The 53,697-nt window shown below is 73.1% G+C and carries 59 protein-coding genes (1 of these 59 cut by a window edge); 20 read left to right on the forward strand and 39 right to left on the reverse strand.

Annotated features, from left to right (window positions below):
• Window positions 1-136: 136 nt before the first annotated feature.
• The 3 genes from msrB to ACA089_RS10345 all read left to right on the forward strand — a co-directional run bounded on the left by msrB (window position 137) and on the right by ACA089_RS10345 (window position 1,914).
• On the forward strand, window positions 137-601 hold the full coding sequence (msrB, locus tag ACA089_RS10335; protein WP_372016503.1) for a peptide-methionine (R)-S-oxide reductase MsrB: 465 nt from the start codon (window positions 137-139) through the stop codon (window positions 599-601).
• A gap of 63 nt (window positions 602-664) precedes the next feature.
• Window positions 665-1,039 (forward strand): YciI family protein, encoded by a 375-nt coding sequence (locus ACA089_RS10340; protein WP_372016504.1) that lies wholly within the window; start codon window positions 665-667, stop codon window positions 1,037-1,039.
• Window positions 1,040-1,131: 92 nt separating this feature from the next.
• On the forward strand, window positions 1,132-1,914 hold the full coding sequence (locus tag ACA089_RS10345; RefSeq protein WP_372016506.1) for a hypothetical protein: 783 nt from the start codon (window positions 1,132-1,134) through the stop codon (window positions 1,912-1,914).
• A gap of 10 nt (window positions 1,915-1,924) precedes the next feature.
• On the opposite strand, the gene ACA089_RS10350 is transcribed toward ACA089_RS10345, so the two are convergent.
• The 7 genes from ACA089_RS10350 to ACA089_RS10380 all read right to left on the reverse strand — a co-directional run bounded on the left by ACA089_RS10350 (window position 1,925) and on the right by ACA089_RS10380 (window position 7,208).
• The gene (locus ACA089_RS10350) at window positions 1,925-2,272 is read right to left on the reverse strand and encodes a hypothetical protein (protein ID WP_372016508.1); all 348 of its coding nucleotides are present in this window, start codon (window positions 2,270-2,272) and stop codon (window positions 1,925-1,927) included.
• Window positions 2,273-2,393: 121 nt separating this feature from the next.
• Complete coding sequence (locus ACA089_RS10355; RefSeq protein ID WP_372016510.1) at window positions 2,394-3,167, reverse strand: LytR/AlgR family response regulator transcription factor; 774 nt, start codon at window positions 3,165-3,167, stop codon at window positions 2,394-2,396.
• A complete protein-coding gene (locus ACA089_RS10360) occupies window positions 3,160-4,452 on the reverse strand; it encodes a histidine kinase (protein ID WP_372016512.1) in 1,293 nt (430 codons plus the stop codon). Before ACA089_RS10360 ends, ACA089_RS10355 begins: the two co-directional genes overlap by 8 nt.
• A 151-nt stretch (window positions 4,453-4,603) precedes the next feature.
• Window positions 4,604-4,921: a hypothetical protein gene (locus ACA089_RS10365; protein WP_372016514.1), complete on the reverse strand. Its 318-nt coding sequence runs from the start codon at window positions 4,919-4,921 to the stop codon at window positions 4,604-4,606.
• A 186-nt stretch (window positions 4,922-5,107) separates the two neighbouring features.
• Entirely contained in the window at window positions 5,108-6,295 is a 1,188-nt protein-coding gene (locus ACA089_RS10370) for a BaiN/RdsA family NAD(P)/FAD-dependent oxidoreductase (protein WP_372016516.1), read from the reverse strand.
• Between the two features lie 10 nt (window positions 6,296-6,305).
• Complete coding sequence (locus ACA089_RS10375) at window positions 6,306-6,860, reverse strand: YaeQ family protein (RefSeq protein WP_372016518.1); 555 nt, start codon at window positions 6,858-6,860, stop codon at window positions 6,306-6,308.
• A 138-nt stretch (window positions 6,861-6,998) separates the two neighbouring features.
• A complete protein-coding gene (locus ACA089_RS10380) occupies window positions 6,999-7,208 on the reverse strand; it encodes a hypothetical protein (RefSeq protein ID WP_372016519.1) in 210 nt (69 codons plus the stop codon).
• 258 nt (window positions 7,209-7,466) lie between these two features.
• On the opposite strand from ACA089_RS10380, the gene ACA089_RS10385 reads away from it, so the two are divergent.
• Window positions 7,467-7,709: a DUF3297 family protein gene (locus ACA089_RS10385; protein ID WP_372016521.1), complete on the forward strand. Its 243-nt coding sequence runs from the start codon at window positions 7,467-7,469 to the stop codon at window positions 7,707-7,709.
• Between the two features lie 13 nt (window positions 7,710-7,722).
• Here ACA089_RS10385 and ACA089_RS10390 read toward each other — a convergent pair whose 3' ends face one another.
• Complete coding sequence (locus ACA089_RS10390) at window positions 7,723-8,709, reverse strand: hypothetical protein (RefSeq protein ID WP_372016523.1); 987 nt, start codon at window positions 8,707-8,709, stop codon at window positions 7,723-7,725.
• A 140-nt stretch (window positions 8,710-8,849) separates the two neighbouring features.
• On the opposite strand from ACA089_RS10390, the gene ACA089_RS10395 reads away from it, so the two are divergent.
• Both ACA089_RS10395 and ACA089_RS10400 read left to right on the forward strand, forming a co-directional pair.
• Window positions 8,850-11,261: a PAS domain-containing protein gene (locus tag ACA089_RS10395; RefSeq protein ID WP_372016525.1), complete on the forward strand. Its 2,412-nt coding sequence runs from the start codon at window positions 8,850-8,852 to the stop codon at window positions 11,259-11,261.
• Between the two features lie 44 nt (window positions 11,262-11,305).
• On the forward strand, window positions 11,306-11,674 hold the full coding sequence (locus ACA089_RS10400) for a response regulator (protein ID WP_372016527.1): 369 nt from the start codon (window positions 11,306-11,308) through the stop codon (window positions 11,672-11,674).
• A 25-nt stretch (window positions 11,675-11,699) separates the two neighbouring features.
• Here ACA089_RS10400 and fabV read toward each other — a convergent pair whose 3' ends face one another.
• The 3 genes from fabV to ACA089_RS10415 all read right to left on the reverse strand — a co-directional run bounded on the left by fabV (window position 11,700) and on the right by ACA089_RS10415 (window position 14,780).
• On the reverse strand, window positions 11,700-12,905 hold the full coding sequence (gene fabV, locus ACA089_RS10405; RefSeq protein ID WP_372016529.1) for an enoyl-ACP reductase FabV: 1,206 nt from the start codon (window positions 12,903-12,905) through the stop codon (window positions 11,700-11,702).
• 202 nt (window positions 12,906-13,107) lie between these two features.
• The gene (locus tag ACA089_RS10410) at window positions 13,108-13,950 is read right to left on the reverse strand and encodes a class I SAM-dependent methyltransferase (RefSeq protein ID WP_372016531.1); all 843 of its coding nucleotides are present in this window, start codon (window positions 13,948-13,950) and stop codon (window positions 13,108-13,110) included.
• Window positions 13,947-14,780, reverse strand: coding sequence for a class I SAM-dependent methyltransferase (locus tag ACA089_RS10415; RefSeq protein WP_372016533.1), 834 nt, complete (start codon window positions 14,778-14,780; stop codon window positions 13,947-13,949). The genes ACA089_RS10410 and ACA089_RS10415 overlap by 4 nt, the downstream gene beginning before the upstream one ends.
• A gap of 238 nt (window positions 14,781-15,018) precedes the next feature.
• On the opposite strand from ACA089_RS10415, the gene ACA089_RS10420 reads away from it, so the two are divergent.
• Together ACA089_RS10420 and ACA089_RS10425 are read left to right on the forward strand one after the other, a co-directional pair.
• The gene (locus ACA089_RS10420) at window positions 15,019-15,567 is read left to right on the forward strand and encodes an OsmC family protein (RefSeq protein ID WP_372016534.1); all 549 of its coding nucleotides are present in this window, start codon (window positions 15,019-15,021) and stop codon (window positions 15,565-15,567) included.
• 2 nt (window positions 15,568-15,569) lie between these two features.
• The gene (locus tag ACA089_RS10425) at window positions 15,570-16,559 is read left to right on the forward strand and encodes an AraC family transcriptional regulator (protein ID WP_372016536.1); all 990 of its coding nucleotides are present in this window, start codon (window positions 15,570-15,572) and stop codon (window positions 16,557-16,559) included.
• A gap of 130 nt (window positions 16,560-16,689) precedes the next feature.
• Here ACA089_RS10425 and ACA089_RS10430 read toward each other — a convergent pair whose 3' ends face one another.
• Window positions 16,690-17,928 carry an MFS transporter gene (locus ACA089_RS10430; protein ID WP_372016538.1) on the reverse strand — a complete coding sequence of 413 codons (1,239 nt, stop codon included), beginning with the start codon at window positions 17,926-17,928 and terminating at the stop codon, window positions 16,690-16,692.
• A gap of 196 nt (window positions 17,929-18,124) precedes the next feature.
• Between ACA089_RS10430 and ACA089_RS10435 the strand changes: the two genes are divergently transcribed.
• Window positions 18,125-18,694: a dihydrofolate reductase family protein gene (locus tag ACA089_RS10435; RefSeq protein WP_372016539.1), complete on the forward strand. Its 570-nt coding sequence runs from the start codon at window positions 18,125-18,127 to the stop codon at window positions 18,692-18,694.
• Window positions 18,695-18,708: 14 nt separating this feature from the next.
• Here the strand turns inward: ACA089_RS10435 and ACA089_RS10440 are convergent, their stop codons facing one another.
• The gene (locus ACA089_RS10440) at window positions 18,709-19,446 is read right to left on the reverse strand and encodes a DNA-formamidopyrimidine glycosylase family protein (protein WP_372016541.1); all 738 of its coding nucleotides are present in this window, start codon (window positions 19,444-19,446) and stop codon (window positions 18,709-18,711) included.
• Between the two features lie 106 nt (window positions 19,447-19,552).
• Between ACA089_RS10440 and ACA089_RS10445 the strand changes: the two genes are divergently transcribed.
• From ACA089_RS10445 to ACA089_RS10455, 3 genes are all read left to right on the forward strand, one after another.
• Window positions 19,553-20,152, forward strand: coding sequence for an acyl carrier protein phosphodiesterase (locus ACA089_RS10445; protein WP_372016543.1), 600 nt, complete (start codon window positions 19,553-19,555; stop codon window positions 20,150-20,152).
• A 65-nt stretch (window positions 20,153-20,217) separates the two neighbouring features.
• Window positions 20,218-20,874, forward strand: a complete 657-nt coding sequence (locus tag ACA089_RS10450; RefSeq protein ID WP_372016545.1) for a glutathione S-transferase family protein — start codon at window positions 20,218-20,220, stop codon at window positions 20,872-20,874.
• Between the two features lie 133 nt (window positions 20,875-21,007).
• Window positions 21,008-23,509, forward strand: coding sequence for a glycoside hydrolase family 9 protein (locus ACA089_RS10455; protein WP_372016547.1), 2,502 nt, complete (start codon window positions 21,008-21,010; stop codon window positions 23,507-23,509).
• Between the two features lie 3 nt (window positions 23,510-23,512).
• Here the strand turns inward: ACA089_RS10455 and ACA089_RS10460 are convergent, their stop codons facing one another.
• A complete protein-coding gene (locus ACA089_RS10460; protein ID WP_372016549.1) occupies window positions 23,513-26,176 on the reverse strand; it encodes a bifunctional diguanylate cyclase/phosphodiesterase in 2,664 nt (887 codons plus the stop codon).
• Window positions 26,177-26,419: 243 nt separating this feature from the next.
• A complete protein-coding gene (locus ACA089_RS10465; RefSeq protein WP_372016551.1) occupies window positions 26,420-27,166 on the reverse strand; it encodes a hypothetical protein in 747 nt (248 codons plus the stop codon).
• 164 nt (window positions 27,167-27,330) lie between these two features.
• On the opposite strand from ACA089_RS10465, the gene ACA089_RS10470 reads away from it, so the two are divergent.
• Window positions 27,331-28,455 carry a dipeptidase gene (locus ACA089_RS10470; protein ID WP_372016553.1) on the forward strand — a complete coding sequence of 375 codons (1,125 nt, stop codon included), beginning with the start codon at window positions 27,331-27,333 and terminating at the stop codon, window positions 28,453-28,455.
• A gap of 81 nt (window positions 28,456-28,536) precedes the next feature.
• On the opposite strand, the gene ACA089_RS10475 is transcribed toward ACA089_RS10470, so the two are convergent.
• The gene (locus ACA089_RS10475; protein WP_459077395.1) at window positions 28,537-30,513 is read right to left on the reverse strand and encodes an alpha/beta hydrolase family protein; all 1,977 of its coding nucleotides are present in this window, start codon (window positions 30,511-30,513) and stop codon (window positions 28,537-28,539) included.
• A 127-nt stretch (window positions 30,514-30,640) separates the two neighbouring features.
• On the opposite strand from ACA089_RS10475, the gene ACA089_RS10480 reads away from it, so the two are divergent.
• The gene (locus tag ACA089_RS10480) at window positions 30,641-31,483 is read left to right on the forward strand and encodes a class I SAM-dependent methyltransferase (protein WP_372016555.1); all 843 of its coding nucleotides are present in this window, start codon (window positions 30,641-30,643) and stop codon (window positions 31,481-31,483) included.
• Here ACA089_RS10480 and ACA089_RS10485 read toward each other — a convergent pair whose 3' ends face one another.
• From ACA089_RS10485 to ACA089_RS10520, 8 genes are all read right to left on the reverse strand, one after another.
• Entirely contained in the window at window positions 31,484-32,440 is a 957-nt protein-coding gene (locus ACA089_RS10485; protein ID WP_372016557.1) for a putative bifunctional lysylphosphatidylglycerol flippase/synthetase, read from the reverse strand. It lies immediately after the preceding gene.
• Window positions 32,437-33,699 (reverse strand): cardiolipin synthase ClsB, encoded by a 1,263-nt coding sequence (clsB, locus tag ACA089_RS10490; protein WP_372016559.1) that lies wholly within the window; start codon window positions 33,697-33,699, stop codon window positions 32,437-32,439. The genes ACA089_RS10485 and clsB overlap by 4 nt, the downstream gene beginning before the upstream one ends.
• Window positions 33,696-34,466 (reverse strand): endonuclease/exonuclease/phosphatase family protein, encoded by a 771-nt coding sequence (locus tag ACA089_RS10495; protein ID WP_372016561.1) that lies wholly within the window; start codon window positions 34,464-34,466, stop codon window positions 33,696-33,698. Before ACA089_RS10495 ends, clsB begins: the two co-directional genes overlap by 4 nt.
• Window positions 34,467-34,752: 286 nt before the next feature.
• A complete protein-coding gene (locus ACA089_RS10500; RefSeq protein ID WP_372016563.1) occupies window positions 34,753-35,166 on the reverse strand; it encodes a CBS domain-containing protein in 414 nt (137 codons plus the stop codon).
• Between the two features lie 136 nt (window positions 35,167-35,302).
• Window positions 35,303-35,944: a glutathione S-transferase family protein gene (locus ACA089_RS10505; protein ID WP_372016565.1), complete on the reverse strand. Its 642-nt coding sequence runs from the start codon at window positions 35,942-35,944 to the stop codon at window positions 35,303-35,305.
• Window positions 35,941-36,165 carry a DUF4287 domain-containing protein gene (locus ACA089_RS10510; protein ID WP_372016567.1) on the reverse strand — a complete coding sequence of 75 codons (225 nt, stop codon included), beginning with the start codon at window positions 36,163-36,165 and terminating at the stop codon, window positions 35,941-35,943. Before ACA089_RS10510 ends, ACA089_RS10505 begins: the two co-directional genes overlap by 4 nt.
• Before the next feature lie 75 nt (window positions 36,166-36,240).
• The gene (locus ACA089_RS10515; protein WP_372016568.1) at window positions 36,241-36,576 is read right to left on the reverse strand and encodes a DUF3817 domain-containing protein; all 336 of its coding nucleotides are present in this window, start codon (window positions 36,574-36,576) and stop codon (window positions 36,241-36,243) included.
• Window positions 36,577-36,637: 61 nt separating this feature from the next.
• Complete coding sequence (locus ACA089_RS10520) at window positions 36,638-37,171, reverse strand: nucleoside 2-deoxyribosyltransferase (RefSeq protein WP_372016570.1); 534 nt, start codon at window positions 37,169-37,171, stop codon at window positions 36,638-36,640.
• A 136-nt stretch (window positions 37,172-37,307) separates the two neighbouring features.
• Between ACA089_RS10520 and ACA089_RS10525 the strand changes: the two genes are divergently transcribed.
• Complete coding sequence (locus ACA089_RS10525) at window positions 37,308-38,453, forward strand: threonine aldolase family protein (protein WP_372016571.1); 1,146 nt, start codon at window positions 37,308-37,310, stop codon at window positions 38,451-38,453.
• A 9-nt stretch (window positions 38,454-38,462) separates the two neighbouring features.
• On the opposite strand, the gene ACA089_RS10530 is transcribed toward ACA089_RS10525, so the two are convergent.
• Together ACA089_RS10530 and ACA089_RS10535 are read right to left on the reverse strand one after the other, a co-directional pair.
• Window positions 38,463-38,789 carry a hypothetical protein gene (locus ACA089_RS10530; RefSeq protein ID WP_372016573.1) on the reverse strand — a complete coding sequence of 109 codons (327 nt, stop codon included), beginning with the start codon at window positions 38,787-38,789 and terminating at the stop codon, window positions 38,463-38,465.
• A gap of 79 nt (window positions 38,790-38,868) precedes the next feature.
• Entirely contained in the window at window positions 38,869-39,564 is a 696-nt protein-coding gene (locus ACA089_RS10535; protein WP_372016574.1) for an alpha/beta hydrolase, read from the reverse strand.
• A 370-nt stretch (window positions 39,565-39,934) separates the two neighbouring features.
• Between ACA089_RS10535 and ACA089_RS10540 the strand changes: the two genes are divergently transcribed.
• Window positions 39,935-40,342 (forward strand): ExbD/TolR family protein, encoded by a 408-nt coding sequence (locus ACA089_RS10540; protein WP_372016576.1) that lies wholly within the window; start codon window positions 39,935-39,937, stop codon window positions 40,340-40,342.
• Between the two features lie 49 nt (window positions 40,343-40,391).
• Here ACA089_RS10540 and ACA089_RS10545 read toward each other — a convergent pair whose 3' ends face one another.
• From ACA089_RS10545 to ACA089_RS10555, 3 genes are all read right to left on the reverse strand, one after another.
• Window positions 40,392-40,760 (reverse strand): nuclear transport factor 2 family protein, encoded by a 369-nt coding sequence (locus tag ACA089_RS10545; protein WP_372016577.1) that lies wholly within the window; start codon window positions 40,758-40,760, stop codon window positions 40,392-40,394.
• A gap of 76 nt (window positions 40,761-40,836) precedes the next feature.
• A complete protein-coding gene (locus ACA089_RS10550) occupies window positions 40,837-41,757 on the reverse strand; it encodes a hypothetical protein (RefSeq protein ID WP_372016579.1) in 921 nt (306 codons plus the stop codon).
• Window positions 41,757-42,092 carry a PadR family transcriptional regulator gene (locus ACA089_RS10555; protein WP_372016581.1) on the reverse strand — a complete coding sequence of 112 codons (336 nt, stop codon included), beginning with the start codon at window positions 42,090-42,092 and terminating at the stop codon, window positions 41,757-41,759. The genes ACA089_RS10550 and ACA089_RS10555 overlap by 1 nt, the downstream gene beginning before the upstream one ends.
• A 178-nt stretch (window positions 42,093-42,270) precedes the next feature.
• Here ACA089_RS10555 and ACA089_RS10560 point away from each other — a divergent pair, with 178 nt between their 5' ends.
• Window positions 42,271-42,486, forward strand: coding sequence for a hypothetical protein (locus ACA089_RS10560; RefSeq protein WP_372016582.1), 216 nt, complete (start codon window positions 42,271-42,273; stop codon window positions 42,484-42,486).
• 77 nt (window positions 42,487-42,563) lie between these two features.
• Here ACA089_RS10560 and ACA089_RS10565 read toward each other — a convergent pair whose 3' ends face one another.
• From ACA089_RS10565 to ACA089_RS10585, 5 genes are all read right to left on the reverse strand, one after another.
• Window positions 42,564-43,022: a LuxR family transcriptional regulator gene (locus tag ACA089_RS10565; protein WP_372017751.1), complete on the reverse strand. Its 459-nt coding sequence runs from the start codon at window positions 43,020-43,022 to the stop codon at window positions 42,564-42,566.
• Window positions 43,023-43,090: 68 nt separating this feature from the next.
• Window positions 43,091-43,498, reverse strand: a complete 408-nt coding sequence (locus ACA089_RS10570) for a hypothetical protein (protein WP_372016584.1) — start codon at window positions 43,496-43,498, stop codon at window positions 43,091-43,093.
• A gap of 10 nt (window positions 43,499-43,508) precedes the next feature.
• Window positions 43,509-44,255, reverse strand: a complete 747-nt coding sequence (map, locus tag ACA089_RS10575) for a type I methionyl aminopeptidase (protein WP_372016586.1) — start codon at window positions 44,253-44,255, stop codon at window positions 43,509-43,511.
• A gap of 251 nt (window positions 44,256-44,506) precedes the next feature.
• Entirely contained in the window at window positions 44,507-44,992 is a 486-nt protein-coding gene (locus tag ACA089_RS10580; RefSeq protein WP_372016588.1) for a pyridoxamine 5'-phosphate oxidase family protein, read from the reverse strand.
• Window positions 44,993-45,023: 31 nt separating this feature from the next.
• Window positions 45,024-45,347: a hypothetical protein gene (locus ACA089_RS10585; protein ID WP_372016590.1), complete on the reverse strand. Its 324-nt coding sequence runs from the start codon at window positions 45,345-45,347 to the stop codon at window positions 45,024-45,026.
• A 248-nt stretch (window positions 45,348-45,595) separates the two neighbouring features.
• Between ACA089_RS10585 and ACA089_RS10590 the strand changes: the two genes are divergently transcribed.
• Window positions 45,596-46,660 (forward strand): class I SAM-dependent methyltransferase, encoded by a 1,065-nt coding sequence (locus tag ACA089_RS10590; RefSeq protein WP_372016592.1) that lies wholly within the window; start codon window positions 45,596-45,598, stop codon window positions 46,658-46,660.
• A 135-nt stretch (window positions 46,661-46,795) separates the two neighbouring features.
• Here ACA089_RS10590 and ACA089_RS10595 read toward each other — a convergent pair whose 3' ends face one another.
• Complete coding sequence (locus tag ACA089_RS10595) at window positions 46,796-47,410, reverse strand: hypothetical protein (protein WP_372016594.1); 615 nt, start codon at window positions 47,408-47,410, stop codon at window positions 46,796-46,798.
• A gap of 123 nt (window positions 47,411-47,533) precedes the next feature.
• Window positions 47,534-49,030, reverse strand: a complete 1,497-nt coding sequence (locus ACA089_RS10600) for a SulP family inorganic anion transporter (protein WP_372016596.1) — start codon at window positions 49,028-49,030, stop codon at window positions 47,534-47,536.
• Between the two features lie 214 nt (window positions 49,031-49,244).
• Between ACA089_RS10600 and ACA089_RS10605 the strand changes: the two genes are divergently transcribed.
• Complete coding sequence (locus ACA089_RS10605; protein WP_372016598.1) at window positions 49,245-49,502, forward strand: hypothetical protein; 258 nt, start codon at window positions 49,245-49,247, stop codon at window positions 49,500-49,502.
• 197 nt (window positions 49,503-49,699) lie between these two features.
• Here the strand turns inward: ACA089_RS10605 and ACA089_RS10610 are convergent, their stop codons facing one another.
• The 3 genes from ACA089_RS10610 to ACA089_RS10620 all read right to left on the reverse strand — a co-directional run bounded on the left by ACA089_RS10610 (window position 49,700) and on the right by ACA089_RS10620 (window position 52,830).
• The gene (locus ACA089_RS10610; protein ID WP_372016600.1) at window positions 49,700-50,314 is read right to left on the reverse strand and encodes a hypothetical protein; all 615 of its coding nucleotides are present in this window, start codon (window positions 50,312-50,314) and stop codon (window positions 49,700-49,702) included.
• A gap of 20 nt (window positions 50,315-50,334) precedes the next feature.
• Window positions 50,335-51,612 (reverse strand): papain-like cysteine protease family protein, encoded by a 1,278-nt coding sequence (locus ACA089_RS10615; RefSeq protein ID WP_372016602.1) that lies wholly within the window; start codon window positions 51,610-51,612, stop codon window positions 50,335-50,337.
• Window positions 51,613-51,915: 303 nt separating this feature from the next.
• Window positions 51,916-52,830, reverse strand: coding sequence for a DUF4440 domain-containing protein (locus ACA089_RS10620; protein WP_372016603.1), 915 nt, complete (start codon window positions 52,828-52,830; stop codon window positions 51,916-51,918).
• A 230-nt stretch (window positions 52,831-53,060) separates the two neighbouring features.
• On the opposite strand from ACA089_RS10620, the gene ACA089_RS10625 reads away from it, so the two are divergent.
• A protein-coding gene (locus ACA089_RS10625; RefSeq protein WP_372016604.1) for a S41 family peptidase crosses the window boundary here: on the forward strand, window positions 53,061-53,697 show its 5' end (the start). It continues 902 nt past the right edge of the window; the window shows 637 of its 1,539 coding nt (coding positions 1-637); it begins with the start codon at window positions 53,061-53,063; the stop codon falls past the right edge of the window.

Raw genomic sequence — 53,697 nt, forward strand, 5'->3', positions numbered from 1 at the left:
GGTGTTAGCGCGCCGCGCACGGTTCGTCAGGATTCCGTGGAACGGCCCGGGCTTGCGATGCGCGGGCGGCGCCACCATTCCATGGGGGCCGGTCGTGCATCATCGACCCCCACGTTCCCGCGCCGACGGAGCCGCCATGAGCCGATTCGACCTCACCCCGCCCACCCCGTCGCAGCGCGATGCGCTGGTCGCCGGCCTGTCTCCGGACGAACGCCGCGTGCTGCTGCAGCACGGCACCGAGGCGCCGTTCTGCGGCGTGTTCCTCGACAACAAGCGCGAGGGGACCTACTGCTGCCGCCTGTGCGGGTTGCCGCTGTTCCGGTCGAGCACCAAGTTCGATTCCGGCACCGGCTGGCCGAGCTTCTTCGCCCCCTACGACGAGTCCCACGTCGGCCGGATCCGCGACACCAGCCACGGCATGATCCGCACCGAGATCGTGTGCGCGCGCTGCGGCAGCCACCTGGGCCATGTGTTCCCGGATGGCCCGCCGCCGACGCACGAGCGGCACTGCCTGAATTCGGTGTCGCTGGCCTTCGTCGAGGACGGCCACGACCTGACCGACCCGCTGCACCGCGCCGGCGCGGACGCCGGGCCTGCCTGACCGCGCTCCGCGGACCCGGCGGTCGTTTACCATCCCGGTTCCGCATCGCGAGGACGCACGCGCATGAAGTACCTGCTGCTGGTGTACACCGATCCGTCCCTGCTCGAGGCGCTGCCGCCGCAGGACTACGACGCGCACATGCAGGGCTGCATCCGCAAGGCCGACGCGCTGCATGCCGAGGGCACGCTGCTGGGCAGCAACAAGCTGGAGCCGGCGGCGCAGGCCCGCACCGTGCGCGTGCGCGATGGTCGCGCCAGCGTCTACGACGGGCCGTTCGCCGAGACCAAGGAGGTCCTGGCCGGCTACAACCTGGTCGAGGCCGACTCGATGGAAGAGGCGGTCGAACTGGCCAAGCAGTTCCCGTGGGCGCGCTACGGCAGCATGGAAGTCCGTCCGGTCTCCGACATGGACGCCGAGCGCGCGCGCGTGGGCGCCTGACGCAGGCGTGACGGCCCGGTGAGCGGGCGGTTCACGCCGCCTGCGCAGGCGGCGCTGCTAGCGTGCCGGCTCCCGAACGCTGGAGTTCCGCCATGCGCCTGCTGGTCCTGCTGTTCGCCCTGGCGATGCCGGTGGTGTCGTGGCTGTCGCAGTCGGGTGCCTTCGGCCCCGACAACGGCACCATCTCCGACCGCTATCCGACGCTGCTGGTCGCCGCCGGCTACGCGTTCTCGATCTGGGGCCTGATCTTCCTGCTCGACGTGTTCTATGCGGCATGGCAGCTGGGCGGGCGGCGCCGCGCCGATCCCCTGCTCGGTCGCATCGCCCCGGCCACGGCCGCGGGGTTCGCGCTCACCGCGCTGTGGATGCCGCTGTTCTCGCTGGGCCTGTTCGGCGTGTGCCTGCTGGTGATCTTCGGCGCGCTGGCGTGCCTGGCGTGGGCGGCGCTGCAGATCGCGCGCGCGCCGGCCACGGAAGGCGGACGGGTGTGGGCCTGGCTGCCGCTGTCGCTGCACGCCGGCTGGCTGTCGCTGGCCGGCTTCCTCAACCTGGCCCAGGCCGCCCTGGCCTACGGTTGGACCCGGCCCGACGCGCAGCTCGCCGCCAGCCTGCTGCTGTTCCTGCTCGCGGCCGTGCTGCTGCTCGAACTCAACCGGCGCATGCGCGGCAACCTGGCCTATGCCGCGGCCGCGCTGTGGGGCCTGGCCGCGGTGTGGGTCGAGCAGTCGCGTTCGCCGCTGCCGGGCGCGGAGACCGCGGCCCCGGTGGCGGTGGCGATCGCCGTGGTCCTGCTGCTGCAGACCGCATGGCTCTACTGGCGTCGACCCCGCCGAGGCATCCCGGTCGCCCGCCACGACGCACAGCCATTGCGCTGACTCGCACCGCTCAACGGCAGGTGGCGGCATCTGCGGTGGCGACGCAGTGGCCGAACCCGGCCGGCAAGCCCTCGACCCGATGCCGCTGGCCCACGGCCAGCGCGAACGCATCGAGCGGCCGCCGCTGGCAGTCGCCGGTCACCCCTGGCGTGCCGCACCGCTCTTCGTAGAGCCGGTAATGGCATCGGCCGCTGGCGCTGCCGAAGCATTCGAACGTGGCCGCGCCGTCGAGCACGGTGGCCTTGCTGAACACCGCGCCTTCGCCGGGCCCGGCAATGCGGGTGATGCGGGTGGTACCCGTCACCTCCCCGCCCAGCAGTGCCAGCAGGCAGGACAGCAGCGTGGTCAGCAGATGCATGGCACACCTCGTGGCCGGCGCAGGGACTGCGCGCCCTGGGCAGTGGGTGGAGGCCGCGGCAAGCCGCGGCCCGGGGCTCTTTACTGGATGCCGGCCGTGGCCGGAGGGTCGCAGCGGACGGCTACATGCCGCGGAACAGGGCCATGAACGGCACGCTGACCGGCAGCGTCTCGCTGCGGCCCTTCAGCTTCAGCGTGCCCTTGCCGGAGTCGTCGCGAACCACCGAGGCCACCGCCTTGAGGTTGACGATGGTGGACCGGTGGACCTGGCGGAACTGGTGCGGGTCCAGCGCCTCGAGCAGCTCCTTCAGCGGCGTGCGCAGCAGCGCCTCGCCCTCGGCGGTCACCACCACGGTGTACTTGCTGTCGGCCCGGAAGTAGGCGACCTCGTCGAGCATGATCAGCTTCGTCTCGCGGCCGCTGTTGGCGGTGATCCAGGCCAGCGGCGGCGCGCTCGCCGCCGGCTCGGCCGGGCGCTGGGACAGGTGCCGCAGCAACGCATCGAGCGTGGCCTGGTCGGGCCGGCCCGCGGCTGCCCGCGCCTGTACCCGCTGCACCGTGGCCTGCAGCCGCTCGCGCGAAATCGGCTTGAGCAGGTAGTCGACCGCGCCCTTCTCGAACGCGTCGATCGCGTACTGGTCGTAGGCGGTGACGAACACCACCTGGGTACGCGGGCTGACGTCGGCCAGCGCCGCGGCGACCTCGATCCCGGTCAGGCCGGGCATGCGGATGTCGAGGAAGGCCACGTCCGGCTTGTGCTCGGCGATGGCTTCCAGCGCGCTGGCACCGTCCTCGCATTCGGCCACGATCCGCAGCCCCGGCCAGACCTCGCCCAGCTGCAGCAGCAGCGAGGTGCGCAGCAGCTCCTCGTCTTCGGCGACGACGCACTCAAACATGGGACGCCTCCCCCGGAACCGGCGGCGGCACCGCGGCGCCCGACAGCGAAGGCGGCAGCGGCAGGGTGAGCGTGGCGGCGACGCCGCTGGGGAAGTTGGACACGATGGAGAAGGACGCGCGCTCGCCGTAGGTCAGGCGCAGGCGCTCGCGCAGGTTCTTCAGGCCGATGCCCGAACCCGAGCACGATCCCCCGGCGGCGTTGCCGAAGCCCTGCCCGTCGTCGGCGATGGTGACGGTGGCATGGTCCTCGAAGCGGCGCGCCAGGATCCATACCGTGCCGCCGCCGGGCTTGGGCTCCAGGCCGTGCTTGATCGCGTTCTCGACCAGGGTCTGCAGCATCATCGACGGCAGCTGCAGCGCCTTCAACGCCTCGGGCACCTCCACCTGCAGGTCGAGCCGGGCGCCCATGCGGATCTTGAGGATCTCCAGGTAGGCGCGGGTGCGCTCCAGCTCCTCGCCGAGGGTGGACAGGGTGTCGTGCTCGCGTGGCAGCGAACGGCGCAGGTACTGGATCAGGTGGCCGAGCATCTCGTCCGCGCGCGGCGGGTCGGTGCGGGCCAGCACCTGGGCGTTGGCCAGGGTGTTGTAGAGGAAGTGCGGCTCGACCTGCGCCTGCAGCAGGTTCAGCCGGGCCACGGTGAGCGCGTTGTCGGTGGCGCTGCGCTCGGCCTGGGCCTGCTCGTCGCGGCGCTGCTCGGCCACGCGGCGGGTGAGCGAACGCTGCAGCGCCTCGGCGTTCTCGTAGCTGGTGCCCTCGTCGAGCGCGAACAGGTCCACCCAGTGCGGCGCGTCGGGCTCGCACAGCAGGGTCGCGCTGCTGGTGCCGTCGCCCGGCACCACCGTGGCCAGCACCCGGTCGCGGGTGATGGCGAAGCGCGCCAGCAGGTTCCAGCGCGAGGGCTGGGTCCCGCCGAACGGATCGGTCCGGCGCACCTTGGCCCGCACCTGCAGGCTGCCGCGCGAGGCCTCGATGTCCTCCACCCTCGGCAGCTCCCGCACCGCCGCCTCGACCAGGTCGAAGGCGGTCCCGGCATCGAGCGGCAGCTCGATCCGGCGCTGCTGGTGGTTGCTCAGCACCGCCGCATCGAGCCGGCCGGCGGCCAGGCGCACGCGGCGCAGGTGGGTCACGGCACCGAGCATGGCCAGGGTCATCGAGCCCAGGGCCAGCAGCCAGAAGATGCCACCGACCCCGTCGAACAGGCCGGCCCAGACGAAACCGGTGAGCAGGATCGCCACCGCCCAGGCGAACAGGATGCGCAGGATCAGGAACAGGCTGGAGGACACGGGTGCACCGGTAGCGTTTCAGGTGCCGCGGAGCATAGCCCTCCGGCGCCGGCGCGGAAGCCGGTGTACGACGAAACCGGGGATCGGCCGACGGAACGCGGCGCCGCCGCACCGGCGGCGGCCGGGATGCGCGTCCCGGGCCGCGTTCGCGCTACAGGGTGGCGGCCGCCCCGTCGTGTTCCCGGATCCGCGACCAGGCGCGTTCGAACACGGTGCCGGCCTCGTCCTCGGTGAGCACGCTGGCGAGGACGTCGTCGCGCTGCAGGTACAGGCGCAGGGCCTCCTCGCGCGGGGCGCGGGGATGGTTGAGGTACACGTCGTAGGCCGCCCCGAGCACCGGCCAGTAGCGCGCGAAGCTGCGCATCGCCCGCGCGCGCGGCAACCCGTGGTAGCGCTGCCGCCAGTGTTCGCGCTCGCGGTCGATGTCGATCACCACCGCGTGCCGCGGCGCCCGTTGCAAGTCATCCATTGCCTGCCGTCCATCGCTCGCCGGCATCCGCCGGCCACTCACCCCTGCAGGAAAGGAGGATTCCAGCGATGGCGTCGCCAGGTGGTGAAAGGCGCGCCGCCGCGGTGAAGCGTTCAGTTGGTCATGCAACGGATGTCGCATTCATGCACGACGGGACTCCGCGTGCCTGGCGTCGCGCATGCGCGCTCACACCGCCTGGCCGGCGGCGTGGCCCGACGCCCACGCCCACTGGAAGTTGTAGCCGCCGAGCCAGCCGGTGACATCGAGCACCTCGCCGATGAAGTACAGGCCGGGCACGTGCCGCGACTGCATCGTGCTGGACGACACCCCGTCGGTATCCACGCCGCCGAGGGTGACCTCCGCGGTGCGGTAGCCCTCGGTGCCGCTGGCCACCAGCGGCCAGGCGGCGAGCACGCCGGCAGCCTCGCGCAGCTGCGGCGCGTCGTACTGGCGCATCGGCCGGTTCGGCAGCCACAGTTCGCACAGGCGCTGGGCGAAGCGGCGCGGCAGCGCCTCGGCGAGCACCGTCTTCAGTTCCGCGTCGGGGCGCTGCTTCTGCTGCGCGCGCAGCCATTCGTGCGCGTCGCGGCCGGGCAGCAGGTCCAGCTGCAGCGTGTCGCCGGGCTGCCAGTAGGAGGAGATCTGCAGGATCGCCGGGCCGCTGACCCCGCGATGGGTGAACAGCAGCGCTTCGCGGAAGGCGCGTCCGTTGCAGCGCGCCTCCACGTCCAGGGCGACGCCGGACAGGTCGTGCAGCCGTTCCTGGTGGCGGCCGCTGAGGGTGAGCGGCACCAGCCCGGCGCGGGTGGGCAGCACGGCGTGGCCGAACTGCCGCGCCAGTTCGTAGCCGAAGCCGCTCGCGCCCAGGCTCGGGATCGACAGGCCGCCGCTGGCCACCACCAGCGCCGGCGCGGCGAACGATCCCTGCACCGTGCGCAGGCGGAAGCCACCACCGTCGGCGTGCTCGACCCGCTCGATCGCGCATTGCGTGCGGACGTCCACCCCGGCCGCGGCGCACTCGTCCAGCAGCATCTTCACGACCAGCTTGGACGACACGTCGCAGAACAGCTGGCCCAGGGTCTTCTCGTGGTAGGCGATGCGGTGGCGCTCGACCAGGTCGATGAAATGCGCCGGCGTGTAGCGCGCCAGCGCCGACTTGCAGAAGTGGGGGTTGGCCGACAGGTAGTTGGCCGGCGTGGTGCCGGTGTTGGTGAAGTTGCAGCGGCCGCCGCCGGACATCAGGATCTTCTTGCCGACCTTGTTGGCATGCTCGACCACCAGCACGCGACGACCGCGCCCGCCGGCGGTCAGCGCGCACATCAGCCCGGCGGCGCCGGCGCCGACGACGATTGCGTCGTACGACTGGGTGGCCATGCCGGGCGAGTCAGGACGCCGGCGTGCCCATGCGCACCACCGGCTGCACCACCGTCTCGGCGCCGTCGGCCTCCAGCAGCTGCACCTCGCCGTCCTGGACCATCACGGTGAAACGCATGCCGCGGGCATAGCGCGCCGCCAGCGCGTCGACCTGCGCGGCGGGCAGGTCGAGCACCCGCAGGTTGCCGTGGCGGGCCAGCGCCTGGCCGTTCTTCTCCCACCACAGGTCGGCGGCGCGGCCGCCGTAGTTCACGACCACGACTTCCCGGGAACGGCCGCAGGCCTTGCGGATCCGCGATTCGTCCGGCTGGCCCAGCTCGATCCAGCGCTCGACGTCGCCGGTGTAGTCGCGCTGCCACAGGTCCGGGTCTTCGTCGGTGCTCAGGCCGCGGCCGAATTCCAGCCGCTCGTCGGCGAACAGGGCGAACGCCAGCAGGCGCACCATCAGCCGCTCGTCGGTCTCGGACGGGTGCTGGGCCAGGGTCAGCGGATGGGTGGCGTAGTAGTGCCGGTCCATGTCGCTGATCTGCAGCTCGGCACGGACGACGGTGGCCTTGAGCGCCATGGGGTACCTGCGGGATGCCGGCGGTGCCGGAGGGACGCGCATGATACGCGGGGACGGCGAAGCCGGTCCCCGGTGCGGCCTGCCCGCTCTTCGAACCGCCGGCCAGCAGCGGGTGCCGGCGGCCCGTGTGCGCGGCGCTCAGCCTTCGATCGCGTGCGCCGCCTCGCACGATGCCCGTCGCCGGGAGCCACCCGCGGCCGCCATCGAGGCGGCGTCACGGAATGCGCGAGCGCGCTCCTCGTTGGTGAACGCATCCGGCGTCGTGCCGGGCGGCGCGTGCTGGATGGACAGGAAGGCGAGCGGACCGAAACCGGCGCTGGAAGCGGTGCGATCGACGAGGTCGTTCATGTGGAGTCCCCTGGAGGTGTCCGTTCCGCGGGCGCCGCCCCCGGCTTTCGCTGCCGGCAGGCACGCACCGCCGCAGGGATGGCCCCGCTGGAGCGTGATGCTGTGGCCGCGCCCGCGAAACCGGAGTGAACGCCAGCGCGGCCACGCGCTTCACCACGACCAACGCGGTGGCCGGTGCGCCGAGGCCATGCCGCCGCCGGCCGCGCCCGGTATGCTTGCCACCCCGCCGGCCGTGCCGGCCGCACCTGACGCACTCCGATGAGCGACACGCCTCCCGACCGACTGGCCATGGACCCGCGCAGCCCGTACCACGACGCCGCCCTGCTCGACCGCGGCGTCGGCGTGCGCTTCAACGGCCAGGAGCGCGACAACGTCGAGGAATACTCGGTGAGCGAAGGCTGGATCCGGGTCCAGGTCGGCCGCTCCCGAGATCGCCGCGGCAACCCGATGACGATCAAGGTCAAGGGCGTCGTCGAGCCGTACTTCATCAAGCAGGACTGATCCGCAGGGCGCCTCACCCCGCGCAGCCGGCCATCTGCCGGTCCGCGTACCACAGCGCGCGCCGGGCCATGTCGTAGGCGCCGTTGGCGACGTTGGGCAGCATGTGCTCGGCGCGCACCGGGTCGGCCCCGCTGGCGAAGGCCGCCTCGGCCTTCTGCAGTTCGTCCAGGTGCGCCAGCAGCGGCTGCATCAGCCGCTGCAGCCGCGCGCGGTCGCAGCGCGCGTAGGCCGTTTCCAGCGCCGCGACCTGTTCGCGGATGCGCCGGCTGGCTTCGCCGTCCAGTCCCGGCGCGGGCTGGTAGCTGATCGGCGCGGCCTTGTAGGCGTCGCCGGTGGCCTCGCTGCCGAGGTCGGCGCGCCGTTCGTGGCGCGCCGGGTTGAAGCGCACCTCCGGCGATGGCCGGGCCTGCGCGTGCTGGATGTCGCCACCGAACAGGAACTCGGCGATCTTGCGCTGCGCACGCGCGATCTGCTGGGCCACCACGTCGGCGGCGTCGCCGTCGCTGACCCAGTCCCTGGCGAAGCGCGTTCCGCGCACTTCCACCGGGTTCGGCCGCTGCAGCAGGCGCGCGGACCGGCCATCGGGCGCGGGCGCCGTGCCCGGCGGAGGCGCCGATGGCGTCCACCGGTCCGAGGGAGCCACTGGAACCTGCACGCGCCCGTCCGCGTCGTACAGGACCAGCGGGCCGGGCGCCGGAGCGCCGGCGGCCGGTGCCGCCACCGGCGCGGGGAGCGGCGCCTGCCCGGGCGCGGGCGTCGACACCGCCGGCGTCGCGATGTCGACGGGAAGTGGCGGCGGTGGCGCAGGGCGTGGCGCCGCGGCCGGAACCTGCGTGGAGAACACCAGTTGCACGCGCGGTCCTTCGGCCGTGGACACCGGCGGACGCGGCAGGCCGCCCAGCAGGCGCCCCGCCAGCGCAAGCAGCAGCGCGGTGCCCGCCAGCGCCACCGCGCGGACCGTGGCCTCGTCATGCCATGTCGATGTGCTGGCCTGCGACACGGGCGGGGGCGGCGTCCTGTTCCCTGAGGCCCCGGATGACCACCGGCGCCCGGGCGAGTTCCCCACGTTGCGCACGCCCGCGCGTCCCCGTTCACGGGGCGGATATGCCAGCATGGTCGCGACCCCACGTGCAGACGCCCATGGCCGACACCGTCCCGATGCCGCCCACCGGCCTTGAATTCCTGCACGGCGACGCCCTCATGGCCCGGCGCATCGCCGCGCACGACTGGTCGGCGCATCCGCTGGGCCCGCCGGCGCACTGGCCCGCGGAGCTGAAGACCACCCTGTCGATCATGCTCGGCTCGCGCTTCGCCATGTGCGTGGGCTGGGGGCCGGAGCTGCTGCTGTTCTACAACGACCCGTACATGCGGGTGCTCGGCGCGAAGGAACCGGCGGCGCTGGGCCGGCCGATCCCGCAGGTGTGGTCGGAACTGTGGGACGACATCCGTCCGTTGGCGGAAACGGCGCTGTCGGGGACCGCGACCTGGGTCGAGGACATGCACCTGCGCATGCAGCGGCACGGGTTCCCGGAAGATACCTGGTGGACCTTCACCTATACCCCGGTGCGCGATCCGCACGGGCGGGTGCTGGCCATGCTCAACGTGACCCACGAGACCACGCGCCGGGTCCTGACCGAGCGCCGGCTGGCGAGCGAGAACGAACGCCTGGCGCGCATGTTCGAACTCTCGCCCACGTTCATGGCGATGCTGCGCGGGCCGGAACACCGCTTCGAGTTCGCCAACGCCAGCTACCGGCGGGTGGTCGGCGACCGCGACGTGGTCGGCAAGACGGTCTCCGAGGCGCTGCCGGACGCGGCCGAGCAGGGCTGGGTCGGCGTCCTCGATGCGGCCTACGGCTCGGGCGAGCCGTTCGTGGCCAGCGGCGCGGTGTTCCTGGAGCGGGCCACGCCCGACGGCCCGGTCAACGAACGCCACCTCGACTTCGTCTACCAGCCCGTCCGCGATGCCGATGGCAGGATCGACGGCATCTTCGTCACCGGCGTCGACGTGACCGCGCGCGCGCGCAGCGAGTCCGACCTGCGTCGCCGCGAGGGCGAGCTGCAGGCGCTCAACCACGACCTGGAACGCCAGGTCGCCGAGCACGCCGAGGAACGCTCGCTGACCTGGCAGGTCACGCCCGACATGCTCGGCGTGCTCAACCGCGACGGCGTGCTGGAGAAGACCAATCCCGCCTGGCAGCGCGCGCTGGGCTGGACCAGCGCCGAGCTCGCCGCGCGCCCGGCGCGCGACCTGGTCCACCCGGACGACCTGCCGGCGGTGATGGAGGCGCGGACGCGGCTGCACGCCGGCGAACCGCTGCTGGGCTTCGAGTGCCGCATGCGCACGCCCGCCGGCGAATACCGCACCCTGTCGTGGGTGGCCTCGCCGGAAGGCGGCAAGTTCTACTGCAGCGCCCGCGACGTGACCGAGATCAACGCGGCCACCCGCGCGCTGGCCGATTCGCAGGCCCAGCTGCGCAGCCTGTTCGAGACCAGCTACCAGCTGCAGGGACGCTGCGCGCTCGACGGCACCCTGGAGGACGCCAACCGCACCGCGCTGGACGCCATCGACGGCGAACTCGAGGACGTGGTCGGGCGGCCGGTGTGGGACACGCCGTGGTTCACCGCCACCCCGGGCATGCCGGAGTGGGTGCGCGGGGCGTTCATGCGCGTGCGTGCCGGCGAGCCGGTGCGCGAGGAAGTCACCGTGCAGCTGCCGACCGGCCTGCGCAGCTTCGACCTGTCGCTGCGTCCGCTGTACGACGCCGCGGGCGCGATCAGCGCGGTGGTGCCCGAAGCGCTGGACATCACCGAGCGCCGCGCCACCGAGGAGGCGCTGCGCCAGTCGCAGAAGCTGGAGGCGATGGGCCAGCTCACCGGCGGGGTGGCGCACGACTTCAACAACCTGCTGACCCCGATCATGGCCGCGCTGGAACTGGCCGGCGACCCGCACGCCAACCCGGAGCGGCGCTCGCGCACCCTCGCCGTCGCCCGGCAGTCGGCCGAGCGCGCGGCGATGCTGGTGCAGCGGCTGCTCGCCTTCGCGCGGCGCCAGCCGCTGCAGACCGCCGAGGTCGACGTCGGCGTGCTGGTGGCCGGGATCGGCGAGCTGCTGCGCAGCAGCTTCGACCCGCGCATCCGCATCGAGGCGGGGGTCGAGCCCGGCCTGCCGCACGCCCACGCCGACGGCAACCAGCTGGAGATGGCCCTGCTCAACCTGGGCGTGAACGCGCGCGACGCGATGCCCGACGGCGGCACGCTCACCGTGGCCGCCCGCAGCGCGGCGCTGGCCACGGGCGAGGATGCGAGCCTGCCGGCCGGACGCTACGTGGTGATCACCGTGGCCGACACCGGCCTGGGCATGGACGCGGCGACGCGGGCGCGGGCGATCGAGCCGTTCTTCACCACCAAGGGTCCCGGCAAGGGCACCGGCCTGGGCCTGTCGATGGTCCACGGGCTGGCCTCGCAGCTGGGCGGACGCCTGCGCATCGACAGCAGCCCCGGCCGCGGGACCACCGCGGAACTGTGGCTGCCGGCGGCCGATCGCGTATAGGCTTCACCGCCCGGAGCGACGACCAGCAAACGAGGAACACCGGCATGGCTTCCAACACTTTCCCGCGCGGTCCGGCCCTGGTCGTGGACGACGACCCCGGGGTGCGCATGTGCACCGCCGACGTGCTGGCCGACATGGGCTACGAGGTGGTCGAGGCTGGCAGCGCCGAGGAGGCCCTGCGCGCCGTCGACGGCGGGCTGGTGCCGGTGCTGATGGTCACCGACCAGCTGATGCCCGGCATGTCCGGCGCGGCCCTGGCCCGGGAGGTGGTTTCCCGGCATCCGCGGACCCGCGTGATCGTGGTCTCCGGCTACACCGACGTGGAACTGGATCCGGGCCTGGTGCTGCTGGGCAAGCCGTTCCGCCTGAAGGAACTGCGCGACTGCGTGGAGGCGGCGACCGCGCAGGCCTGAGCCGGCGCGGACGCCACCGCGGCGATCACTCGCCGGTCATGTCCACCACGTCGAACGCCGCCACCGGGTCGACCTCGGCGTCGTAGTCCACGTCGTCGCGCTCGAAGCCGAACAGTTTCAGGAAGTCGTGCTTGTAGCTGGCGTAGTCGGTGACCTGCGACAGGTTCTCGGTGGTCACCGTCGGCCACAGGTCGCGGCAGGCCTGCTGCACGTCGTCGCGCAGCTCGCGGTCGTCCAGGCGCAGGCGGTTGGACTCGTCGGCCGGCGGCGGGTCGGCCGCGTACAGGTGCTCGCGGAAGGTGCGCTCGAGCTGCTCGATCGTGCCTTCGTGCAGGCCCTTCTCCTTCATGATCCGGTAGACGATGGCGATGTACAGCGGCATCACCGGGATCGCCGCGCTGGCCTGGGTCACCACCGACTTGAGCACCGCGACATTGCCCTGGCCGCCGCCGGGCTTGAGCGCGGCGTCGATCGCGTGCGCGGCGCGGTCGAGGTCTTCCTTGGCCTTGCCCAGCGCGCCATGCCAGTAGATCGGCCAGGTGATCTCGGTGCCGATGTAGCTGAAGGCCACGGTCTTGGCGTCGGGCGCGAGCACGCCCGCCTTGGACAGCGCGTCGATCCACAGCTCCCAGTCCTGCCCGCCCATCACGGTGATGGTGTCGGCGATCTCCTGCCCGGTGGCCGGCTCGACCGTGGCCTGGATGATCTGGTCGCGGTTGGTGTCCACCGCGGTGGCCTGGTACGGCTGGCCGATCGGCTTGAGCGCCGAGCGCTTCAGCTCGCCGGTATCGGGCAGGCGGCGCACCGGCGAGGCCAGCGAGTAGACCACCAGGTCGATCGGGCCGCCCATCTCGCGGGCCAGCTCGATCGCCTTGTCGCGCACCTCGTTGGAGAACGCGTCGCCGTTGATCGAACGGCTCCACAGGCCGGCCTGCTTGGCGTAGCGGTCGAACGCGGCCGAGTTGTACCAGCCCGGGTTGCCCGGCTTCTTCTCGGTGCCCGGCTTCTCGAAGAACACGCCCAGGGTGGCGGCGCCGTAGCCGAACGCGGCGGTGATGCGCGCGGCCAGGCCATAGCCGGTCGAGGATCCGATCACCAGCACCCGCTTCGGCCCGTCGCTGCGCACGCCCTGCGACTGCACGTAGCGGATCTGGTCCAGCACGTTCCTGTCGCAGCCCACGGGGTGGGCGGTGGTGCAGATGAAGCCTCGGACTTTGGGATGGATGACCACGCGGACTCTCTCGGAAGCGAAGGGGAGCGCATGCGCGGGGCGCCTGCGGAGCGGCACAGTCTAAGTCCACCGGCCGGCAAACGACCCTTCCGGGGCGTATGGATGCGCCCGCGGCGGCGCATGGATGGACGGAGGCCCCGTCCCCACGTCACGAGGCGCGGTCTCCGACCTCCACCCTGGCGGCCGACCGGGCTGGCGATCCTCATGCCGGCCCGATCGCGCGCGGCTTGCCCGCGACCATGACCGTGAACTCGCCCGGCATGCGGTATCCCTGCCCCACCCGCCACGGGCGGATCGCCTGCAGGTACCGCCGCCGCACGCGCTGCCGCACCGAGGCATCGAAGCGCGACCAGGCCATCGCCACCGGGCCGCCGACGAAGGCCGCGTCGCAGGCCTGCGCGCCGTCGTCGTATTCGAGCACCGCGTCGATCCGCTGCTCGCGGATGGCCTCGAAGCCGGCATCGGCCGCCAGTTGCGCCAGCACGCCCTGACCGCCCAGCTGGAAGAACAGCGGGCACACGTCGCTGTTGACCTCCGCATCCACGATCGGGAACACCGGCGACCAGCCGCAGCGCGCGCGCTCGCCCCACACCGCCACCGCCAGCCGGCCGCCCGGGCGCAGCACGCGGAACAGTTCGCGCAACGCGGCGGCCGGATCGGGCATGTACATCAGGCCCAGCGCGCAGCAGGCCAGGTCGTAGCTGTGCCCGGCGCAGGACAGCTGTTCGCCATCCATGCGCGCGAAGCGCGCGTGTTCCAGCCCCAGCGCCGCCGCCCGCTGCGTGGCGCTGGCGACCATCGCTTCGGATATGTCCACGCCCAGCACCGAGCCGCTGCCGCCCACCCGCTCGGCGGCGGCGAGGGCGACCAGGCCGGTGCCGCTGGCGACGTCCAGCACCGCCTCGCCCGGCACCGGCGCGGCCAGCGCCAGCAGCTCGCGGTGCGCCGGCGAGAGCTGGCGCTGCCACAGCGATTCGTACTGGCCGGCCGCCAGGTCCCACCCGTAGCGCTGGATCCGCCGCTGCAACCGCCCGTGCAGGCTCATCGCCGCACGACCACGATTTCCAGGTACTCGCTCGGCAGCACCAGGCCCGCGCCGCCGCCCTGGTCCATCCGCTCGATCAATGCGGCCAGCTCGGCGTGCAGCTCCGCGGCCCGCGGCTCGGGCAGCGCCTGGAACGCCTTCTGCACCGGCCCGTACCACGTCCGGAACACCTCGATCATGTGCGCCGCGGACCGGTAGCGGAAGGCGAAGCTGCGCGCCTGCGTCTGGATGCGTTCGGCGCGATCGCCGAACAGCGCCTGCAGGTGCTCGCGCGTGCCCCAGCGCGAGGGCGGCTGCACCCCGGCCGGCGGCGGCAGGTGCCTGCCCAGGACCTTGAACATCTGGCCGATGAAGCCGTCGGGGGTCCAGTTGGCCATGCCGATCCTGCCGCCCGGGCGGCAGACCCGCGCCAGTTCGCCGGCGGCGCGTGCGTGGTCCGGCGTGAACATCACCCCGAAGGTGGACAGCACCACGTCGAAGCTGGCATCGGCGAACGGCAGCGCCTCGGCGTCGGCTTCCTGGAACCCGACCTCCAGCTGCTCGGCCTGCGCGCGGGCGCGGCCCAGTTCGAGCAGCGCCGGTACGTAGTCGGTGGAGACCACGCGGCCACCGCGGCGCGCGGCCGCGAGGGTGGCGTTGCCGTTGCCGGCGGCGACGTCGAGCACGCGCTCGTCCCAGCGCAGGTCGACCGCCTCGGCCAGGTGCTCGCCGACGATCTGCAAGGTGGTGCCGACCACGGCGTAGTTGCCGCTGGACCAGGCGGCCTGCTGGCGCTGCTTGACCGCGGCCAGGTCGACGGGGGCCACGGCGGTGTTGGGGCGTGCGTTCATTGCTTGGGATTCCGGTTCGGTCAGGGGGCGCACAGGCTGCCGGCCGGACCCGGCCGCGGTCCTGACCTTGCGTCCGCCATGGATGCCGCAGCGTCCGCCCGCACGCCGCGTCCGCCACCGGTTTCCCGGCCGGCCGCGGATGCTTGCGCAGCGTCCGCGGCATGACCTGATGGCGCCCGCCGCTGCGTTCTAGCGTTCACCATCCCGTCGGCCGTCGGCCGCGCACGGAGATCCATCGATGAACGACAGCACGGCCGCGCTCGCCCAGGCCATGCAACGCGCCGTGGCGGTGTTCAGCCGCCGCCCGCAGCAAGGCCTGCATGACGACGCCACCGTGCGCGCCCGCTGGCAGGGCGGCACCCGGGTCGTGGCCGCGCACGACGACGGCACCCGGGTCGACACCGACATGCCGCGCGAGCTCGGCGGCAGCGGCGACCGGGTCTCGCCCGGGTGGCTGTTCCGCGCCGGGATCGCCAACTGCTGCGCCACCGCCATCGCCATGGTCGCGGCCAGCGAAGGCGTCGCGCTGGAGGACCTGGAGGTCGACGTCGGCAGCCGTTCCGACACCCGCGGCCTGCTGGGCATGCGCGACGCCGACGGCGTGCAGGTACCGGCGAGCGCGGTCGGGTTCACGCTGCAGGTGCGGGTACGCGCGGGCACCGTCGACGACGCACGCCTGCGTGCACTGGTGGACGAAGGCCTGCGCCGCTCGCCGATGCTGGATGCGATGCTGCGCCACCCGCCGCTGGCGGTGCAGCTGCTCGTCGGCGCGCAGACGGGCGCCTGAGCATGGACGCACTGTCGGAAATCCTGCGGGTGGTGCAGCTGTCGGGCGCGTTCTTCGTCAACGCCCGCTTCACCGCACCATGGTGCTACCAGTCCCCGAGGGCGGCGCTGGCGGCGCCCTGGCTGGATCCCTGCGCCGAGCAGGTGGTGATCTTCCACCTGGTGACCGAGGGCCGCTGCCTGGTCGAAATGGAGGGCGTTGCGCCGCTGCCGGTGCAGGCCGGCGACGTGGTGCTTTTCCCGCGCGGCTGCGCGCACCGCATGGCCTCCGCGGCCGGCCTGCCGCCGCCCCCGCGCGAGGCCGACCTGAAGCGGCTGCTGTCCAGCCGACCGCGGCGCCTGGCCTACGGCGGCGGCGGCGAAGCGACGCGCATGGTCTGCGGCTACCTGGCCTGCGATACGCGCCTGGCCCGGCTGCTGCTCGATGGCCTGCCGCCGGTATTGCGGGTCGGCCTGCGCGGTTCGGCCGCCGGCGCCTGGCTGGAGTCGTCGGTGCACTACGCACTGGCCGACGCGCGCACGCCGCGCGCCGGCAGCGCCGGGCTGCAGGCGAGGCTGGCCGAGCTGCTGTTCATCGAGGTGCTGCGCCAGCACGTGCATGCCGGGCAGGCGCACGCCGGCTGGCTGGCGGGACTGGGCGACCGGATCGTGGGCCATGCGCTCAATGCCCTGCACCAGCGCCCGGGCCACGAATGGTCGCTGGCCGAACTGGCACGCGCGGCCGGGACCTCGCGCACGGTGCTGGCCGAACGCTTCCAGCAGCTGGTCGGCACCTCGCCCATGCAGTACCTCACCCAGTGGCGGATGCTGATGGCCGCCAACCTGCTCCGCCGCAGCAACGCGCCGCTGGCGCGGGTGGCCGAGGAAGTCGGCTACCAGAACGACACCTCGTTCAGCCGTGCCTTCCGCCGCGAGTACGGGCAACCGCCGGCGGCCTGGCGCCGCAGCGTGCTGCAGCAGGGCTGGACCGAGGCTGCGGCCGCGAGCGCGTGAGCGCAGCCGCCGGCCGGAGCGTGTCCGGCGGGTGCCTTGTGCGGGCAGGCGGGGCCGCGCCCGGCGCCGGATCATCCAGCGCGCGCGCGCATCGGACGGATGGCGGGCCCGTGCTGGCGCCGCGGGCCCGTCAGAGCGGCCTGGGGCAGGCCAGCGGCCGCTGGGACAGGGTGCGCGCCGCCCAGGCGTAGAGCCCCAGGCCGGCCACCGCGGTGGAAGCGCCGACCCAGCCGGTCGAGGTCCAGCCCAGCCCGGCGGTGATCGCGATCCCGCCCAGCCACGGGCCCAGCGCGTTGGCGGCGTTGAACGCGGCGTGGTGCGAGGCGGCGGCCAGGGTCTGCGCGCCATCGGCCACGTCCATCAGGTGCGACTGCAGGATCGGGCCGAGGGCGCCCATCATGCCGATGCACACCGTGCCCAGCAGCAGGCTCCACGGCTGCTGCGCGGCGAGCGGGAACAGCAGCAGCATGACCACCGCCCAGCCCAGCACCACCGGCACCGCGCGGAACTGCAGGCGGTCGAACAGCCAGCCGCCCAGCATGTTGCCGATCACCCCGCCGAGGCCGAAGCCAGCCACGCCCAGCGGGATCCAGCCCGGCGCCACGCCGGTGACCTCGACCATGGTCGGTGCTAGGTAGCTGAAGACGCAGAACATGCCGGCGAAACCGATCGCGCCGATCAGCAGCGCCTGCCATACCGGTTGCCGGTTGAACGCGCGCAGCTCGTCCAGCGGCCGCTCGCGCGCGCCGGTGTCCACGCCGTGCGGCAGCGACAGGGCGATCAGCGACACCGTCAGCAGCGAGATCAGCGAGACCGCCGCGAAGGTCCAGCGCCAGCTCGCCAGCTGGCCCATCCAGGTCGCCAGCGGGGTCCCGACGAGGATCGCCAGGGTCAGGCCCAGCATCACCAGGCTGACCGCGCGGCCGCGCGCCTCCGGCGGACTGATCGCAACCGCGGTCAAGGCGGCGACGCCGAAGTACGCGCCGTGCGGCAGGCCGGCGATGAAGCGGAACAGCAGCAGGCTGGCGTAGTCCGGGCCTAGGGCACTGGCGAGGTTGCCGAGCGCGTAGAAGCCCATCAGCGCCAGCAACAGGGTCTTGCGCCGCAGCGCCCCGCCCAGCACCGCCAGCAGCGGCGCACCGACCACCACGCCCAGCGCGTAGGCGCTGATCAGGTGGCCGACCTGCGGCTCGCTCACCCCGAGGTCGGCGGCCATGTTGGGCATCAGGCCCATGCCGGCGAACTCGCTGGTGCCGATCGCGAAGCCGCCCAGGGTCAGGGCGGTCAGGACCAGGGCGTAGCGGCCGCGGCTGAGCGCCGGGAACGCGGACGCCGCCACGGGCGTGGTGGGAAGCGGGGCGGAAGACATGGCGCCATTATGCTGCGATGCAGCAAGCCGGCAAAGCCCGCCCAGCGGCACGCCGGCGTCCTGTTCATGCAACGACGCCGGCCGGCGCTGCGTCGGGTGGGCCCTGCGGGCGGGGTTCCAGGTCCGCCAACCGTCGCCTTGTCGAACCGGGAACGCCCGGGCCGTCACCCTTGCAGGCACTCAGCGGGAGCACGGCATGGGCAAGGTGATCGTCGAACAGATCGTCAGCATCGACGGGTACGCGGAGGATGCCGACGGCGGCATCGGCTTCTTCGACAACGCGCAGGCGGTCAATGCCGCCGACGACGAACAGCTGCGGATGCTGCGCAGCGTCGGGGCGATCGTGCTCGGCGCGCGCACCTACCGGATGTTCGCCGACTACTGGCCCGAGGCCGATCCACGGGTGGAACCGGTCGCGGCGCCGATCCGCGACCTGCCCAAGTTCGTGGTGTCCTCGAGCCTGGCCGAGGCGCCGTGGGGCCCGGACCAGGCGGCCACGCTGCTGCGCGGCGACGGCGTGGCCTCGGTGCGCGAACTGCGCGCGCGCGTCGACGGCGACCTGGTGGTCTGGGGCAGCCTGACCCTCAGCGATGCGCTGCTGCGCGCCGGCGAGGTGGACGTGCTGCGGCTGCGGATGCTGCCGCTGGTGCTGGGGGCCGGACGCTCCTTCGCCCCGCCCGGCAGCGGCGGCCACGACTGGTCGCTGGCGCAGGCCAGGACGTTCGACGGCGGCCTGGTGGTGCTGGAGTACCACGCCGCGCGTTGAGCCGCCCCCCGGCTTCAGCCGTACAGGCGCTGGCAGCGCTCGCAGAAGAACGCGCGCCGCTTCGCCAGGCCCAGGTGCTTGCGGTAGGTCAGCCGCTGGCCGTCACGCGGGCAGACCGTGCGGGTGTGGACCTGGTAGTGCTTGCGCAGCACGTAGGCCTTCTTCCAGCGCAGGAAGTCGAAGCTGTACTCGCGCGCCTGCGCCACCAGCTCGCCGAGCTTGCGCGCCGGCAGCGCGCCGATCCGGCTTTCGGGGTGGACCCGGATCCGGTGCAGGACCTCGTTCTTGATGATGTTGCCGACCCCCGAGAACACCTGCTGATCCAGCAGCGCGTCGGCGGCGAGCGTGTCCGGCCGGGCGCGCAGCTTGCGGCGGGCCTGCGCCGGATCCCACGCATCGTTCATGACGTCGGCGCTCCAGTCGTAGACCTCGTCCAGCGGGGCGTCGATGAACTTCACCGAACAGGCGTAGAAATTCAGTTCGTCGCCCCCGTCGAAATCCAGCCCCAGCCGCGGCGCGGCGTCCTTGCGCTCGTTGATGCGGTAGCTGCCGAACAGCATGAAGTGCACGCGCAGGCTGAAGCCGTCGAACTCCACGAGGAAGTGCTTGCCCCAGCTGCGCAGCGCCACGATCCGCTGCCCGGCGATGCGCTGGATGTCCTCGCGGCTGTTGCCGCGCACGCTGCGCACGGTGCGTCCGGCGAAGGCGGCGGCCTCCTCCTTGAGGATGACGATCGAAGGGCCCTCGGGCATGCCGCCAGTATCGGCGCGGGCGGTGAGCGGCCCGTCAAGCGCGCGCGACGCGGGCGTCAATCCGCCTTCGCGTGACACACTGCACGTCGCCGCCCGGACCGCGCCGATGAACTACCTGGCCCACCTCTACCTCGCACGCCCCGACCCCGAAGCGATGCTCGGCGCGCTGCTCGGCGACTTCGTCTTCGGCCGCAGCGCACTGGAGGACTACAGCGCGGTCGAGCGGCGCGAGATCCTGGTCCACCGCCAGGTCGACCGTTACACCGACGACCACCCGCAGGTGGCGGGCGCACGCGCGCTGTTCGCGCCGGGCCTGCGCCGCTATGCCGGCATCGCCCTGGACGTGTTCTACGACCACTGCCTGGCGCGCGACTGGAGCCGGCACTGCGACACGCCGCTGGACGACTTCACCGCGGCCTTCTACCGCCATCTGCTGTCGCGGCTGGACGACCTGCCGCCGCGCCTGCGGGCGATCGCCCCGCGCATCGCCGCGCACGACTGGCTCGGTTCCTACCGCGACCGCGCCAGCGTGGACCTGGCGGTCAGGCGCATCGCCACCCGCCTGTCGCGCAACGGCGACCGGCTGGTCGCCTGCCTGGACGACCTGCGCCGGCACGAGGCCGCGATCACGGCCGGATTCGAGGTGTTCTTCCCGCAGCTGGTCGCGCACGTGCAGGCGCTCCGGCGTGATCCGCGTTACGCCTGACCCCGCTGTCGATCCGGCGCCTTCGCCCCCGTCGTAGCTTCCGAGCCCATCCCACCGAGCCGGCCATGCTCCCTGCCCTGTACGCCCACCCGTTCTCCTCCTATTCCCAGAAGGTGCTGGTCGCGCTGTATGCCAACGGCACCCCGTTCGAGTACCGCAACCTCGAGGACCCGGCGCACCAGGCCGCGCTTGGCACCCTGTGGCCGATCCGGCGCTTCCCGGTGCTGGTCGAGGACGCCCGCACCGTGGCCGAGGCCACCGCGATCATCGAGTACCTGCACGTGCGCCACCCCGGCCCGGTCCGCCTGCTGCCCGACGACCCGCTGGCGGCGGTGGAGGTGCGCATGCTCGACCGATTCTTCGACAACTACGTGTCCACGCCGCAGCAGAAGGTCGTGTTCGACGCCCTGCGCGCGGAAGACGAGCGCGACCCGCGCGGGGTGGCCGACGCCCGCGGCATGCTCGACACGGCGTACGCGTGGCTGGAACGGCACCTGGAGGATGGACGTCCCTGGGCGGCGGGAACGAGCTTCAGCCTGGCCGACTGCGCCGCGGCCCCGTTCCTGTTCTACGCCGACTGGACCCATCCGGTCCCCGCGGCCTGCGCCCGCGTGCAGGCCTACCGCGCGCGCCTGCTCGGGCATCCGGCGTTCGCCCGCGCGGTGGAGGAGGCGCGACCGTTCCGCGGGTACTTCCCGCTGGGCGCACCGGACCGGGACTGACCCTCGCCCGCGGAAGCCGGCCGCCGCCGCCGCACGCGATGCTCCTCCGCGCACTGCTTGCGGCTTTGCTGCGCCGCAAGCTGGCCCCGGCGATCCCCGATGTTAGCGTTAACATTCGCTCCCGGGGATCCGCATGCACCGACCGACGCCTTCGCTCCGCCGCACCGCTCCCACCCGCCCCCTTCCGATCGCGCTCCTGGCCGCCGCCCTCGCCGTTGCCCTTCCGGGCGCCGCCGCCGAGCGCGGCCTGCGGCTCGACGAGGCCGGCTACTTCAGCAGGCCGGGCCTGGACGTGCTGGCCTTCAGCAACACCTACGACGACAACTTCAGCGATTCCAAGATCGCCGGCGTCGAGCTGATCCACCATGGCGTGCGCACCGCCACCAACGGCGACGTGCGCCTGTCGCCGACGCCCGAGCAGTGGGACCCGGTGGCCGTGCCGGTCCGCCGCGAGGTCGACGCGGCCACCGGCACCGTCAGCACGCGACTGCGCTTCGACCGCGAGGACTTCGAGTACGTGGTGCGGGTGTCGCCGCGCGGCGATGGCGTCGCCATCCAGGTGGTATTGGATGCCCCGCTGCCGCCGGCGCTGGCCGGCAAGGCCGGCTTCAACCTCGAGTTCCTGCCGTCGGCCTACTTCGGCACGTCCTGGCTCGGCGACGCCGGGCATGGCCAGCTGCCGCTGTATCCGGCCGGCCCGAGCGCGCGCGACGCGGCCGGCGCGACGGTGCGGCTGCCGATGGCCCGCGGCCACGCCCTGACCCTGGCCCCGGAGGATCCGCGGCGCCGCGTGTCGATCCGCTCGCCCGGCGCGGAGCTGGGGCTGTACGACGGCCGCAACCAGGCCCAGAACGGCTGGTACGTCGTGCGCTCGCTGCTGCCGGCCGGCAGGGCCGGCACGGTGCTGGAGTGGACCGTGGAAGGCAGCACCCTGCCGGACTGGACCCGGCCGACCGTGATCGGCCACTCGCAGGTCGGCTACCACCCGGCCCAGCGCAAGGTCGCCGTGCTGGAGCGCGACCGCAACGCCGCGGCGCCCGGCACGGCGCGGCTGCTGCGCGTGTCGGCCGACGGCACCACGCGCCAGGCCGCCGAAGCCACGCCGCAGCGATGGGGACGCTACCTGCGCTACGACTACTACACCTTCGACTTCTCCGGCGTACGCGAGCCCGGGCTGTACCGGATCGAGGCCGACGGCCAGCGCACGGCCGCGTTCCGGATCGCCGACGACGCCTACGCCAGCGCGTGGCACCCGACCCTGGACGTGTTCTTCCCGGTGCAGATGGACCACATGTCGGTGAACGAGGCCTACCGCGTCTGGCACGGCCGTTCGCACATGGACGACGCGCGCCAGGTGGCGCCGGACACCCAGCATTTCGACCTCTATGGCCAGGGCCCGGAGCTGGATTCGCCGTTCAGTCCCGGCGAGCACATCCCCGGCCTGGCGGTCGGCGGCTGGTTCGACGCCGGCGACTTCGACCTGCGCACGCAGACCCACTACGCCACGGTGATGTCGCTGGTCGACACCTGGGAACTGGCCAGGCCGCTGCGCGACGAGACCACCGTCGACCGCGCGCGCTCGCACGTGGAGATCCACCGCCCCGACGGCGTGCCCGACCTGCTGCAGCAGATCGAGCACGGCACGCTGATGCTGATCGCCCAGCACCGCGTGTTCGGCCACGCCATCCCCGGCATCGTCGAACCCGACCTGGGCCAGTACACCCACCTGGGCGACGCGGTGACCAAGACCGACGGCAAGGTCGACGACCACGGCGATCCGGACTCGCCGCGCGACGACCGCCTGGCCTTCACCACCGCCACCACCGCGCTCAACTACGGCTCGGCCGCCGGGCTGGCCGCGGCCAGCCGGGCGCTGCGCGGCCACGACGACGCGCTGGCCGCCGAAAGCCTGGCCACCGCGAAGAAGGTGTGGGCGTTCGAGCAGTCGCGCGAGCCGAACCTGTTCAAGGTCGGCAACACCACCGGCGGCCACCCGCAGGACGAGCAGCTGGACGCGGCGGTGCAGCTGCTGCTGGCCACCGGCGAGGCGAAGTACGCCGACGCGGTCGCCGCGCTGTGGCCGGCGATCGACGAGCGCTTCGCGTCCAACGCGGCCGCGGTGGTCCCGGTGCTGCCGAAGCTGGACGGGGCGTTTCGCGCGAAGTTCCGCGAACGCGCGGTGCGCTTCAGGTCCGAGCGCGCGGCGATGGTCGCCGAGAACCCGTACGGCGTGCCGATCACCCGCGGCGGCTGGGCCGGCAACAGCGCGGTGGTCGGCATGGCCACCACCAACTACTGGCTGCATCGCGCCTTCCCGGACGTGTTCGACGCCGAGGACACGCTGCAGGGCCTGAACTACCTCTACGGCACCCACCCGGATTCGAACCTGTCGTTCGTCTCGGCCGTCGGCGCGCAGTCCAAGCAGGTCGCCTACGGCAACAACCGTGCCGACTACAGCTTCATCGCCGGCGGCGTGGTCCCGGGCGTGCTGGTGCTCAAGCCGGATTTCCCGGAGAACAAGGAGGACTGGCCGTTCCTGTGGGGCGAGAACGAGTACGTGATCGACCTGGGCGCCAAGTACATGTTCCTGGTCCACGCCGCGCAGGACCTGCTCGGCGGGCAGCGCGCGCGCTGACCCTCAGGCCACCCGGCGCCCGGCACCGTCGTCCGGGCGCTGGAACACGACCCGCTGCGGGCGGTGCAGGATGAAGCCCTGGCCGTAGTCCACGCCCAGTTCGCGCAGCACCGCCAGCGTGTGCTCGCCGTCGACCCACTCGGCGACCACCTTGAGCCCGCGCTGGTGCCCGATCTGCGCCACCGCGTTGACGATGGCGCGGCTCATCGGGTCGCTGCCCAGGTCGCGGACGAAGCTGCCGTCGATCTTGATCACGTCCACCGGCAGGTTCTTGAGGTAGCCGAACGAGGACATGCCCGCGCCGAAGTCGTCCAGCGCGATCCGGCATCCGGCCGCGCGCAGGCGCTCGATCACCCCGACCACGCGCAGCAGGTTGCGCACCGCCACCGTCTCGGTGATCTCCAGGCAAATGCGCCGCGCCGGCACGCCGAACTCGGTGATGCTGTCGAGGATGAAATCGGCCAGCCCCTCATCCTCGATGCTGGCGCCGGACAGGTTGATCGCGCAGGTCCGCAGCGAACGGCCGCACGGGTGCAGGCGGGCGAAGTGGGCCAGCGCGGTGCGGATCACCCAGCGGTCCACGGCCGGCATCAGCCCGTAGCGCTCGGCGGCGGGCAGGAACGCGCCCGGCAGGAACACCGTTCCGTCTTCCTCGCGCAGCCGCAGCAGCAGTTCGATGTGGGTCCCCGCCTCGCCGGCCGGCGCCAGCGGCACCACCTCCTGGTAGTCCAGCAGCAGGCGGTCCTGCTCCAGCGCCCAGCGCAGGCGGTTGGCCCACTCCATCTCGCTGCGGCGGCGGGTGGTGTCCTCGTCCTCGCGGTAGGTGCACACGCGGTTGCGGCCGGCTTCCTTGGCCTGGTAGCAGGCGCTGTCGGCCCACGCAAGCAGGTCCTTGAGCGTGCAGCCGTCGCGGTCGACCAGGACCATGCCGATGCTGGCGCTGACCGCGTAGGTGCGCGCCTGCCAGACGAACATCACCGCCTCGACGCAGCGGCGCAGCCGCTCGGCCAGGACCTGCGCGCCGTCGGCGTCCACGTCGAAGGCGAGCAGCCCGAACTCGTCGCCACCCAGCCGCGCCAGCACGTCGCCCGGGCGCAGGTGCTGGCGCATCGCGTGGGCCAGCTGCACCAGCAGCTGGTCGCCGGCCATGTGCCCGGAGAGGTCGTTGATCAGCTTGAACTGGTCCAGGTCGATGTACAGCAGGGCGAAGGCCGATTCCCCGAAGCGCCCGGCGCGGCTGTCCAGCGCCATCTGCAGGCGCCGCTCGAATTCGCGCCGGTTACTCAGTTCGGTCAGGCCGTCGTGCGCGGCCTGGTAGCGCAGGCGTTCGGTCAGCGCGCGCTGCTCGCTGGTGTCGGTGGCGACCATCAGCAGGTGCGGGGTGCCGTCGACCTCGACGTGGGCCAGCGAGGCGCTGGCCCAGAACGACTCGCCGTCGGCCGCCACCACCATCGCCTCCTGGCTGGCCCAGCTGCCGCCCGCGGCGGCTTCGGCCATCGCCTGGCCGCCGAGCAGGGGATTGGCGAACAGCGAGACCAGCGGGGCGTCGAGCACCGCACCCAGGTGCTGGCGCGCGGCCTGGTTGGCGTAGACCACGCGGCCGTCGCGGCCGTCGGCGAGCAGCACCAGCGCCGGCAGCAGTTCGTTGAGCACGCGAAAGCGCGCCTCGCTCTCGCCGAAGCGCGCGGACATGCGCCGGCCCAGCTCCAGCGCGCGGCGCTGGGTGGTGGCCAGCGACAGCATCAGCAGCGCCAGCAGCACGCTGATGGTGGTGCCGGCGATCAGCACCGCGCGGGTCTCGTCCAGGTCAGCCGCCGCGCCCCGCGGCCACATCCGCAGCTCCCAGCGCCGGCCACCGAACTCGATCCCGCGGACCTGGGCCGGCGCGGTCGCGGGGGTCGGGCCATGGACGAACACCGCCGCGTCCTGCGGCGGGGCATCGAGGTCCACGATCTCCAGGTGCATGTGTTCCAGGATCCGGCCATGCAGCGCCTGCCGCAGCATGGGCTCCAGGCGCAGGCTCACCGCGAGCGCGCCGATCTCGCGTGCGCGCCGGGCGGCCACGGTCCGCGGCCGGGGACCGTGGGAGTAGACCGGCAGGCGCAGGGTGATGCCGCGCGCGAGGTCGTCCCGGGCGTGGTCGAACTGCAGCAGCGGGAACGGCGCGGAAAGGGTCGGGGCGTCGGCGTCGCGCGCCGCGAGCAGGGCCGACAGGTTGCGTGGCTGGGTGGCGATGTCGAGCCCGTAAAGGGCCTCGTTGCCGGCCAGCGGCGAGACCAGCTCGTAGCGGTAGGCCGGCCGGCCACCGGGCATGGCACCGGCGGCGCGCCGGGCGAAGGCGGTGGCGACGAACCCGGGCACGCGGTCATGGGTGCGCAGGTTGTCCTGGTACTGCACGAACAGCGCCTGGTCGATCCGGTCGTTGGACAGGAACACGGTCTGCATCGCGCGCAGCATGTGCGAGGCCGACTCCAGGGGAGCGAGCACGCGGTTGCGGGCGGCATCCGCCAGCGAGCGCTGCATCGCCCCGGCCACCGCGTGCGCTTCCTGCCACTCGCGGTGGGCGACGCCGGCGGTGAGCAGCAGCCCGGCCACCAGCACCAGCGCCGCCCAGGCCGGCGACGCGCGCAGGTCGCCCCGGCGGGGCACCTCCGGCGTGGGCGGCATGTGGTCTCGGAATGGCATCTGGATCCTCGGGTCGGCACCCGGTCCGTTCACGCCGGGGGGCCGTGGCTCACCTGTCGCGTCCGGGCGGCCGGCGCCCTTCCGTCATAGAAGCGGTCCTGGCGCCGGATTCTTGAACCGTCCCGGTCCGCCGCCCGGTCGCGGCCAGCGCGGCGACGCGCCCGCCGCGGCGCCCCCTGCGCCAACGCCGGTCCCGGCGCGGGCCGGCCATCCGCCCGCGGCCGCTCATCCCGGCGGCTCGTACTGGTAGTGCCAGGGCTCGTCGGGGGACCGCAGCGGCCCGCTGAAGGCCGCGCCCGATGCGCGCACGGCCGCGGCCAGGCGCCCGGCCCAGCCGTCGCCGACCCACCGCGAGCGGACGCTGCCGCTGTCCGTGCCGGCGACCAGCGTGCCGCCCCGCATGACCTGGAAATCGTAGGCGCGCCCCTGCCCGTGCGGCGACAGCCCGGGCGCGGCCAGGGTCACCGCCGAGGGCGTGGGCCACTCGCGCAGCCAGCGCCCGAACCCCGCCTGGCCCTGCCGCGCGCACGCCTCCGCCGCGGCGGCGGCCAAGGCGGCGGCGGCCCGGGCGACGGAGGCGTTGGTGTTCCATTTGCGCAGCTGGTCGTCGAGGCTGCGCACCTGCAGGTTCACGTGCAGCGAGTACCCGGGATTGGCGGCCGCGAACGCTGACTGCACCTTGGCCACCTCGGCATGCGCGGTGCGCTGCTCGTCCGAGCCGGCATACGCGTCGATCCGCGCCTGGCTCCAGCTCCAGCGCGCGTCCAGGTCGCGGGCGCGCAGGTAGCTGCGCAAGGCAAGAAGCTGGCGGCCCTCGCCATCGATCCGCGGCAGGACGTCGCGGGCGGGCGCGGGCAGGGCGTGCGCGGCCGCCTGGCGGCAGGCCCCGAGCCCATCCTCCGCCCCGGCGGGCGCGAGCGGCGCCACGCCCAGCAGGAGCGCTGCGATGGAGCGGTAGACACTCGGCGCCACGGCCACTCCAGGGGCGGAAAGGGCGCAGCGTAGGCGGGCAGGGATGAAGGCGGCCTCACGTCACGGCCTGGCCGCGCGCGTGCGCGCTATCCTGCGGCGGCCCACCGGCGCCCTGCGATCCGGCACGGCCCCGTCCGGACGCCCTCCCCCTACGCCGAGTCCCCATGACCCTCGACCGACGCACCTTCCTCGCCGGCGCGGCCTGCGCCGCGGCCGCGATCCCGCTGTCCCTCCCGCTTCGCGCGGCCGCACCCGCGAAGCCGCGGATCGTGGTCAACGCGCTGGGCGGGCTCGGCGACCCGAACGCGCCGGCCGACGCGATGGTGCCGCAGCTCACGCCGCGGGTCCTGGCCGAAGCGCGCGCCTCGGGGTTGACCGCGGTCAACGTCACCCTGGGCTACGTGGCCGGCCCGGAGGATCCGTTCGAGGCCAGCGTGCGCGACGTCGCCGCGACCGACGCGCTGGTGCGCGCGCATGCGACCGACGTGCTCAAGGTGCTGTCGGCCGCGGACATCCGCCGCGCGCATGCCGACGGCCGGATCGGCCTTATCTACGGCTTCCAGAACGGCGCCATGCTCGGCGACGACGCCAGCCGGGTGGACATCTTCAGCGACCTGGGCGTGCGCGTGTTCCAGCTCACCTACAACCCCGCCAACCAGCTCGGCGACGGGGCGATGGCCCCGGGCAACCGCGGCCTGAGCCCGTTCGGCCGCGAGGTCGTCGCGCGGCTCAACCAGCGCCGGGTGATGGTCGACCTCTCGCACAGCGGCGAGCGCACCTGCCTGGAGGCGACCCGGCTGTCGACCGCACCGGTGTCGATCAACCACACCGGCTGCCGCGCGGTCACCGACCTGCCGCGCAACAAGACCGACGCGGAACTGCGCGCGGTCGCCGAGCGCGGCGGCTTCGTCGGCATCTACTTCATGCCGTTCCTGGACATCTCCGGGCACGCGCGCGCCGAACACGTGGTCGCGCACCTCGAGCACGCGGTGAAGGTATGCGGCGAGGAACACGTCGGCATCGGCACCGACGGCACCGTCACCCAGGTCGACGACCTGGCCGCCTATCGCGAAGCGCTGGCCCGCGAGGTCGCCGCGCGCCAGGCCGCGGGGATCAGCGCGGCCGGCGAGCGCGCCGATACCTACCCGTTCGTGCCCGACCTGCGCGGGCCGGAACAGTTCCGCGCGCTCGCCGCGCGGCTGCAGGCCAGGGGCTGGCCGGAAAGCCGGATCGACCGCGTGCTCGGCCTGAACTTCCTGCGCTACGCCGAATCCGTCTGGGGCGCCTGAGCGGCACCCGTTGCGCACGCTGGCCCGGAACGCGCGTGCCAGCCGGGCGGCGGGGCCCCGCCCCGCCGCGTCCGCGCCGGGCTACTCGGCCACCGCCCCGCCCAGGTGCGGGGCCAGGAACGCCAGCAGCCGCGTGTAGTACTCGCGGCGGTGCTCGCGCGTGTAGAAGCCATGGCCTTCGTTGGGGTAGTACAGCGTCTCCACCGGCACGCCGGCCTTCTTCAGCGCCTTTTCCATCTGCCGGGTGTGTTCCACCGGCGCGCGCTCGTCCTTGCCGCCGGCGGCCAGGAACACCGGCACCTTGATCCGGTCGGCGAGGTTGACCGGCGAGCGCGCGGCCAGCGCGTTGCGGTCGCCCATCCATTCCAGCGCCCAGGTCCGGCCCGAGCGGCTGCGGCTGGAGGCGTCGCGGTGCATCATCGGCAGGTCGTACACGCCGACGTAGCCGGCCGCGCAGCGGTACAGGTCCGGCTCGCGGGCGGCGCCCATCAGCGCGGCGTAGCCACCGTAGCTGGCGCCGTAGATGCAGATCCTCGACGCATCGGCGATGCCCTCGCGCACCGCCCAGCGGGTGGCGTCGGTGAGGTCGTCCTGCATCGCCCCGCCCCATTGCTGGTGGCCGGCCTGCAGGAACGCGCGGCCGTAGTTGCCCGAGCCGCGGTAGTTGACCCGCAGCACCGCGTAGCCGGCCGCGGCCAGGATCTGCGCGTCGTCGTCGAACCCCCAGCCATCGAACACCCCGAACGGCCCGCCGTGCGGCAGCAGCACCAGCGGGCGCGGGCCGGCCGCCGCCCCGCGCGGCTCGGTGAGGTAGCCGTGCAGGGCCAGGCCGTCGCGCGCCTTGAAGCTGACCTGGCGGGTGGCCGGCATCGCGTCGGGCATGAACCATTCGCGCCGGCTGAACACCCGGTCCGCGCGCTTGGTCTGGGTGTTGAAGCGGAAGTAGTCGCCGTTGTTGCGGTCGCTCCACACGTACAGCAGCACTTCCCGGCCGTCGGCCGTGGCCGAGGTCATGCGCACCGCGTCGCCGCGGAACGCCTTTTCCAGGCTGCGGTAGAAGCGCGCGGTCGGGTGGCCTTCGTCGAAAAAGCGGTTGTGCACGCGGTCGGTCATGTAGGACGCGCCGATCGGCGTGCGCCCGTCCAGGTCGTAGAGCACCTGGTAGGGGTCGGCCACCGGGTCGCGCAGCAGGTCGCGGTACTCGCCGGTGGCCGGGTTCCAGCTGACGATCGCATCCGGCCCTTCGGCGCGCTCGGCCTGCAGGTACGCCAGGCCGCCGTCGGCGCTGAAGCCGAGCGGGACCTCGCGCCGGTGGCTGACGGCCTCGTCGTTGACCAGGCGCCATTTTTCGCCGCCGCGCTCGCGGTAGTACAGCCGGGCGTTGTTGTCGGTGTCGGCGCCGTGGGCGAAGCGGACCTCGCCACTCGCGTCGGCGACGAAGCTGGCGCGGCGCACCGGGGCGGTGGCCAGCAGGTCGCGCTTGCGCGTGTAGATGTCGAGCTTCTCGATGCGGATGTAGGGGTCGCTGTCGCTGACCGACATCGCCGACACCAGCACCTTCTCCGGCTGCCCGGGCAGGGTGTCGAGCATGAACACCGCCCGCTCCAGCTCGCTGCGGTAGGTGGCGGTGATGCCCGGCGAGGCGTCGACGCCGTACGGGCTGGCCAGCAGCTTGACGTTCTTGCCGTCGGCGTTGACCGCGTGCAGCTCGCCGCGCACCGATGGCGTGTCGCGCGAGCCGTGGCGCTCGGCCATGGACACGACCACGCGCTCGTTGTTGGCCCACCAGAAGTCGTCGACCACCGAATCGGCGTCGCCCATGATCTTGGTGGTCGGCGTGCCGTCGGCGCGGCGCACCACCACCAGCGCGGTGCGGTCCTCCAGCGGCATGGTCACCGCGTAGTAGGCGCCGTCGGGCGAGATCTTCACCCGCTCGTACCGGTCCTGTTTCAGGAACGGCTCGAGGTCCAGCCTGGCGGGCGCCGCGGCCGCGGCCGGCATCGCCCACGAACACGCGCCGGCCAGCAGCACGCCGGCCAGACTCCCGCGAAGAAGCATTCCCCACCCCCTGTCGTCCCCGGCGCCATGGTGGCAAGCCGGCGCTGCGCTTGTCCATCGACGGCGGTCACATGCCCGCGACCCGCGATGCCCGGTACGATGCCCGCCCGCCACCGATGCGCACGCCGTGCCCCGCCATTCCGGACCCCTGCTGACCCGCGAGACCGCCGATTCCCTGCTGGCCGCGCATGCCCGTGGCGAGCCCGAGTGGTGCGGCTCGCTGGACCTGGGGCGCAACGGGGGCCGTGCCGCGCTGGGCGTCGATGGCTGGCAATGGGGCGACGCGCGTTACCCGTATCCGGACAGGCTCAAGGACCGCACGGTCTACTGGTTCGACGGCGACGACTGGATGCCGGTGTCGCGCTATGCCGGTTCGCTGATCAAGCTGGTGCCGACCGAATGGGGCACGCCGACGTTCGAGATCGACGGCATCAAGATGCTGCCGACGTCGAAGGAATCGCCGCTGGACGATGCGCGGCGCAAGGTCGCCCTGGTCGAGCCGCGGGGCAAGGTCGTGCTCGACACGTGCGGCGGGCTGGGCTACTTCGCCGCGTGCTGCCTGGAGGCGGGCGTGGCCCGCATCCATTCGTTCGAGAAGAACGAAAGCGTGCTCTGGCTGCGCACGCTCAACCCCTGGTCGCCGGACCCGGAAGCGCCGGCCAGTGGCGGCCGCCTGCAGTTGGCCCATGCGGACGTGACCGTCGCCATCGCCACGCTGGCCGACGCGTCGGTCGACGCGGTGCTGCACGACCCGCCGCGCTTCGGGATCGCCGGCGAGCTCTACTCGCTCGCCTTCTACACCCAGCTGGCCCGCGTGCTGCGCCGCGGCGGCCGCCTGTTCCACTACACCGGCAGCCCCAACCGGCTGACCAGCGGCCGCGACGTCCCGCGCGAGGTCGCCGCGCGCCTGCAGAAGGCCGGCTTCGCCGCCCAGCTGGCGCTGGACGGGGTGCTGGCCACCCGCCGCTGATCAGCCATCGCCGCTTCCGGCGGCTTCGATGCCGCGCCCGCGCCGCGATTCCAGGCCGATGTAGACCAGGCCGGCGCAGGCCAGCGGCAGCAGGTAGTAGAGCGCGCGGTAGGCGAGCAGCGCGGCGAGCACCGGCGGCTGGCCCAGTTCGCGCCCCAGGGTGAGCAGGAAGGCCGATTCCCACGCGCCCAGGCCGGCCGGGGTATGCAGGACCACGCCGATCACCGCCGCCACCAGCACCAGTGCCAGCACCCGCGGGTACGCCACGCCGGCGGGCAGCAGCAGGAACAGGATCGCGCCGAGGACCGCCCAGTTCAGGGTCGACAGTGCCAGCTGCAGCGATGCCATGCGCAGCGTCGGCACGCGCAGCGCATGGCCGCGGAAGGCCAGCGTGTCTCCGCCGCGCCGGCCGCACAGCACCCCATAGGCGCCCACCAGCGCCAGCATCGCGATGCCGGCCAGCCGCCATGCGTCGCGGTCGCCGGCACCGGGAGGCAGCGGCAGCGTGGTCGCCGCGAGCACGGCGCCCGCCAGGGCCGCGTATCCCAGCCAGTTGGTGAGCACCGCGAATCCGGCGATGCGCGCCACGCGCGCCGCAGGCACTCCGGCGCGGGTATACAGGCGCAGGCGCGCGCCGCCGGCGCCGAGCACGGCGCCCAGGTTGAGCGTCACCGCGTAGCAGACGAAGCCGATCGCCGCGGTCCGCCCGGGCGGGAGACCGTGGCCCACCTGGCGCCGCGCCACCAGTTCGTAGGCGCAGTAGAGCGCGTAACTCGCCGCGACCAGGCCCAGGCAGGCCGCCAGCGTGGCCACGTCGAGGCTGCGCAGCGCGATGCCGACCGCGGGCCAGTCCACCGAGCGCGCATGGCGCGCACCCAGTACCAGCACCGCGACCAGCACCCCGGCGACCAGCAGGTTGCCGGCCCGCCGGCGCCAGCGCGCCGGTAGCGCCCTCACGCCCGGCGCCGCCCGCGCGGCGCCACCGCGTCGTGGCCGGCGGAGCCGGCAGCCTGCGCCGCCGCGCCCGCGCGCCCGCCCCGCGTCGCTTCCGCGAGCGGCACCACCCGCGGCCGGTGCGCCGGCAACCACCCCGCCCATGCCGGAAACCGGCGCAGCACGTGGTACAGCAGCGACGACGGCAGCCACCACCGCCGGCCGCGCGCGGCGGCGGCCGCGGCGACGGGCGTGCAGTCGTCCCGCCACATCCGCTGCATGCGCGCTCGCAGCTGGCGGTTGAACATGCGGTCGCGCACCAGCAGGTTGGCCTCCAGGTTGAGCGACAGGCTCAGCGGGTCCAGGTTGCTGGACCCCACGGTCGCCCATTCCTCGTCCACCAGCGCGACCTTGCCGTGGAACGGGCGCGCGCAGTATTCGTAGATCTCCACGCCATCGCGCATCAGGTGGCGGTACAGCGACCGGGCGGCCAGCATCGCCGCGGGGACGTCCGGCTCGCCCTGGAGGATCAGGCGCACGGTCACGCCGCGCCGCGCCGCATGGCGCAGCTCGCGCAGGAAGCCGTAACCGGGGAAGAAGTACGCGTTGGCGATGATGATCTCCGACTTCGCCGCGCGGATCGCCTCGCGGTACGCACGCTCGATGTCGGTGCGATGGTGGCGGTTGTCGCGCACCACGAAGGCCGCGTCCGCCCGGCCCTGTGTCTCCGTCTCCGCGCCGGCCGCGGGCGTGGCCCCGGCCGCACCCTCGCGGACGAAGCGGTGGATGCCGGCGACCACCGGGCCTTCCACCTCGACCGCGTAGTCCTGCTTGGCGTCCGGCCCGAAGGTGCGCAGGTGGTCGGCCGAGTAGTTGATCCCGCCCACGAAGGCGCGCGCGCCGTCGACCACGAGCAGCTTGCGGTGCATGCGCCGGAACAGGTTCAGGCGCATGCCGAGCAGCGTCGGCTGCGGGTCGAAGGCGCGGAAGTCGACCCCCGCCTGGACCAGCGGGTCGAGGAACCCGGGCGAGAAGCCCGGCGAACCGTAACCGTCCACCAGCACCCGGATCTTCACCCCGCGCCGTGCCGCATCCAGCAGTCGTCGCTGCAGGGCCCAGCCGACCTCGTCCTCGAACAGGATGAAGGTCTCCAGCTGCAACTCGGTTCGCGCCGCATCGATGGCGGCGAACACCCGCCGGTAGAAGGCCTCGCCGTTCTCCAGCAGCTCCAGGCGGTTGCCCTGCGTCCAGCGCAGGCCCGCGGCCGGGTCGAGCCGGCTCATGCCGCCGCCCCCGCCAGGACCAGCCGCGCGGAGAGCGTGGCGTGGTCCGACAGCCGCGACCAGGGCGCGGCGCTGTGCACGGTGGCCTCGGCGATGGCCAGGCCGCGCACGTAGATGCGGTCCAGCGGCAACAGCGGCCAGCGCGCCGGGAAACTGCGCGCGAGGCGACCCCGGCGCTCCTCGAACACCTCCAGCAGGCCGCAGTCGCGCAGCCGGCGATGGCCGGCTGCGCGCCAGTCGTTGAAGTCGCCCGCCACCACCACCGCCTCGGACGAGGGGATGCGCTCGCGAAGGTGCGCGCACAGCAGGTCGAGCTGGCGTCGCCGGTGCGCTTCCTGCAGCCCCAGATGGACGCATACCGCGTGCAGGCACCCGGCGCGTCCGGGCAGTGCCAGCACGCAGTGCAGCAGGCCGCGGTTCTCGTGCCCGGCGATCGATACGTCATGGTTCTCGTGGCGCACGATCGGCAGCATCGAAAGCACGGCGTTGCCGTGGTGGCCCTCCGGATAGACCGCGTTGCGGCCGTAGGCGTATTGCGGCCAGAGGCTGTCGGCGAGGAATTCGTACTGCGGCACCGGCGGCCAGGCGGGATGGCGGCGAGCGTGGCCGCGGTGCGCCCCGGTCACCTCCTGCAGGAACACCATGTCCGCGCCGACCATGCGGATGGCCTCGCGCAGCTGCGGCAGCATGAACCTGCGCTGCAGCATGTCGAACCCCTTGTGGATGTTGGCGGTCAGCACGCGCAGGGACAGCGGTCCGGATGTCACGGCTTCCTGGATCGCGGCGGCGGGGCCCGCCCGCGCTGGGCCGCGCCGCGTGTCATCCGCAGCGTCCCGGACGGGCGGCGCGACGTCGAGCGGGGGCGCGGGGGCGGCGGACATGGCGGGGGAAGCGGGACGAGGCACTGCGGATCCATGGTCGCCACGCCGCCGCGAAGCGGCGATGAAAGGACGCCGGGTGGCGGACTGCCCGTGCCCGGCGAAAAAAACGGACGCCACCGCAACGACGAGCGGCGGTGGCGTCCGGCTCCTGCCCGGGTCGGGGCGGTGGTGCTCAGTGGGGGCGTGCGACGCCCTGCAGCAGTTCCTGCGACGCCTTGGTGTCGCGACTGTGCGCGAAGTTGGCGAGCGAGACGATCCCGACCAGCCGCTTGTCGCGGTCCACCACCGGCAGGCGGCGCAGCTCCAGGTCGGCCATGTTCGCGGCGACCTCGTCGATGTCGTCGTCGGCGTAGCAGTACTTCACGTCCGGCGACATCACCTGGCGCACGGTCGCGTCCGCGCCCAGGCCCTTGGCCAGCGCGCGCACCACGATGTCGCGGTCGGTGAGGAAGCCGACCAGGCGGTCGTTCTCGCCCACCGGCAGGCTGCCGATGTCGTGCTTGGCCATCACGCCTGCGGCGCGACCCAGGGTGTCGTCGGGCGAGATGACGCAGACGTCGCCGCTCATGACTTCGCTGATTCGCATGGGGATCTCCTCGGTTCGGTCACGCCTGGGCGGCGTGTTCCGGCACGCGAGGATCGCCAGCGGCGGATTAAGCGCCCGGCAAGGCGGTGCATCGAGGGTGTTAACACCCGTGCGCGCCGCGCGCCGGCGGCGGGTCTCAGCCCGGGATCGGCGGCAACTCCGGTGCGTCCAGGCCGTCGAACGGATCGCGCCAGGCTTCGAGCATCCCGAGCCGGTGGTACCAGCCGGCCAGCGCCGGATAGTCCGCCAGCGGCAGGCCCGAGACATCGTGCCCCGGCAGGAAGGTGGCCATGCGGAAGTCGGCGTAGGACAGGCCATCCTCGAGCAGCCAGTCGCGCCGCGACAGCTCGGCCTCCAGCAGCGCGGCACCGGCGGCGAACCCGCGCAGCCCCTCGTCGACCTTGGCCGGGTCGACCGGGCCCTGGCCGTAGCGCTGCTTGGTGCAACGCTCGTATTGCACGATCTCGCAGGCGCGGACGAAGTTCTCCTTGCCCCAGCTCAGCCACTGGACCATGCGCGGCTCGCATCCGCCGGTGCGCCAGAACCCGGCGCCGGCGTCGCGCGACAGCCGGCAGGCGATCGCGTCGGTTTCCCACAGGCTGCCGCCGTCGTCGAACACGAGGATGGGCAGGCGCAGCGTCGGGTTGTACCGCAGGTAGCGCGAGGCCTGGCCCGGCGCGAGCGGGGCCGCGAACTCGAACGCCACCCGGGCGCCGACCTGGCGCGCCACCGCCACCGCCAGGCGCGGATTCGGATTGCGGCTGAAGAGCAGCTTCACGGCACCCGCCCGGGCTGCGCGCGGTGCCACGCCACCAGGGCATTGGCGTGGCCATGGCCGAGCCCGTGCTCGCGCTTCAGCACCGCCACCTGCTGCATGTGGCCCACCCCGTCGAGCCCGTCGAGCAGCGCCAGCCAGTGCGCCACCGGCTGGCCGTAGGTCTTCTCGATTGACGGGAAGTACGAGGCGGGTCCCCTGATGGGCTGGCTGTCGCTGGCCATGGACGGCTCCTGTGGATGGTGTCCAGTCGACGCGCGGGGAACGGCGCATTCGACATGTCGCCGGCAGCGGATCGCTCAGGCCGCGGCAGGCCCCGCGACCGGCGACAGCAGGCCGCGCCGGCGGAACCAGGCCTCCACCGGCACCGTGAGCAGCGGCGGAACCGCCGCCAGCAACGCCACCAGCAGCGCCCACATCGGCCAGCGCTGGCGCACGCCGGCGTAGAAGCTGGCCGCGACATAGAACAGGAACGCCGCGCCGTGCAGCCGTCCGAACAGCCACACGCCCAGTTCCGTCGTGCCGGTCCCGTACTTGAGCAGCATCCCGAGCAGCAGCCCGGCCCAGGTGAAGGCCTCGACGAAGGCGGCGACGCTGAAGAGGCGGCCGGTGGACGAGAGCGGGCGTGCGGGCATCGTGGATCCTGTCGAACGGGCGGGCCGGCAGGATAGCCGCTGCGGCCGCCGCGGGCCGGTGTCAGCGCGGCCCCTGGACGCCCGCGGCGAGGTATCGCACCAGATGCGCCAGCGCCGCGCGCGCGTCGCCGACCACCAGCGGGGCGGGCACCGACAGCATCAGGTTCAGCGGCAGGCCGAACTCCTCGATGCTCCAGCCGTGCACATCCAGCACGCCGTCCGGGCCGATCGCCTGCGGGTGCCGCTCGCGGATGCGCTCGGCGAAGCTGCCGCGCTCGGGGATGTAGCCGAACACCGGCTTGCCCTTGGCCACCGCGTAGCCGACCTCGAAGCAGGTGCCACTGTCCGGCTCCGGGCCGCGGAAGAAGTCCAGGTTGGCCAGCACCGCGTCGGCGCGTTCGATCAGGCCGATGTTGGCGCGGTAGATCCACCCCGCCTGCGCGGCAGGGTCGGTGATGCCGGGCGGCACCTCCTGGTCGAGCGGGAACAGGCCCTCGATGCCGAACCCCGCGCACAGCGCCTTCAGTTCGCGGCCACGCGCCTGCGCGTCGGGGCGGAACACGTCGGGACCGGCGAGGTAGAGCGAACGGATCATGCGGTGCGCGCAAGGGCGTGGGGCCCGCATTGTCGGCCATCCGGCCCGCGGCGTGCAGCCGCGGCCGGTGCGCATCCGGTTTGACAGGGATCGAAGCGACCCCACAGCATCGGCCATCGCATCGAGGGGATCACGCTTGGACCGACGCATGTTCCTGGCCACGGGTGGATGGTCGATGGCGGCCTCGCTGCTGCCAGCAGGCGCCCACGCCGCCGCGGCCACCCCCGCGGGCTCGCCGTCCCGCATCGACTTCGTCTCCGACGGCCTGGGGCTGGAGCCGCGCGAGTATGCCGCGCAGCTGCAGGAGGCGGCGGCCATGGTGGCCGCGGACAACTACTCGCGCGGCGGGATCATCGAACGCCTCGAACGCGACTTCGCCCGGCGCCTCGGCAAGCCGGCGGCGATGTTCGTGCCGACCGGCACGCTGGCCAACCACCTGGCGGTGCGGCGCCTGGCCGGCGACGACCGGCGCGTCCTGGTCCAGGCCGAGAGCCACCTCTACAACGACAGCGGCGACGGCGCGCAGGCGCTGAGCGGCCTGAACCTGGTGCCGCTCGCCGCCGGCCAGACCACGCCGGGCCTGGACGAGGTGCAGGCGTGGGTCGAGCGCTCGGGGCGCGGGCGGGTGCGCAACGACGTGGGCGTGATCTCGATCGAGTCCCCGGTGCGCCGTCGCGACCACGCCATGGTCGACTTCGCCCGACTGGAGGCGCTCAGCCGCTACGCACGCGAACACGGCATCCGCCTGCACCTGGACGGCGCGCGCCTGTTCACCCTGCCGTTCCACTCCGGCCGGCCGCTGGTGGAATGGACCGGGCTGTTCGACACGGTGTACGTCTCGCTCTGGAAGCACTTCAACGGCGCCTGTGGGGCCATCCTGGCCGGGAGCGAGGCGTTCGTCGACGGCCTGTACCACGAGCGGCGGATGTTCGGCGGCGCGCTGCCGGCCGCCTGGCCGCAGGTAGCGCTGGTGGAACGTTACGCCGGGCGCTTCGAACAGGACTACGCCGCCGCGTGGCGCGTCGCCGATGCGTTGCTCGGCCAGCTGGATGCCAGCGGACTCTACCGCGCGCGCCGGCTGCCGGATGGCACCAGCCGCTGCTTCCTGTCGGTCCGGGACAACGACCCGGTGCGCGTGGCCCAACGGCTGCGCGCGCACGACGTGGTCCTGCCGTCGCCGCATCCGGACAGCGGCGAGTTCGCGCTGCAGGTCAACCCGACCCTGCTGCGGGCCGACCCCGCCGCGCTCGCGCGCAGCTTCGTGGCGGCCGCGCGCGCCTGAGCGGCCCGGCTACTCCGCTTCGCCTTCGTCGCCTTCGCCACGGCCGGCATCCCGCCGGCCTGGCGTGTGCGCGGCCACGTCGCCGGCCTGGCCGTAGCTGCCGCTCTGGCCGAAGTCGGGCTGGGTGGAGCCGTCGCGCTGCGGCTGGCCATCGGGCTCGCCTTCGCCCAGGTGGCCGCCCTTGCCATGGCCGCGCGGGTAGAACCCCTCGCCTGCGCCGCTTTCAGGCAAGGGCGCCGATGGATCATCGCGGCCGTGGCCGGTGATGTCCGTGTCCGGGCCATCGCCACGGTAGGCGGACTGGCGTTCGTCGTGGGTGCTGAGCGGCCTGGCCATCGCGAAATGCCTGCTTGGTGGGGAACCGCAGCTTCGACGGGCAGCGATGAAATTCCCGTCCAGCGCCGTTGCAGGTCTTTCACTCGCGCGGCGGATGGGCGTCCAGGTAGTCGATCGCCCAGCCGAGCACCGCCGCGTCCGGCAGGTGGTGGTCCAGGCCGGGGACCTCGATGAACTCGACGTGGTCGAGGCCGGCACCGCGGAAGCGCCGGCTGACGCTGCGGCCTTCGTCGAGGTTGAAGTCGTCGGAGCCGTTGACGAACACGTAGCCACGCTCGCGCATCAGCGGCAGGTCGCGCGGCGGTTCGCGGCCCCATGCGCTGGCGCCGCCCATGAACACGTAGCCGCGGAAGGCCTGCGGATACAGCGGTGCCATCCGCGAGGCCACGCGGCTGCCGCCGGAAAAACCGGCCAGGTAGATCCGCCGCGGATCGATGTCATGGGCGCGGGCGGCCAGGCGCGCGGCCAGCAGTGCCTGCAGCACCCGCCGCTGGGTGGAGGCGTCGTTGCCGGCGTCGTCGGCGCCGATCCAGACGAGGTTCTTCTCGACCAGCAGCGGGCGCCACATCGCCGGGACGGTGCCGCTGCCGTTCGCGCTGACGAACACGACGAGCCCCTGCGGCGCGCGCGCCGCCGCGTCGCGGGGTGCGCTGATCCGCCAGCGCAAGGTCTCGTCGCGCCCGAAATAGGCCAGGAACGGGGCGATGTCGTCGGCGCCGACCAGCTGCGACAGCGGCGCCTCGACGGTCGTGTCCACCCAGGGCAGCGGCGGCACCGCCTCCGCCCCGACAGCGGGCTCCGCCCGGAGTGCCGGCACGGCCCCCAGTACAAGCGCCGCGATGAGCGCCATCACCCGCGGCGTGCCTGCCGCTGTTCCCCCAGGCGTTCCCATCCCCACCCCACTCCCTGCAGCGTGCGGCCGACGCGCACGTGGCCGGCGCACGGTAGCAGCATCCCGGGGATGCCGGCACGGCGGTGCGGCATGGCCAGGGCCACCCGCTGCCCGAGTGGACGGCGTGCCGTTCCAGCGAGGCGGGCAGGAAGGGCGAATACCGACTGAACGACCGGTGGCCGTGGCGCACGCCGGCCGCGGGCCGGCGTAGTGTCGGACCCGGGGCGACCGGCCCCGCTGCTGGGAGCGAGCCATGGCGTTCAGTACCGCAGGACGATCCGTACCTCTGGCCGACATCAACGTCACCCCGCTGGTGGACGTGATGCTGGTGCTCCTGATCATCTTCATCGTCACCACGCCGATCGTGGCCAGGCCGATCCACCTCCAGTTGCCGCAACGCGTCGACCGCCCGATCGACCGCCCGGATCCGCCGCCGCCGGTGACGCTGCGACTGGACGCATCCAACCAGCTCAGCTGGGACGGGGCTTCGATCGGCATGGGTGAACTGCGTACGCGGTTGCAGGCCCAGGCATGGGCGCATCCGGGCAACGAGCCCGAGTTGCGCATCGCCACCGACGCCGGCGCGGACTACGAAGGCCTCGCGAAGGTCCTCGCCATCGCGGAAGCCACCGGGATGCGGCGCATCTCGTTCGTGCGCTGAAGGACGCCCCGCCCGCGCTGCGGCGCGGGCGGGCCGCCGGGGAGCGGGCCTAGAACATCCCCAGCGTGTTCGGCGAGTCCCTGGGGATCTCCTGGCCAAGGTCCCACAGCTCGACGATCCGGCCGGCGCCGAAGCGGACGATGTGGACCACCGCGTATTCGGTGACGCCGTCGGCGCGGCGCAGGTGCGACAGCACCGCGACGCGGTCGCCGCCATCGATCACCTGGCGCGGCTCGAACGACGTGTTCGGCTCGCTGGCCGCGCTCTGCTCCATCGCGTCCAGCAGCGACTGGCGGTCGCCGGGAAACCACGCGTTGTGGTGGACGAAGTCCGCGGCGACGTAGCGGTCGAACGCGGCGCGCACCTCCCCGCCGGCGCACATGCGCAGGAAGGTGGTGGCGATGGCGGCGTGGTCCATGGCGCGGCTCCCGTGGAAGGAAACGCCACCTTAGCGCGCGACCGCCGCGCCGGCGTCGACGCCGGCGCCCGCATCGTCAGGCGGGCGCGCCCTGCCCGGTCGCCGGCGCCGGCCTGATCAGCCCCCACTCGCGCCACGCGTAGTAAAGCGCGACCAGGATCATCATCCCGCCCACGCCGAGGAAGATCGGCCGGGCGACCTCGTTGGCGTGCGCCGACTCGAACACGTGGAAGCCGGCGTGGCCCATCGGCGAGGCATGGGCCACGCACAGCAGGCCGACCCCGAGGTTGAGCGCCACGTCCACCCGCCGCAGCCAGGCCGGCCGCGTGCCGAGCACCAGCGCGACCGCGTGCTGCACCGCCATCGCCAGCAGCAGTGCGAAGGTGAGCATGCGCTGCCAGCTCGCGGCGAACTGCGGGTCCAGGCGCAGGCCGTCCAGTGGCAGCGACGCCGGCAGCAGCACGCCGGCGAAGCCCACCGGATCGGCGTACATCGCCACCGGAAACACCAGCGTGGCGACCAGCGACAGTGCCGACAGGCCGCGCGGCATCCACGCCGGCCCGTGGCTGGGCTTCCAGTGGAACGCGCCGGGCCGCCGCCGGCGCACCCAGCCGGCCACCACGAACCACACCAGCAGCAGCCCGAGCCACTGCAGGAACAGCGCATCCACTTCGATCGTCCCGGGGTTGAGCAGCGCGTGCATGAGCAGTACCGCCGCGCCGCCCACGGCCCAGATCACCAGGTGGCGCGCGTCGGTGGCCTCCACCGGGGCCGGCCGCGCGTGGTAGCGCTGCGCGGCGTCGGCCGGGCGACCGAATTCCGCCAGCAGCGCCATCGCCATGGCCCGGTCGGGGGCGTGGCCGGCCGCCTGCGCGCGGCCGGCGAGCTCCTCGTCCAGCAGGGCGTGCAGTTCGAAGGCGACATCGTCGCGGCGACTGCGCGGCAGGCACGCGGCGACGTCGCGCACGTACGACTGGATGATCTCGTTGACGTCCATCACGGCGTGTCCTCCTGCAGGAATCCATCCATCACCCGGACCTGGTCGCGCCAGGCCGCGGCCAGCGATGCGTATGCGCGAGCGCCCTCGGCGCTGAGGCGGTAGTAGCGCCGCGGTGGCGCGTGGCCGGTGTTCCATTCGCTGGCCAGCAGCCCTTGCGCCTCGAGCCGGCGCAGCAGCGGATAGAGCGTGCCTTCCTCCACCGGCATGCCGCCCTCGGCCAGCGCCTGGCGCAGCGAGTAGCCGTACTGCGGCACCTGCAGGCGCGACAGCACCGCCAGCACCAGCACCCCGCGCCGCAGTTCGGTCAGTCCCGTGCCGTCCCGTTCTACCATGCGCCACCTCGTACTGTTCGACGCACAGTACGTTCGCCCCCTTACTGTGTCAAGCACAGTAGTGCGTCCGAGGCCGGTCCCGACCGCGGCCGTCTTTACGAAGCGATGACCCCGGGGTCACGGAGGCCACACCGGCCGCGCCGGAAGCTGTGGATCCCCACCCCGCAGGAGAGCCCCCATGCACCTGATCGTGAAAACCGCCGCTGCCGCCGCCCTCGGCGTCCTGGCCTGGAAGGCGTGGCAGCGCCGCCGGGCCACCGTGTCCACGGACGGCCTGCGCGATGCGGGCGAAATCACGCCGGCGCACGGCGATCCGCGGGTGCCGGCGGTCGAGGAGGACGTCTCCTACGAACCGCGCGTGGCCGCCCATTCAAGCCCCGGCTTCGGCGGCTGAGCCTCGCAGGCGCTCCGGCGCGGGCCCCGGTCCCGCCGGAGCCGCGGTCGCCGCGCCACGGGTGGCCCGGGTCCCCGCTAGGGCAACCGATGGAAGGTGATGGTCTGCAGCACCGGCGTGCCGTCGCGGCCGAAGAAGGCCTTGGTCTCGGTCAGCCGCGCGCCGTCCGCGCTGACGGTATAGACGCGGGTGGATGCCGGCGCGCCGTGGTCCACCAGCTGCATCACCAGCACGCCGGGGGCGGGCATCTTCATCGCCGAGACGTCGGCCCAGTAGTTGCCACTGACGCGGCCGGGCGTCCCATCCAGCGGCAACGACGCTTCGGCGCGCATGACCTCCCCGCCCGGATGCACGATCTCGACCCGGGTAAACCACTGGCCATTGCCCGGATCCTGGAATTCGAGCGCCACCCGCTTCGGCCGCGCCTCCGGCGGCATCGGCAGGCTCGCCACGTCGATCGCCCAGCGACCGACCAGTGGCGAAGTGGCTGCCGGCGTTTCGCCGGCGGCGGCGGCGGTGGCCTGCAGCGCCAGCATGGCGCCGAATGCGAACGACAACCTGCTCATGCGTTCCTCCGGTGGGCGCGGGATCGGGACACGGTCGATCACGCCGTGGGCGGGCGCGGGCGCTTCCATAGCCGGACCAGGCCGCAAACCAGCCCCAGGCCGATCGTCGCCAGCCACTGCCACAGCGGCATGAACACGAACACCAGCCCGCCCTGCGCATCGATATGGACGAAAGCCGCGTCGACGTAGGCGACCAGGCCGACGATCGCGATCACCGCCGCCCCGGCCGCGAACACGCGCCATGCCAGCGGCGACCCGCGCAGCAGCCGGGCGGCGAGCGCCATCCCCGCCAGCGGCGACACCGCCCACAGCAGCATCGCCCCCAGCACCTGCCACCCGGTGGCGTCGTAGCTGGCGTAACCGGCCCATGGCCTCGCCATCCACAGCGCCACGCCGACCGTGGCCACTGCGCACGCGACCAGGAACACCCGCAGCCAGCGCATCATGCGGCCGCGCTCAATGCCGGGTCACGACGATCGGCTCGCCGCGGGTAATGACCATCGTGTGCTCGAACTGCGCCGAGCGGTTGCCCGCCGCGCCCACCAGCGTCCAGCCGTCGCCGGACTCCTCGACCAGGCGGCTGCGGGTGGAAATGAAGGGTTCGATGGTGATCACCAGGCCCTCGTGCAGCATCCGGGTGTCGTCGGGATCGTAGTAGCCGCAGATCTGTCCCGGTTCTTCGTGCAGCGCCCGGCCGACGCCGTGGCTGGCCAGGTTCTCGATCACGCGGAAGCCGAAGCGGCGCGCGGTGGCCTCGATCGCCCGGCCGATGCCGTTGAGCGGCTGGCCGGCGCGGGCCACCTTCATCGCCTCGGCCAGGGCGATGCGCGCGGCGTGGCACAGGCGCGTGTCGCGCGGCGCCGCGGCCGGCAGCACGCGGGTGCCCCCCGTGTCGGCGAAGTAACCGTCCAGTTCGGCGGACACGTCGACGTTGAGCACGTCGCCGGCACGCAGCACGCGCGCCCCGGGGATGCCGTGCGCGGCCTCCTCGTTGACGCTGATGCAGGTCGCGCCCGGGAACCCGTACACCAGGCGCGGTGCCGGCTGGGCGCCGGCCTCGCCAAGCATGCGCTCGCCGATGGCGTCGAGGTCTGCGGTCGTCATGCCCGGCCGCGCGGCCGCCAGCATCGCCTCGCGCACGCGGGCGACGATGGCGCCGATGCGCTGCAGGGCTTCGATGTCGGATGCGGATTCGATGGTCATGGGGCCAGTCTAACCGCCCCGCGCGCAGGCGAGCGGCGGGGCCGGGAGAAGCGTCGCCACGCGATCGCCGCGCGGCCCGCGGCGACATCCACGCCGCACCGTCACGTCACGTTACGCAACGTCACGTCATTTCACCTGCGGCGCGCGCCACCGGCCGCGCCGCACGCCGTGCAGAGGAGCCGCACGCCCGCCGGGGCCGGCGCGCGGGCCGGCCGGGGGCACGTACGCGCGCATGATGCCGGACAGCGACCTCAGCGCAGGTCGACCTTGCCGACCTTGTCCTCGTAATCCTTCTTCGGGTCGATGCCCATCAGCATCTTCACCCCGGCCAGCAGGTTGTTCTCGTTGAGCCACACCTCGCCCTGGTCTGGATCCAGGCGCAGCAGCGCCAGCTTCGGATCGTCCTTGCCTTCGTACCAGGCCGCCACGAACGGATTCCAGAGGCGCTCGACCACCGCGCGGTCGGTATCCACCGCCAGCAGGCCGCCGATGCTGGCGAACAGGTGGTGGCCCTTGCCCGCGAAGGCGGCCGTCGCGCGACGCGGCGTCGCGAGCTGGCGCACCAGCGCGTTGTCGGTGGAGGTGAAGAACCAGATCGGCCCGCGCTCGTCGTGTTCCAGCTGCGCGGTCATCGGCCGGGTGTGGCCGCCCTCCAGGCCATCCACGCCCAGCATCACGGTCATGTCGGACTTCAGGGTCTTCCAGAATTTCTTCTCGAGCTCGGCGTTGTCGGTCATGTCGGCCTTCCGGTGGGGGTGGACGCCCACGCTAGGCCGGCGGTGCGGGACGCACCGTGAAGCCGCCGGCCGCGCGCACGCACGCGACGCTCACATCGCGCCGCTCGTGGCCCGACAACATCCAGATGCAGAACACCAGCGCCACCGCCGCGCATGCCGCCGTCGCGACCAGGATGCGGCGCGGCAGACGCGCGTACCGTCGCTCCAGCGCGCCCTGTTCAGCCGGACGCTCGGGCGGCCGGTGGCGGCCGGGCAGTTCGACCAGGGCGGGCGCATCGATCGAAGGCTGCAGCGCGGCGCGGAACGCGACCAGCGGCTCGACCGGGCGGGCGGGTGTGGGGACGGATTCATGCATGGCAGCGCCTCCCTCCGGACATCGTCCCGCACGGCATGTCGCCAGCGGGTGGTCGCACGGGCTCGGCACGGTGCGCAAGGCCGGCATGCGTCGTCCGCAGGGCCGGTGCGGACGGACGCGCGGGGGTTCAGCTTCATGGCGTGCCGCGACGGTTCCGTCCGCCGGCCGCCGCGTCCCGCGTTTTCTTTCCGGTGCAGGCACGGCATTCCGCCGTGCCGGGGAGACGGGGACGCGTACGGAGCGATGTGATGGAGAACGAACAGGCCACCCTGGACCAGGAACGGCTCGGCCAGTTCCTCGGCATGGCGGTGGGAGATCTCGGCGCGGCGATCAGCGCCACCCTGGTACTGGTCGGCGACCGCCTCGGCCTCTACCGCAGCCTGGCGCAGTCACCGGCCACGGCGGACGAACTGGCCGCGCGCACCGGCACCCACCCGCGCTACGTGCGCGAATGGCTGGGCAACCAGGCCGCAGGCGGCTACGTGCTGTACGACGCGGCCAGCGGCCATTACCGGCTCGACCCGGTGCAGGCGCAATGCCTGGCCGGGCCCGGCGGCCCGGTCGACCTGCCCGGCGCCTACTACCTGATCGAGGCGGCGTTCCATGCGCTGGACCGCACCGTCGACAACTTCCGCAGCGGCCGCGGCATGGAATGGGGCGAGCACCACGCCTGCCTGTTCCATGGCACCGAACGCTTCTTCCGCGCCGGCTACAACGCGCACCTGCTCGGCGAATGGCTGCCGGCGCTCGACGGCGTGACCGCCAAGCTGGAACGCGGCGCGAAGGTCGCCGATGTCGGCTGCGGCCACGGCGCCAGCACCGTGCTGATGGCGCAGGCGTACCCGGCCTCGCAGTTCACCGGTTACGACTACCACGCCGACTCGGTCCGGGTCGCCTCCGAGCGTGCCGCGGCCGCGGGCGTGCGCAACGTGCGCTTCGAGGTCGCCGACGCGACCGGCTACGGCGACACCGGTTTCGACCTGATCGCCTTCTTCGACTGCCTGCACGACATGGGGGATCCGATCGGCGCGGCGCGTCATGCGCGCCAGGCGATCGCCGACGATGGCACCTGCCTGCTGGTGGAGCCGTTCGCCGGCGACGCGGTCGAGGACAACCTCAACCCGGTCGGACGCGTGTACTACGGCGCCTCCTCGCAGATCTGCGTGCCGGTGTCGCTGGCGCGCAACGGACCGGCGCTGGGCGCGCAGGCCGGCGAGGCACGCCTGCGCCAGGTGATGGCCGAGGGCGGCTTCACCCGCTTCCGCCGCGCCACGCAGACCCCGTTCAACCTGGTGCTCGAAGCGCGGCCGTAGCCGCCAGCGCGAACGCGGACAAGGACAGGCGGAACCCGCGGGGCGGACGCGCGGCGTCGCCCCGCGGGCCCATGCAGCGACCCGGCATTGGCACGCGCCAGCGGCACGGACATGCCCGGCGATCGCGGCGCGGGTTCACGGTCCGCATTGCCAGCGGCCCTCGAAGACGCGGCTGGCGCCATCGGCGCGCTGGTAGGTCAGGGTCGCCGGCCGTGGCGGCGACTCGCCACCGCCGATGGCCGCACCGGTGAGCGCCAGGCGCAGGGTCTTGCCCTGGCCGGTGAAGGTGGCATCGCCGAGGATGCCGTCGAAGCCGCCGGGCGCACGCACCGGCTCGACGTAGCCGGCGACCTTGACCACGCCCTGCGCGGGCTCGGCGGAACCGGCGTCGCCGCTGGCGTGCAGGATCGACGCGCCGGCGGCGGTGGCGAAGCTGCAGGCCAGTTCGCCGGGCAGCGCGGCGGCGGCGACGTCCCCGGCGGTGAGCGCATCCAGCACGATCTCCGAGCCGTCGCCGCCGAAGGTCGCCCCGCGGTCCGGCGTTGGCGCCGGGTCCGAGGTCGCAGGCACGTCCGGCGTGGCGTCCACCGCGGGCGTCTGCGCCGGCGGTGCACCTTCGGGCGTCGCCACCGCCGCCGCATCCACCGGCGGCCGGTCGGGCGAACAGGCGGCCAATCCTGCGACGGCGAGCAGCACCACCGCGACGCGGCCCGCGGCACGTCCGCGGCGGCGGGAACCATCGATCTCCATGCACGTCTCCATGGTGAGGCGGCATGGTCGCGCCGCCGGAACGTGCACGGTCGCAGACGATGGCGGCGTTCCCCGTGAACGCGGCCCGCTGCGCACCGACGGGCCGGCAGGCGCGCGTGGCGACTACGCGCCTTCGACCCCGTAGTCCGCCCACTCGCCTTCGCGGCGCACGCGGCGCATCAGCGCGCGGCTGTGCGGATCGAGCCCGTGCACGCGCACGCGGATGCCGTGGTGGCGGAAGCGGGTCACCACCTTGTCCAGCGCGGCCACCGCGGTGATGTCCCACAGGCGCGCGCCTTCCAGTGCGATCTCCACCTCGCGCCCGGGCAGCTCGCGCGGATCGAACGCGTCGATGAACGCATCGGCCGAGGCGAAGAACACCTGCCCGCCGACCCGGTAGGTGCGCAGGCCATCGGCCGCGTCGTCGTATTCGACCTGCAGCAACTTCGAGACCTTGAGGGTGAAGAACACGCCGCTGAGCAGCACGCCCACCGCCACCCCGGCGGCGAGGTTGTGGGTGGCCAGGGTGACCGCCACGGTCGCGAGCATCACCGCGCCGGACAGCCGCGGGTGGCGGGCGAGCGCGCCGACGCTGCGCCAGTCGAAGGTCTCGATGCTGACCATCACCATGATCGCCACCAGCGCCACCACCGGCACCTGCGCCACCCACGGCTTGAGCAGCACCATCAGCACCAGCAGGAACACGCCGGCGAACAGCGTGGACAACCGGCCGCGGCCGCCGTATTTCACGTTGCTCACGGTCTGGCCGATCATGCCGCACCCTGCGATACCGCCGAACAGGCTGGCCGCCACGTTCGCCACGCCGAGGCCCGCGGCCTCGCGGTTCTTCGGGCTGGGCGTATCGGTGAGCTCGTCGACCACGCGCGCGGTCATCAGCGATTCGAGCAGGCCGACCATGGCGATCGCCAGCGCCGGCATCGCGATGACCCGCAGCGTCTCCCACGACCATGGCACCTGCGGCAGGCCCAGCCACTGCGGCAGCGCGCCCGGCAGCTGGCCGAGGTCGGCCACCGTCTTCAGCGGCAGGCCCAGCGACACCGACAGCCCGCTGAGCACGGCGATGCAGATCAACGGCGAGGGAATGGCCTTCATGCCCGGCAGCGGCAGCCGCGGCAGGCCGTAGATGACCACCAGGCCCAGCGCCAGCATCGCCCAGGTCGCGGCGTTGGCGCCGTCCAGGTGCGGCAGCTGCGCGGCGAAGATCAGGATCGCCAGCGCGTTGACGAAACCGGTGCGCACCGAACTGCTGACGAAGCGCATCAGCACGCCCAGCCGCAGCACCCCGAACAGCAGCTGCACCACGCCGGCCAGAACGCCGGCGGCGAACAGGTACGGCAGCCCGTGCTGCGAGACCAGCGGCGCGGCGACCAGCGCCACCGAACCGGCCGCGGCGGTGATCATCGCCGGGCGGCCGCCGAACACGGCGATCACCACGCTGAGCACGAACGAGGCGAACAGCCCGACCTGCGGATCGACCCCGGCGACGAAGGAGAACGCGATCACCTCGGGGATCAGGGCGAAGGTCGCCACGGCGCCGGCCAGCAGTTCGCGCAGCGGATGGGCGCGCCACTGCGCCAGTTCGGATCGGAGGAAGGACATCGGGATACCCGCAGGAGCCGCGTCCGCACGGGCGCTGGCCGGAAGATGGGCCGCGGATTATAGGCGCGGGGCCCGCGGCCGCGCTTCGTCACCGATGCGACGATTGCGCCCGCCGGTCGATGCGCGGGCGCGACCGCCGCGCACACGGCGCATCGACGCGGCGACGACGTGCGGCGGCGCAGGCTGCCGGCTCCACCCGCCAGGAGTCCGACCCATGCTTGCCACCGCCTCGACCGCCGCGCTCACCGGCATGGACATCGCCATGCTCGTCGGCGCGATCTTCGGCCTGATCCTCACCGTGCTGTGGATCCTGGTGCCGTTCGCACTGTTCGGGATCAAGCCGCTGTTGCGCGAACTCATCGCCGAGCAGCGGCGCGCCAACGAACTGGCCACGCGCATCGCCGCCACGCCCGCCCCGGTGGTGGTCGCCGCCGATCCGCGCGACCCGCGGGTCGATCCCTACCTGCGCTGAGCGGCCGGGTTCCTGCCGCCGCGCGGCCGCATCGAACGCCACGGCCACGCCGGTGGCGTCCGCTCCGCGGGGGATGCCGTGCGCACGTCCCCGCGCTCACGGGTCAGAGGGCGCGCGCAAAGCCGCCAAGCGCGTGCACGGCGCCCCCGGCGTGAACCGGCCGTGGCGCCTCGCCCGGCGGCGCCACGCCGCCGCGCTCAGCCGTCGAGCTCGGGATTGCGCAGGCGCGCTTCGGCTTCGGGCTTGAGGATCTTGCGCAGTTCGGCGCCGGTGTAGCGGCGGCCCACGTCCAGGCCGGCGACGCTGGTGTCGAGCACCTCGTACACCTCGCGCTTGCCCTTGATCCACAACAGGCTGGTGTGCAGCGCCGGGATGCGCAGCTGCACCGCCTCGCCGTCGGCGTCGCCGCCGCCCTGGGCCAGCTGCAGCAGCGCGCGGCGGAAGCGCCCGGCGCTGGCGGCGTTGGAGATCTGGGCAAAGCGGTTCGACTCGGCGGTGGTCTCGGCCGACACCGCGCCGGCCTCGGTGGCGATCACCCAGGACCAGCCGGCCAGACGGGCGGCGTCTTCCAGCCTGCCCTTGGCCAGCTGGTCCAGGCCGAGCGCGTAGACCGGGCTGGCGACGACATCGGCGTCGGCCACCTCGGCCAGGGTGCGGGCGATGCGCATGTCGGCCTTCAGGCCGAAGCGGCTGGCGGCGCGGCCGATGGCCGGCGCGCGGGCTTCGATCGCGGCCGAGCGCGCCAGTGGGGGCAGGCGTTCGCCGAGCTCGAGGGCGGCCGCTTCCGGCGGCGTGGCGAGGGTGATGGGCATGGTGGCTCTCCTTGTCGGCCTCAGGGCTCGGTGGTGGCGGTAGCGATCCAGCTACCGGTGGTGTTGTACGCCGTCTGCAGCGTGTCGTAGTCCCAGACCGAGGTGGTGCCCAGGCTGGGGTCGGCCGCGCTCGAGGCGCCGGGGTCGCAGACGATGACGTTGCCGCCATCTTCCACGCCGGTGGCCAGCACCGCGTGGCGCCCGCCGCCGGACCACTGGATGCGCATGAACAGCGGCCGCCCGGCCGCAGTCTCGTCGCGCAGCGTGGCGTAGGACACGATGCCGCCGGTATGCGTGTTGCGATGGCCCAGCGTGTCCAGCACGCCGGAGGTGTCGTCGGTCTGGTTGCACGCGCTGCTGCTGCCGTTGCTGCAGCAGTCGGTGCGGCCGCGGCGCGAATTGACCAGCTGGCACTGGGTGAGGGTCGAGGCGGGCTGGTAGTAGCGGCGCACGCTGACGTTGACCGCGGCCCAGCACCACAACGACTGCTGCTGGCGCTGCATGCGGAAGCGCAGGTTCACGTCCACCGGGCGCTCGCCCCAGTAGCCGGCGACGAAGGCCGGGCGCCGGCCCTGGGCCATCGCCGCGTCGAAGTTGGCCTGGTAGGCGCCCGCGGTCTGGCCGTGGTGGCCGAGCGAGGTGGCGGCGCGCTTCTCCCACAGGCCGGCATAGAAATCCGTCGTCCCGGACAGCGCGGCGCCGCCGGAGACCAGGTCATACCCTTGCGCGGCCAGGCTTTCGTGGGTCTGGCGGAAGCCCGCTTCACCCAGGCCGTGGCGCGCGACCCAGCCCGGGCCGGCGCTCTTCTCCCACCACGCGATGTAGCGCACGCCGGACCCGGTGGCGTACGGGCACACGCCGCGCAGGCGGAATCCCTTGCCGGTCCAGGTGTCGAACTCGGCCTGGTACTGCGCGCCGGTGAGGCCGTGGCGCGCGACCCATTCGCCGCTGCCGCCCTGCTCGTACACGCAGGCGAACAGCGTGGTGCCGCCGACGGTGGCGGCGGACAGGCTCTTGGGGCGGAACCCCTTGGCCGCCCACTCCTCCACCGCGGCCTGGTACTGCGCGCCGGTGAGGCCATGGCGCGCGACCCAGCCCGGCCCCGCCGACTTGTGGAAGATCGACGCGTAGCGCGCGGTGGACCCGTCGCGCGCGACGCTGATGCAGACCGGGCGGAAGCCCTGCTTCACCAGCTCGTCGAACGTGGCCTGGTACTGCGCGCCGGTCTGCCCGTGGCGTGCCGCGAACGCCGGACCGGCGCCGGATTCGAAGCTCGCCATGTAGAGAATCTGTGCCATTGGTGCTCCTCCTTGAGTGATGCGATGCCGTTGACCAGAACGCTAACGCCGGTGGCGGTCGCAGCCGGCCAGACCGGGACGCGCACTTCCGTTCACGCCGGCGTGTCCTCCGGACGCGATTCCTGCGTGGCATGGAGGTGGTCGACGCATGGATCGATGCCTGCGAGTGCGCGCGATGGCACCCGTGTCGGGCGACGCGACGCGACGCAGCTGGACGATGGCGTCGACGCCGGTCGAAGCGCCGACCCTCGCGTCATCGCCGCCACGCATGCCGCGCCCTTCCCCGGGAGCGTGCGCGACGCGCTAGTCGTGGTTGACCGCCTGCCGGTACAGCATCCAGGTGCCGTCGTCGGCACGCTTCCACAGGTTCAGGCTCTTGCCGTGCACGGTGCCGCGGTCGTCGCCGGCCCGCCATGCCACCCGGTAGAAGCCCTCCTCCAGCTGCAGGCGGCCGCCGTCGAGCGGATGCAGGCGCGCGGTGTGCAGGTCGAGCGCCTCGATCGCCACCGGCCCAGGACGCTCGTGCTCGACGAAGTAGCCGCGGATCGCCTCGATGCCGACCTGCATCGGCGTGTAGTACGGGAGGTAGACCGCATCGGCGAGGAACATGTCCGCATGCTCGGCGCCCTGTCGCGCCATCACCCGCGCGCGGACCTGCGCGTTGCGCGCGGCGATCTGCCGCAGCAGCGCCGGGTCGTTGTCGAAGCCGGCGGGGTCCACGGGCGCGTCGTCGGTGACCGGTGGCAGCATCGCGGCATCGAAGGCGGCGTCGGCGCCCCACAGCTCGGCCAGCACCCGCGGCGCGGCTCCGCCGGTGTCCCACACCACCAGGTAGTGGCCGGCGTAGTCATAGGGCGCGGCCCCCTGGCGCGCGTAGGCATGCCGGAAGGTGCCGGTTTCCACCGCGTGCGCGCCGAGCTCGACGAGGTCGTGGATGCGGCGTTCGTAGTCGCGCGTCTCCACGCCGTCGAGCCATTGCCGCTGGAAACCGGCGATCGCCTCGCCGCCGAGCCGGGCCGAGGCGTGTTCGGGCATCAGCATCGCGTCATCGCGGTAGCGCGCCCGCAGCGCGGCCGCGTCTTCCGTGCGCCAGGCCTGCGCCAGGGTCGCGTTGGCCTGCTCGATCCGCTGCCGCAGCGGCGGTGCGCCGGCCAGGGCCTGCGAGGCCACCAGCAGCAGCGGAAGCAGCGGAAGCAGCAGCGCAGCGGGACGTTCCATCACGCAGGTCCATGGCCGGGACTGCAGTCATCGTAGCGGGGAGACGGCGAAGGCGCGCGACCCGCAAGGCATCGCGGGCGACGTGGCGGCCCACGTTCCCCGACAGGGCGCCCGCGCCCGTCCCCCGGTTCCCGCCTCCCGTCCCGGAAAGCGGGTCTTCCGGCGGACGCGGGCCCCGGGCGGCGCGGGTGCGATATGGTCTGCGGCCCCCCGCGACCGCGACCGATCCCGTGCCTGCGCACCCCTTCCGGACCCTGCTGCTGGCCTCATCGCTGTGCGCGCTGGCCAGTGCCGTCGACGCCGCCGGTGCGCCGCCCCTCCCGTCCGCCATCGCGGTCACGCCCGCCCAGGCACGCGACGACGTCCGCCTGGCCATCGCCGTGGCCGAGGCGGCGTTGCCGGACCTCTACTGGCACCAGTCGCCCGGCGAATGGGACGCGGCGAAGGCACGCGCGCTGGCCGCGGCCGCCGGCGCGGACGAGGCGATGGACGTCTGGACGATCGTCGCGCAGCTGATGGCCCACGTCGGCGAAGGCCACCTGGATGTCATCCCGGGCGATGCCGCGGTGGCGCACCAGCGCGCCACCGCGCGCCTGCTGCCGCTGGACCTGCACTGGAGCCGCGAAGGCGTGTTCATCAGCGGCGTGCACGGCGGGGCCGCCGGCATCCCGCCCGGAAGCCGCCTGCTGGCGATCAACGGCGAGGACGCGCAGGCATTGCTCGCGGAACTGGTGTCGCTGTCGGCGCGCGACGGCCGGATCGAGACCGGCGCGATGCGCGAGTGCCCGGGCCGCTGCTACGCGGTGCTGCGCCAGCGCGCGCGGGGCGACGAGGCCGGCTTCGACCTGCACTACGCCACCCCGGCCG

The sequence above is a fragment of the Pseudoxanthomonas fibrivorans genome (genome assembly GCF_041464125.1).
Taxonomy (GTDB): Bacteria; Pseudomonadota; Gammaproteobacteria; order Xanthomonadales; family Xanthomonadaceae; genus Pseudoxanthomonas.

Bases quoted from the DNA above. Each gene is read 5' to 3' on its own strand.
- msrB (WP_372016503.1), top strand. From the start codon at position 137: ATGAGCCGATTCGACCTCACCCCGCCCACCCCGTCGCAGCGCGATGCG.
- ACA089_RS10340 (WP_372016504.1), top strand. From the start codon at position 665: ATGAAGTACCTGCTGCTGGTGTACACCGATCCGTCCCTGCTCGAGGCG.
- ACA089_RS10345 (WP_372016506.1), top strand. From the start codon at position 1,132: ATGCGCCTGCTGGTCCTGCTGTTCGCCCTGGCGATGCCGGTGGTGTCG.
- ACA089_RS10350 (WP_372016508.1), bottom strand. From the start codon at position 2,272: ATGCATCTGCTGACCACGCTGCTGTCCTGCCTGCTGGCACTGCTGGGC.
- ACA089_RS10355 (WP_372016510.1), bottom strand. From the start codon at position 3,167: ATGTTTGAGTGCGTCGTCGCCGAAGACGAGGAGCTGCTGCGCACCTCG.
- ACA089_RS10365 (WP_372016514.1), bottom strand. From the start codon at position 4,921: ATGGATGACTTGCAACGGGCGCCGCGGCACGCGGTGGTGATCGACATC.
- ACA089_RS10370 (WP_372016516.1), bottom strand. From the start codon at position 6,295: ATGGCCACCCAGTCGTACGACGCAATCGTCGTCGGCGCCGGCGCCGCC.
- ACA089_RS10375 (WP_372016518.1), bottom strand. From the start codon at position 6,860: ATGGCGCTCAAGGCCACCGTCGTCCGTGCCGAGCTGCAGATCAGCGAC.
- ACA089_RS10380 (WP_372016519.1), bottom strand. From the start codon at position 7,208: ATGAACGACCTCGTCGATCGCACCGCTTCCAGCGCCGGTTTCGGTCCG.
- ACA089_RS10385 (WP_372016521.1), top strand. From the start codon at position 7,467: ATGAGCGACACGCCTCCCGACCGACTGGCCATGGACCCGCGCAGCCCG.
- ACA089_RS10395 (WP_372016525.1), top strand. From the start codon at position 8,850: ATGGCCGACACCGTCCCGATGCCGCCCACCGGCCTTGAATTCCTGCAC.
- ACA089_RS10400 (WP_372016527.1), top strand. From the start codon at position 11,306: ATGGCTTCCAACACTTTCCCGCGCGGTCCGGCCCTGGTCGTGGACGAC.
- ACA089_RS10410 (WP_372016531.1), bottom strand. From the start codon at position 13,950: ATGAGCCTGCACGGGCGGTTGCAGCGGCGGATCCAGCGCTACGGGTGG.
- ACA089_RS10415 (WP_372016533.1), bottom strand. From the start codon at position 14,780: ATGAACGCACGCCCCAACACCGCCGTGGCCCCCGTCGACCTGGCCGCG.
- ACA089_RS10420 (WP_372016534.1), top strand. From the start codon at position 15,019: ATGAACGACAGCACGGCCGCGCTCGCCCAGGCCATGCAACGCGCCGTG.
- ACA089_RS10425 (WP_372016536.1), top strand. From the start codon at position 15,570: ATGGACGCACTGTCGGAAATCCTGCGGGTGGTGCAGCTGTCGGGCGCG.
- ACA089_RS10430 (WP_372016538.1), bottom strand. From the start codon at position 17,928: ATGTCTTCCGCCCCGCTTCCCACCACGCCCGTGGCGGCGTCCGCGTTC.
- ACA089_RS10435 (WP_372016539.1), top strand. From the start codon at position 18,125: ATGGGCAAGGTGATCGTCGAACAGATCGTCAGCATCGACGGGTACGCG.
- ACA089_RS10440 (WP_372016541.1), bottom strand. From the start codon at position 19,446: ATGCCCGAGGGCCCTTCGATCGTCATCCTCAAGGAGGAGGCCGCCGCC.
- ACA089_RS10445 (WP_372016543.1), top strand. From the start codon at position 19,553: ATGAACTACCTGGCCCACCTCTACCTCGCACGCCCCGACCCCGAAGCG.
- ACA089_RS10450 (WP_372016545.1), top strand. From the start codon at position 20,218: ATGCTCCCTGCCCTGTACGCCCACCCGTTCTCCTCCTATTCCCAGAAG.
- ACA089_RS10455 (WP_372016547.1), top strand. From the start codon at position 21,008: ATGCACCGACCGACGCCTTCGCTCCGCCGCACCGCTCCCACCCGCCCC.
- ACA089_RS10460 (WP_372016549.1), bottom strand. From the start codon at position 26,176: ATGCCGCCCACGCCGGAGGTGCCCCGCCGGGGCGACCTGCGCGCGTCG.
- ACA089_RS10470 (WP_372016553.1), top strand. From the start codon at position 27,331: ATGACCCTCGACCGACGCACCTTCCTCGCCGGCGCGGCCTGCGCCGCG.
- ACA089_RS10475 (WP_459077395.1), bottom strand. From the start codon at position 30,513: ATGCTTCTTCGCGGGAGTCTGGCCGGCGTGCTGCTGGCCGGCGCGTGT.
- clsB (WP_372016559.1), bottom strand. From the start codon at position 33,699: ATGAGCCGGCTCGACCCGGCCGCGGGCCTGCGCTGGACGCAGGGCAAC.
- ACA089_RS10500 (WP_372016563.1), bottom strand. From the start codon at position 35,166: ATGCGAATCAGCGAAGTCATGAGCGGCGACGTCTGCGTCATCTCGCCC.
- ACA089_RS10510 (WP_372016567.1), bottom strand. From the start codon at position 36,165: ATGGCCAGCGACAGCCAGCCCATCAGGGGACCCGCCTCGTACTTCCCG.
- ACA089_RS10515 (WP_372016568.1), bottom strand. From the start codon at position 36,576: ATGCCCGCACGCCCGCTCTCGTCCACCGGCCGCCTCTTCAGCGTCGCC.
- ACA089_RS10520 (WP_372016570.1), bottom strand. From the start codon at position 37,171: ATGATCCGTTCGCTCTACCTCGCCGGTCCCGACGTGTTCCGCCCCGAC.
- ACA089_RS10530 (WP_372016573.1), bottom strand. From the start codon at position 38,789: ATGGCCAGGCCGCTCAGCACCCACGACGAACGCCAGTCCGCCTACCGT.
- ACA089_RS10540 (WP_372016576.1), top strand. From the start codon at position 39,935: ATGGCGTTCAGTACCGCAGGACGATCCGTACCTCTGGCCGACATCAAC.
- ACA089_RS10545 (WP_372016577.1), bottom strand. From the start codon at position 40,760: ATGGACCACGCCGCCATCGCCACCACCTTCCTGCGCATGTGCGCCGGC.
- ACA089_RS10550 (WP_372016579.1), bottom strand. From the start codon at position 41,757: ATGGACGTCAACGAGATCATCCAGTCGTACGTGCGCGACGTCGCCGCG.
- ACA089_RS10555 (WP_372016581.1), bottom strand. From the start codon at position 42,092: ATGGTAGAACGGGACGGCACGGGACTGACCGAACTGCGGCGCGGGGTG.
- ACA089_RS10560 (WP_372016582.1), top strand. From the start codon at position 42,271: ATGCACCTGATCGTGAAAACCGCCGCTGCCGCCGCCCTCGGCGTCCTG.
- ACA089_RS10565 (WP_372017751.1), bottom strand. From the start codon at position 43,022: ATGCTGGCGCTGCAGGCCACCGCCGCCGCCGCCGGCGAAACGCCGGCA.
- ACA089_RS10570 (WP_372016584.1), bottom strand. From the start codon at position 43,498: ATGATGCGCTGGCTGCGGGTGTTCCTGGTCGCGTGCGCAGTGGCCACG.
- map (WP_372016586.1), bottom strand. From the start codon at position 44,255: ATGACCATCGAATCCGCATCCGACATCGAAGCCCTGCAGCGCATCGGC.
- ACA089_RS10580 (WP_372016588.1), bottom strand. From the start codon at position 44,992: ATGACCGACAACGCCGAGCTCGAGAAGAAATTCTGGAAGACCCTGAAG.
- ACA089_RS10585 (WP_372016590.1), bottom strand. From the start codon at position 45,347: ATGCATGAATCCGTCCCCACACCCGCCCGCCCGGTCGAGCCGCTGGTC.
- ACA089_RS10590 (WP_372016592.1), top strand. From the start codon at position 45,596: ATGGAGAACGAACAGGCCACCCTGGACCAGGAACGGCTCGGCCAGTTC.
- ACA089_RS10595 (WP_372016594.1), bottom strand. From the start codon at position 47,410: ATGGAGATCGATGGTTCCCGCCGCCGCGGACGTGCCGCGGGCCGCGTC.
- ACA089_RS10600 (WP_372016596.1), bottom strand. From the start codon at position 49,030: ATGTCCTTCCTCCGATCCGAACTGGCGCAGTGGCGCGCCCATCCGCTG.
- ACA089_RS10605 (WP_372016598.1), top strand. From the start codon at position 49,245: ATGCTTGCCACCGCCTCGACCGCCGCGCTCACCGGCATGGACATCGCC.
- ACA089_RS10610 (WP_372016600.1), bottom strand. From the start codon at position 50,314: ATGCCCATCACCCTCGCCACGCCGCCGGAAGCGGCCGCCCTCGAGCTC.
- ACA089_RS10615 (WP_372016602.1), bottom strand. From the start codon at position 51,612: ATGGCACAGATTCTCTACATGGCGAGCTTCGAATCCGGCGCCGGTCCG.
- ACA089_RS10620 (WP_372016603.1), bottom strand. From the start codon at position 52,830: ATGGAACGTCCCGCTGCGCTGCTGCTTCCGCTGCTTCCGCTGCTGCTG.